We start from the raw sequence: 55,895 nt of genomic DNA on the forward strand, positions 1-55,895 counted from the left end.
CGTTATAGAGGTCGAAGACACAGGGATCGCAGCCGCTGTCGCAGCACTCCTGCGGCTCGGGACAGCGTGGCGGTTGGGGTGGGGAATCGAGTTCGGAGTCATACATCGAAGAAAGTCCTTCCGTGTCGGCGCTGCCATAAGGGTGGCGGCGGCTTCTGTTAGAATCGCGGGATGGCCTATCAAGTTCTCGCCCGCAAGTGGCGTCCAAAGTCTTTCGCGACGTTGGTTGGCCAGGAGCACGTGGTCAAAGCGCTGACCAATGCCCTGGAAAACCAGCGACTGCACCATGCCTATCTTCTCACCGGCACGCGCGGCGTGGGCAAGACCACGATTGCGCGGCTGCTGGCCAAGTCGCTCAATTGCGAAACAGGCGTTACTGCCCGCCCCTGCGGCGAATGTGCTGCCTGTCGCCAGATCGATGGCGGTCGCTTCGTCGATCTGCTGGAAATCGACGCCGCATCCAATACCGGCATCGACAATATCCGCGAAGTGCTCGATAACGCGCAATACGCGCCGACCCAGGGCCGCTTCAAGGTCTATATCATCGACGAAGTCCATATGCTGTCGAAGAGTGCCTTCAACGCCATGTTGAAGACGCTTGAAGAGCCGCCCGGTCACGTCAAATTCATTCTTGCCACCACCGACCCGCAGAAGGTGCCCGTCACCATCCTGTCGCGCTGTCTTCAGTTCGCGCTGCGCCAGATGCTGCCGCAGCAGGTCTGTGAGCATCTACAGCGGGTACTCGAAGCCGAATCGATTCCCTACGAAGCTGCCGCCCTGCCGCTATTAGGCCACGCCGCCTCAGGCAGTATGCGCGATGCGCTATCGCTGCTCGATCAGGCCATCGCCTATGGCAACGGTCAGGTCGAGGAAGCCGGTGTGCGTGCCATGCTGGGCGCGGTGGATCAGTCCTATCTGTTCGAATTGCTGCAAAGGCTGGCCGAGCGCGATGGCAGCGGCCTGATCGCCGTGGCCGAGCAACTGGCCAGCCGCGGCGTCGGTGCTGACGCCGCGCTCCATGAATTGGCAGCGCTGCTGCATCGGATTGCGCTGCGCCAGACCGTCCCGGCGAGCCTGGCGCCCGAGCATCCGCACTACGCAGCCCTGGTGGCACTGGCCGAGAACTTCACCGCCGAAGATATCCAGCTCTACTACCAGATCGCCCTGCATGGCCGGCGTGATCTGGCGCTGGCGCCCGATGAATTTGCCGGCCTCAGCATGACGCTGCTGCGCATGCTGGCGTTTGCGCCGGCCGGGACGACCATTGCCATGCCAGCAGCGGCAGCGTCTCCGGCACCGCGCCCCACTCCTTCGCCCGCCCCGGCCGAATCACCCGCCTCTCCGGCTACGGCTCCCTGGGAAAATCCGACGCCCGTACCGGCCGCGCCGGTATCCCCCGTCCCGGCACCCAGCAGCGAGCCACTGAACGACCCAGCCAGCGAAGCCCTGTCCGGCAGCGATCTGCCGCCATGGGAAGCACCTCATCCGGTCGAAGCGCCGGCTCCGACGCCGTTCGTCTATGACGGCGACTGGCCGGCGCTGACGTCCCGACTCGGCGGCGTGGCCCGGATGCTGGCCGAGCAGGCGGCTTGCGAAGCCTATGCGGACGGTCATTTCCAGCTTGCCCTGCCGATCGAGCAGAAAGCCGTGGCCGGTCCCCATTACCGGGCCAAGCTCGAAGAAGAACTATCACGCCAGCTCGACCTCAATGTCCGAGTCGAAATCAAGTTGGTAGAGAATGCCGACGCCACGCCAGTGCTGATCGCCCAGCGTGAGCGCCAGGTGCGCCAGGCTGCCGCCGAGGCAGCCATCAATGCAGACCCGTTTGTCCAGACGCTGATTACCGAATTCGGCGCCACCATCGTTCCGGCCTCGATCAAACCGATCTGATCGCGGCCGACCATTTCAACAACCTTCGCGCCGGCGACGGCGGATTAGGAGTCTCCATGTTCAATAACAAAGGCGGTCTGGGCCAGTTGATGAAGCAGGCCCAGCAGATGCAGGAAAATATGCGCAAGGCCCAGGAAGAGCTGGGCAATATCGAAGTTGACGGTCAGGCCGGCGCCGGCATGGTCAAGATCACCATGACCTGCCACCACGTGGTCAAGCGCGTCACCATCGACGACAGCGTGCTGTCGGACGACAAGGAAATGCTCGAAGACCTGATCGCCGCCGCCTTCAACGATGCGCTGCGCAAGGCCGAGCAGACCAGTCAGGACAAGATGGCCGGCTTCAGTGCCGGTCTTAATCTGCCGCCGGGCTTTAAGCTGCCGTTCTGATCCTCTAGCCGCTGCGGCCGTCACCCGACGGCCGCAAATGCTTTATGGAAAATTTCCTGCAAATCTTTTGCCAGACTCAGAAATATACAACTAGCTTTAATAAAAATTTCTGCATAGATTAGCTTTAGCCATCCTCTCTCCTCTTCCACCCACGGCAGGATTTGCGATGAAGACCCCCTCGACGCTGGAACAACTGATCCAGGCGCTGCGCGTGCTGCCCGGCGTCGGGCCGAAATCGGCGCAGCGCATGGCCTACCATCTGTTGCAACACGAGCAAGCCGGCGCCGCCCGCCTGGCTCGTGCCCTGGCTGACGCCTTGCAGAAGCTGCATCACTGCGCCCGCTGCAACACTTTTACCGAACAGGAAGTGTGTGAGCTGTGCAATGACCCGTATCGCGACGACAGCCAGCTCTGTGTCGTCGAGATGCCGGCCGATCTGTTGCGAATGGAGCAGACTCTGGTCTTCAAAGGGCGCTATTTCGTGCTGATGGGTCGTCTGTCACCGCTCGATGGCATCGGCCCGCGCGATATCCATTTCGACCGGTTGCTGGCGCGCGCCAGCGACGGCAAGGTCCGTGAAGTGATTCTATCGACCAATTTCACTGTCGAGGGCGAAGCGACAGCCCACTATCTGGCCGAATCTTTGCGGGCCCGCGGACTTCAGGTCAGCCGAATCGCCCGGGGTCTGCCAGTCGGTGGCGAGCTGGAGCATATCGACAGTGGCACATTGGCCCAGGCCTTGATCGAGCGGCGCGCTTTATAGGATCAGGGTTTTATCCACTAGCGGCGCTGTCGATTTTGTCAAGACTTGACAGCTAATTTCCCACTAAAAACTGGTCCGGACCACTGCTAAGTCATTGATTGGATTCACCCAAAAGATCACACCGCAGCGAGGGCATGCTAAGCGGGGAAGCGCCATGGTGGCCGCTTCGGCCGCTTTTCCACAAAGTTATCCACAGGGGGTTTCTTGTATCCGCCGGGGCGATGCAAGTAAACTCCCGGCAGACCATTTCGCCCTAATAACCGAGTCGCCCGCCGACGATGATCGCTCCCGTTCCTGTAGTCGATCCTTTTGAAATCAAGAGCGCGGCCACCAACCTGATCGCCTTTGTGCCACGGATCGCCGATCTGGGGCAGCTCGATGCTGCGCTATCCCATAAACTTGGCGGTCGGCGCGATTTCTTCGGCGACGACGCCGCAGTGATCGATCTGAGCGAGTGGCCTGAAACGGCCAGCGGGCAGGTGGCGGAACTGATCCAATTGTTGCGCAGCTATGGACTACAGGCCGTGGCTGCCCGCCATGGCGGCAAACAGGTCAGGGAGGCGGCGCGTGCCGCCGGACTGGTCGGCCTGCCCGAAGCGCGCGAACGGGCCGAATCCAAACCCCCCGAGCCAGTGCCCGAACCGCCCAGCGGTGCCCTGATCATCGATCGACCGGTGCGTGGTGGCCAGCAGGTCTATGCCCGGGGCAACGATCTGGTGGTCCTGGCCATGGTCAGCGCCGGGGCCGAGGTGATCGCCGACGGTCATATCCATGTCTACGCCCCACTGCGCGGCCGCGCGCTGGCCGGTGCACGCGGCAATGCCTCGGCGCGCATTTTCACCCATTACATGGCAGCGGAGCTGGTTTCGATCGCCGGTGTCTACCGCACCATCGATGAAGCCCTGCCGGACAATATCGCCAATCGGCCGGCCCAGGTGCGGCTCGATGGCAGCAAACTGGTCATCGAGACGCTGGGCTGACGGTCGCGCCGGCATAGCGCCCGGCCGACTCACGGATTTCCCAATATTCAGGAAGGACCAACGTGGCAAAAATCATCGTCGTCACCTCCGGCAAAGGAGGCGTAGGCAAAACCACCACCAGCGCGAGTTTCGCCTCGGGTCTGGCGTTACGCGGCCACAAGGTGGCCGTGATCGACTTCGACGTGGGCCTGCGCAATCTCGACCTCATCATGGGGTGCGAGCGCCGGGTGGTCTATGACTTTATCAATGTCATCCAAGGCGAAGCCACGTTGAAGCAGGCACTGATCAAGGACAAGCACTGCGACAAGCTGTATATCCTGCCGGCCTCGCAGACGCGCGATAAGGATGCGCTGACCCGTGAAGGCGTGTCGCGGGTGCTCAAGGAGCTGAGCGAAGATGGTTTTGACTACATCATCTGCGACTCGCCGGCCGGTATCGAGACCGGCGCCCTGCTGGCGCTGTATTTTGCCGACGAAGCGATTGTCGTCACCAATCCCGAAGTCTCTTCGGTACGCGATTCCGACCGGATTCTCGGCATCCTCGATGCCAAGTCGGAAAAAGCCGAACGCGGCGAATCGATCAAGCCGCATCTATTGATTACCCGTTATGCCCCCAAGCGCGTCGACGCCGGCGAGATGCTGTCGCTCGACGATGTCAAAGGACTGCTGCGTATTCCGCTGATCGGCGTGGTGCCCGAATCGGAAGTCGTGCTGCAAGCCTCCAATAGCGGCACCCCGGCGATCCATATCGACGGCACTGACGCCGCCGAAGCGTACAAGGATGTGGTGGCACGCTTCCTGGGCGAGGACAAGCCGCTGCGCTTTATCGAAGTACCCAAACAAGGCTGGCTCAAACGGCTGTTCGGAGGATGAGATGTCCTTTCTCGACTATTTGCTCGGCAACAAGAAAAAATCAGCCGTCGTAGCGCGCGAACGATTGCAGATCATCCTGGCCCACGAACGGGCTGGTCGCAGCGGGCCGGACTATCTGCCGGCCTTGCAGCAGGAACTGATGAATGTCATCGCCAAATATGTCGCGATCGCCCAGGACGATATCAAGGTCTCGCTCGAACGCCAGGACAACTTCGACGTGCTTGAAGTCAATATCGTGCTGCCGGAACGTACGCCACGCTGACCCAGCGCCGGGCCCTCGGCCCGGCCCCACGCCGACCCGCCCTGTGACGCCACCATGACCGTACAAAGCGAACCGATCGGCACGGTCGAACGCTCGATCCAGCTCGAAAAGCATCTCAGCCCGCGCGGCAGCGAGCGTTGGGTCAAGCAGCTATCGCCGCTCTATCCTGCTGCCGACTATTGGCTGTGCCATGAGGCGCGGCTATTTCAGGCTTTTCAGCGCGACCCGCGCTGCGCCGCCCGTTTTATCGCGGTCGATCTCGACCGCCGTACCCTGACGCTCGAAGCCGACGGTCATCCGCTGACTCACTGGCTGGCCACCGGCGTCGGCGAACTGGAGCATCCGTTCCAGCGCTCATCGGAACTGGTGCGACTGATCCTGGCCTGTCTGCGCGCCGTGGCCCAGCTGGCCGAGGCCGGGGTGGTCCATGGTGGTCTGCGGCCCGATGTGCTGATCCTGCGCCAGAACGAGCGCGGAGAAATCGACTACGGCAGCCTGCGGCTGATCGATTTTTCGGTGGCGCACTCGGCGTTGTACCGGATCGAGAAACCGCTGTTCGTCGATCTGGCCAGCCCCGACGCCGCCTATATCTCGCCGGCCATGCGCGAAGCGGTGACCCGTGATTGGCGCGCCTACGCCAAGCTGATCGGCGAGAAGGGCAAATCGGGCTGGTATGAACTCAGCGACCTGGGCAAGCGTCAGTACGACACCCTCTCGATGCCCGATCTGGCGGTCAATCTGCTCGACTGGCGCAGCGATCTGTTCAGCCTTGGCCACTGGTTCCGCCAGATTTCCCTTCATCGGATCGACTACTACAAAGACAGCCATCAGGAAGCGCTGCCAAGCCTGATCAAACGGATGCAAAAGCCGCTGCTGCAAGGCGGCTTTACCAGCCTCGAAGCCTGTATCCGGGCCTTTGAGGCGCTCGAAGTCGACCCACGGCCGATGATCGTCGCCGCTCCGCCGCACACGGCCGGCGTGATGACCATGCATCCGCTGCCGGTGCTCCATCCCATCACCAGCGCCCAGATCGTCACGCCGGCGGTCCGCCGCAGCGACGACACGCCGCCCGCCCCGCCGCGGCGGCGCCAGCGCGCAGAAGCCGACGAAGCCCAGCGGCAAGGCCGGCTGGTCGGTATCGGTATCGGTCTGATGGCGGTGGCTGCAGTGGGTGCGGTATGGCTCAGCCTGCGCGCCGACCGGCCGACGACCTCGGCCGTGCCGACGGCCGAGGCACCGGCAACGACCAGTGTGGGCAGCGAACAGCGGGCTTCCCTTACCCCGACCCCGATTGTCGAAGCCCAGGCACCTGCCACGGTGGCCTTTGAGGGCCTGAGTCTGGAAGACCTGAGCAAGGCGGCCGAAGCGGGCAATCCGGCAGCCCAGACCCAGCTTGGCCTGCGCTATCGCAAGGGCCAGGGCGTACCGGCCGATCATGCCCGCGCCGTTGCCTGGTATCGGCGCGCCGCCGATCAGGGCCATGCCGATGCCCAGGCCTATCTCGGCTTTATGTATATGACCGGCAAGGGTATCCGCCGCGATGACCGGGAAGCGGTGCGCTGGTCGCGGCTGGCGGCCGAGCAGGGCAATGGGATCGGCCAGTTCAATCTGGGGCTGCTCTATCTGGCCGGGCGCGGCGTGGCACAGGATCGGATCGAAGCCCATCGCTGGCTGAGCCGCGCCGCCGAGCACGAACCGACCGCCCGAGCCAAGCTCGTCGAGTTGCAAGCCCGCCTGACCCCGACCGAACGCGCCCGGCTCGAAGCCCCGCCGACCACGCCTTAGGCAGGCGGCAAGCCGGGCCGGCAACTTGGCTAGACATGGTCGCAACACTGCCGCAGCGCCGCTTTGAGCCGTTCAGGCCGTGTTGCTATAGTGTGGCGCTTCGGCCGCTGGCGCGCCTGGCGCCGCTGCCGGATCCCATTCGAACACGGAGGCATGACACAGATGAATTCGACCCGCCGCACACTGATGAGTGTTTTCGCCGCCAGCCTGTTGTTGGCCGCCTGTGGCAAGAAGGATGAGGCGGCCCAGTCGCCGTCGTCCCCGACGCCCAGCCCGACGCCCGCTGCCTCGGCCGCCAAGACCTATAAGGTCGCCACCGACGCCGCCTACGCGCCGTTCGAATCGCTCAGCGAAGACAAGAAGGTGGTCGGTTTCACCGTCGATGTGCTGACTGCCATCAGCGAGAAAGCCAACTTCAAGCTCGAATTCATCAACACGCCGTGGGAAGGCATCTTTGCCACGCTCGACACGGGCGACCGCGATATCGTGGCTTCGTCGGTGACGATCACCGACGCCCGCAAGGCCACGATGGACTTCTCCGAGCCCTACTTCGAGGCCAAGCAGCTGATCGCTGTGCCGGAAGCCAGCAAAGTGGCCAAGGCAGACGATCTGAAGGACAAGAAGGTCGGTGTGCAGACCGGCACGACCGGTGACGAAGTGGTGCAGAAACTGCTCGGCAAGACCAGCCAGGCAATCAAGCGCTTCGAAAGCACCCCGCTCGCGCTCAAGGAACTGCAAAACGGCGGTATCGATGCGGTGGTGGCCGATAACGGTGTAGTGATCCACTTTGTCGCCAACAACCCCGATGCCAAGCTCAAAACCGTCGAAGACGCCGGTTTCGCCCCCGAGTACTACGGCTTTGCCGTCAAGAAAGGCAATCTGGAAGTGGTGGCCAAGATCAACGAAGGTCTGAAGAAGATCAAGGAAGACGGCAGCTACGACAAGATCTACGCCAAGTACTTCGGCGCCAAGAAGTAAGCCGCACCGGCTTCTCACCAACACCCCGCAGAGTAGTCAGCCCTGCGGGGTGTTGTCCTTTATGCGCCGGGCCGTTGATAGGTCAGCACGGCCGTACGCTTGTTGGTGTCGTAGACCCAGATGCGCTCGACGAACGGGCCTTTTATATAAAGCAGGGCGATATGGTTGCCCTGCGGGAAGATCCGCAGTTCGGGCGCCTGGCTATTGCCGCGCTCGAACAGTCGCTCAAAGCCCGCCAGCTTGCCCTTGAGTGCGTGGGTATCGAGCAGTTGGCCCTTGGGCGTCAGAAACACCAGCTGTTCCTGGTAGCGCTCCCAGGCGAGATAGCGGTCGTTCTTGGCGTCGTAGCTCAGGCCATGCAAATCGAGGTTATTGAGCGACTGAACGCCCAGCCAGCGCTTCCCGGCCGCATCAAAGCGGTAGAGGAAACCTTCGCCGCCCAGGGTGGCAATCGCGACGGTCTGCCGGCGACTGTCGTAGGCCAGCCCCGTGACCCAGGAGAAATCGGGATAGTTGCCCGGCACCTCGATCACGGTCTTGGCCTGGGTGGCGGGCGACTGCAACACCAACTGCTCGTTGATTACCTGATAGACCGTGGCGCCATCGGGTGACAGCACGATCCTGCCATCGAGCACTGCATGGGCCGTGTTCTGTCCAGCCGGCCCCGAGGGGGTCCATTTGACCCGAGAATAGTCCTGCCCGACCAGGTCGAAGCTAAAGTTCACCGGCGACGGCTGCGAAGCCGGACCATCGAGCGCCAGGGCTTCATTCGATTTGACCGTTTGCCGGATCTGCACCTGTGCAGGCAGGCTGTAGGCGCCATAGAAGGCATCGACCTTGCGCACGCCGAACCATTGATTGAGCTGCCCCAGCAATTCGACGAATTTCTGATTGCCGGCCTCATAGGCATAGGGCAAGGCGACCCGGTAGAGCTTCGTCTGACCGCCCAGCGTCACCTGCGATTTCTTGTAGCTGCCAAACAGCACCGCTTGCAGCTTGGTATTGGGCGTGACAGTGACATGCCACATGATCTTTTCGTAGCTGGTCAGCACCAGCACCACCGACTTGCCCGGACGATCCACCAGCACCTGCACCCGGTTATCGGACGACTTGGGCTCGTAGCCGCTGACCAGAGCAATCTCGGCATCTTGGGCAAGTGTCGCGGGCGGCGTAGCCGGCACAGCAGAATTGGGCGTTTCGACCACCACAGGTGTCTCCGCAGCCTGGACCGCTGACAGCCCGCACATCCCCAGCAACATCAACAGCAGTTTGAATTGCATAGCTTCCTTGATCACACCAGCGAGCAGGTAGTCGCCACTGACTGGCGAAAAATCTATAAGAGGGAAATAAAAACGCTGACTACACGGCCGGCAAGCGTAGGCAAGATCAGCAGTGGCAACAAGGGCAATTGGTCATCTTAAAGAGGTCATGCATAAAAATTTATTAACTTGATATACCTAGCATTAGAAATTGCAGATATTTTGCAGATTAATTTCTATATCGATATATCAGCAAAAGCCGCGCTCGCCTCTCAACCTTAATTGAGTAGCTGTCCGCCTTTGGACACCACCGCCACATCGACAAACGCACTACCGGGCTTGCCGCGTCCGATATCGACCTGGTAGCCGCCGACATCGACTGCACCGAGCCCGGCCAGCACCCGCACCATACTGTCAGGCCGCCGGCCACCACGGCGGATCGCCTCGACGGCCAGTCGGGCTGCCACATAACCTTCCAGCGTGGCATGAGAAGGCGGCTCGTCGCGAAATTGGCGCATCTGGCGGATATGCTCGCGGGCAATCGGCGTAACGGCGAAATAGGGAGAAGGCATCAAGGTGGCAATCACCACGCCCTGAGCAGCTTCGCGCGAACCCAGATAGTCGGCCAGGGTGGCGTGGTTGATGCCCGAGGTGGCAAAGATCATCACGCCCGGCAACACCCGACGCAACTCGGCCACCATCGCAGCGCTAGCCAGCGTCGAGGCAGTCAGCATCACGGCCTGGACCGCCTGGCCACCGATCCGCTGTGCCAGCGCGGCGGCGTCGCTGCCGTCTCCGGCCAGCGCCACGCTCAACAGCGGCTGTACGCCACGCAGCGACAGCGCACGCTCGAAGGCCATTTTGCCTGCCCTGCCCGGTTCGTCGGCCCCATAGATCAGCGCCACCCGGCGCAGGCCAAAGCCGAGCAGCGTAGTGGCCAGTTTGTCGGCCTCGTCGGCGTCACTGGCGCGGATATGGTAGACCTCCCCGGCTTGTGCACCACGTAAAGCCAAGGCCCCCGATTGCGGCGCCAGCATCGCCACGCCAGCGCTGCGAAACCACGGACTCGCCGCCACATCACGCGCTGCCATCCCGCCACAGAGGCCAAACAGCGCCACGGCACGCTGCTGTTCCACCAAGGTACGGGCGATCTGCACCGTATCGCTTGCCGAAGCACCTTCTTCCCGTTCTGCCAGCACCACTCGCTCTCCATTGATGCCGCCCCGGGCATTGAGACCATCGAGGTAGACCCGCGCACCTGCGCTGAAATCGCGGCAGTTGTCGGACCAGTCGCCCCGACTGTTGACGATCTGGCCCAGCACGATATCAGCAGCAGCAGGCAAACAAAGACCCAGACTGACCAGACTGGCTAGCGATAAACGGAGCAAGGATTTCAAGGCGTACCCCACAAGGCAAAAGGGCCGCCATTGTGGCTGGCGAATATTACTGAAAATCGATGGAGTGTTTGGACAACCCACCTATTAGTCAGAAGAGGCCGGTGGTGTGGTGGAGCTAAGGGGAAAGACGACGGCGCAGTGAGTTGGAGAGGTGGAGGTGGAGGTGGAGGTGGAGGTGGAGGTGGAGGTGGAGGTGGAGGTGGAGGTGGAGGTGGAGGTGGAGGTGGAAATTATAGGAAAATACCTTGCAAGACCAGAAGACGTATCTAATAAAAAATGCAATATATATGCCTCAATATTTTTCTCCGCCTCCCCTCCTCACATCTCCACGAACCACTCCGTCTGTCGTGGCTGCGGCAGCCCGGCACTGAGCCGGGCCAGCAGGGCTTCGAAGGCTGGGCGGTCAGACACGCCCGGGTAGACCTCCATCCAGGTCGGTGCGCCATCGAGCCGCCTATGCAGACTGCCCTGCACTGCGCTTAGCCGGGCAATCTCGACCTGGAAGCTGCGTACTTGTTCCTCCAGCGCCGCCGTATCGCAGCCGGTGGGCAGTTTGTAGTAGATGAAGCAGTTGGCTGCCTCAGTCATTGGGACCGCGTACCGGATAGGGCAGATCGAGCAATTCGAGCGGCATCCCGTCGAGGCTGCCCAGATGGAGCGGGTGTTGGGTGCTGCTGATCTGCACCACGACCAGTGCTTCCCAGTGGCCATCATCAGCGGGAGCAGCAAGGGCAATCCGACCCGAAGGCTGGCCCTGCATTTCCGTGCTGAACACTTCCTGGCCGGGCTCGATGGGACCGTTGGCGCGAACACGGAAGGCGCGGCGCTTGAGTTTGCCCAGATAGTGGGTGCGGGCCACGATTTCCTGACCGGGATAGCAGCCCTTGTTGAAGCTGATGGCGCCCAGCAGGTCCATATTGGCCATCTGCGGCACGAATTCTTCCTGATTGCCCGGCACCACCCAGACGATGCCGGTCCGGATATCGGACAGGTTCCAGACCGCCGTGCCGGCTGGCGTGGCGCCCGCTTCGGTCAGGCGCTGCCAGATGGTGGGGGCCAGCTCGGGCGTGAGCACCAGTTCAATCCGGTCACCGCCAAGGCGCCACAGCATTCCGGCGTCGATCGGCTTACCGCGCATCGGCTCGGCCGGCAGCTCGCCAAACACTGACTCGGCCAGCGTCAAGGCCCGGGTGCCGGCGAGGCCAAGCAGCACCCGTTCCTCGCTGGCGTCGCTGGCACGGGTCTTGGCCCGCAGCACGAACATCGACAGCCGTTTTTGCAGGGCCGGCAGCAGGGGACGCGGCGTTTCCAGCAGCAGGTCCACCCCGTCGCGCAGCACCAGGAAGCTCGCCAGCATTCGGCCCTTGGGGGTGGAGTAGCTGCTGTATTGGATGGTGTTCTGCGGCAGCTTCTTGAGATCGCTCGACAACTGGCCGTGCAGGAAGGCCACCGTTTCCTCGCCGCTGAAACGGATCAGCCCGTGATGGGTAAGTGGCACCAGGGCCACGCCGTCGAGGGCGGCAGCGCCGGTGTCGGCAAAGGCGATCTCGCCTGATTCCTCGATACGTCCGCCTTGGGTACGCAAAAATTCTTGCCAGGACATCGCTGTGGGTCCGTCTGTGGGAAATAAGGAAATCGGCCAACCGGACGGCAGCCGCGAGCGCCGATGATAGCCGAGCCGTTCCGATAAAAAAACAGCCCGCACCAGGGTGGTGCGGGCTGCGGGGCGATCAGGTCGAGCAGACGACTGCAAGTGATCGGATCAGAAGATCTGCGTCGTGCCGCCGCCCGGCTTGTAGGTGCCGCCGCTGTGCAGTTCGGGAGCATTGAGCTTGCCCGCCACCGTCATGGTGTTCTGCACCACCAGTGAACCGCTCTTGAGCTGAGCGGAGATACGGCCGGAAATATCCTGCTCGCCGGCAATGGTCAGATTGCCCTGGGCCTTGAACTTGCCCGAATCGAGCTTGAGGTCTTGCAGCAGAATCTTGCCCTGGTCGTATTTGAAGACGCCGGTCAGGGTTTCGAAGGTGGTCTGACCGCCGCGGCGCTGCACCGTCGGGCCCTGGCTCTTGAGCGGACCGACCAGGTCGAGGTTATGCAGATTGCCGTTGCTGATGGCGAAATTCATGGCGATCTGCGGCTGGGTGAACAGGTTTTCGTAGCTGTCGCCGACCAGCAGGAACTGGGCCGCTGCCGCCATCCGGCCGCTGGCACGGGTGTTGTCGTTAAAGACCAGGATCAGCGGCTCGACTTGCAGGCTCTTGGTTTCCAGGGTGCCGGACAGTTGCCACTGGGTCTGCCAGTCGATCTGGGCCGTGCCGGTAAAGACCGAGCTGAACAGCTGGCCACGGATATCGTCGATCACCGCGCCATTGGCATCGGCCACGCCGCGCACGGTCAGGTGGTCAAACGGCACCGGATGCTTGCCGGGCAAGGTCCAGTTGCGGGCCTGGAAGTCGATCGAGAACTTGCCGCTCTTGGGCTTGATGGTGGCTTCGGCCACGCCCGTGCTGTCGGTCAGGGTGACTTCCTTGAAGGTACCGTCGGAGTTGAGCTGCAAGCCGCCCGACAAGGGACCGAACTGGCTCTTGGGCAATTGCAGGGTCAACCGTTCGAGCTTGACGGTGGCCAGATGGATATCGCCCTCGGCGCTGGGCTTGAGCCGGCCGGGCAGCGAACGGGCGAAGTCTTCGCGCAGCAGGGCTTCGGCAAAGACCACGCGGTGCAGCTCGGTGCGGAAGTTGAACAGATTCTTCCAGGTGATCGGCACGCGGACCTGGCCGATCTTGCCTTCGTTGTCGCGGCCGAATTCGATGTCTTCGAGGAACAGGGTCGGGACAGGCTCGTAGCCAAAGCGGATCTGGCCGATCTTGGTATCGATCCCGATGCGCGCCTTCAGGGCTTCTTCGACGCGTGTCTTGTAGTGGTCATAGGGGAACAGCAGCGGGGCAGCCGCCACGATGGCGACCACAACCGCTAGGGTGATGGCGATTTTCTTGAGCACAGCTTTCCTCGTCTAGGAAAAATTTTGAACAAAACGGTTGACACGCCGGAGTTAGCTCATTATTATGCCGGCTTCTTCGGTTCCCCGATAGCTCAGTCGGTAGAGCAACGGACTGTTAATCCGTGTGTCCCTGGTTCGAGCCCAGGTCGGGGAGCCAACCCAAATACCGAAGAGTCCGTCCTGGTGACGGGCTTGTATCAGACTGGTAATACCAGTTCCCCGATAGCTCAGTCGGTAGAGCAACGGACTGTTAATCCGTGTGTCCCTGGTTCGAGCCCAGGTCGGGGAGCCAACCCACAGTAACGAAAACCGCGCCGATCGTAAGACGGCGCGGTTTTCGTTTATTGCTCGGGCATCAGCCATTTATTCCTCCGTCAAACCAGCGTGTTTCGGGCGCTATTCTAACATCATATTGCGCGCCGCGACGTGAATCCGTCCTTTGCCCCTGGCTATCGATCTGATAAAACGGGGACAGGTCGTTATTTGCGGAGCACCGCCCTGATGAGCGACACCAAGGAAGCAAGCCCGGTCAAACTGCCGCTCGCCAAGCGCGTGCTGCTGGCGCTGCGTGGTGGCATAGGCAGTGGGATGAACGCCATGTTGAGCGTGCTGGCGGTGGTGCTGGTATTGATGATAGGCGTTGGCGGCTTTATCAGCGGGCTGGCAATCGCCACCAAGCGCAACAAGGCCGCCGAGCAGAACCTGCTGGCCCAGGTGCGCAGCGCCCGCAGCGAGAGCGACAAGCTCAGCGAGGAAAAGCAGCAACTGGAGAAGAAGCTCGACGACGCCAAGGTCCAGATCGAAGCACAGGCCACCGATATGCGGCTGTTGCGCGAAGATCAGATCCGCTTGCGGCTGGAGCGCGAGGCGCTGGAAAAGGTGCTGGCCACGATCCAGCAGAGCCTTGGCAACAGCCCCAAGGGCAAGGAGCTGGAGAAGGCACGCGGCGCCATGCTCAAGTTCTCCAACCGTGAATGCGAACTCGAAGGCGGCGCGGTACGCGACAAGAAAGACGTGGCCTGCCTGAATCTCAAGGAAGCCATCGAAGCAATGAATGCCGGCAGCAAGCCGAGTGCTTCGGACAAGCCTGCCCCCTCCCCCTCCGAACCGCCCAAGCCGGGTGGCCACTGATCTTCCATTCGAGTCATAAAAAAAGCAGATAACTTTCCTAATTCATTAGGAAGGTTATCTGCTCTTGTAGACTGTTTTCCGGTTTTTTATCCCGACGCTCCGGCCCGTCGGAGGCGACTTTATTTGGCGCCAGCTTGGGCGGGCGGGGTGGCGGTGACGGTGGCCGGGTCGATCGGCTGTCTGCCCTTGAGGCAGTAACGGTCATAGTCGCCGTCGATCTTCTTTTGCTTGGCCAGCATCTTTTCCACTTCCCACTCGCGGCCGCCGCCCAGTTGCTTGCGCTTCTCGATGATCCGGTATTCCTCGACCAGACCATCGCAGCGCTTGCGCTCGTATTCGGCGAGGGTGGCGTAATTGACTGGTTCGAACTTGAACGGGATGGCCTGCGGCTTGGGCGCAGGTACCGGGGCGGGTTTGGCCGCCTGGGCGGCGCCGAGCGCGAGACCTGCGCTGATCAGTAGTTTTAGGATGTTGGACATATGATGCTCTCTCTGGCGGCTTCCTCCAGCCACGCCTGTCGTAGCCGGTGCGCCAGGGAGAAATTATGCCATATAAATACCCCATCGCCAGCTACTGGCACGATGCCAGCGAGGCTATTGCACAGTATTACCTCATCGGCCTGGGCCAGTGCTTCGGGCCGCAATGGCTTTTCCACAGCCGCATAGCCCTGCTGAGTTGCCCAGTCGAACACCCAGGCGCGCGTCACGCCGGCCACGCCTTCGCCGACCAGCGGTGGCGTCAGCAGCCGGTCGCCGCAGCGCAGCCACAAATTGCTCATCACCCCCGACACCAGTTCGCCGTCGATATTGCGCATCAGGCCATCGAATAGCGTGGGATCGTGCCATTCACGCCGCGCCATCACCTGATCGAGCCGATTACCGTGCTTGAGCCCGGCCAGTCCCGGCTGGCGCGACCAGCGCCAGTCGCAGTGGCGCAGCGGGGCGCCGGTGCTGAACCAATGGGCGGGATAGCTCGGCAAGGGCGCCAGCCCAAGCACCCGGGTCACCGGCGCCGTCGGGTCGCAGGCATAGCCACGCGCCGCCACGCCACGCGAGATGGTGATCCGTATGGCGGCATTGGTAGGCACGAGCAGCGCCAGATCGGCCAATAGCGTGGCCTCTGCGGGACAGTTGAGCCCCAGCCGCGCGCAATCGGCCGCGAGCTTGGCGTAGTGGCGCGACCAGAACCATAGCCGCCCGGCCTCGCAGCGCAGGGTGCGGAACACCGAATCGCCGAAGGTGAAGCCACGATCCTGGGCGGACAGGCTGCCGGCCAGCTCGCCATTGACGACCACCGACCCGGCCATTCACGACACCAATTGCAGACCGGACAACAGCGCGCCCGGCACGCGGATGCTGTGTGACAGACGGGCGCCGTAACTGTTGGGATCCGCCAACAGCTCGGTTTCGCAGGTCAGTGCTTCGAGCTGATCGCCCAGCAGACGGTAGAGGCTGTCGTCAAAGCGCATCACATCGAGCGGGGCGACGATCTGGCCGTTTTCGACCCAGAAGCAGGCAAAGCGGGTCATACCGGTGACGCGGGCCGCGCCACGGTCGGAATAGTTGAGATACCAGAGGTTGGAGATATAAAGCCCCGTATCGAGCGCTGCGAGCGCCTTGGCCATGGGCAGATCGCCCGGTCCCAGGGCCAGCGACTCGGCCCCCTCCTCGGCGCCGGCGCCATTGCTGGCCACGCCATACTGACGGGCCGAGCGCGGGCTGACCAGGCTGGAGGCGAAGCGGCCGTTCTGCACCAGATCGACCCGGGCGGGCTTGATAAAGCCCTGGCGCTGGAAGGCGGGCCCGAGGCCGCCCGCGGTGTCTTCGTACAGATGGCAGCGCGGCGACAGAGTAGCCTCGCCGGTGGTCAAGCGCAGCATGGCGCTGCGTTTGGCGCGGATTTCCTTTTCGGAGAAACCGGCCCAGTTGAACATCTGCACGAGTTCGGACAGGGCGCTCGGCGTCATGAAGGCGCGATAGCGGCCCGGTGACAGCGGTTTGACCGGACGGCGCAGCAGTGCCAGTTCTTCGCGGGCGCGCGCCAGGGATGTCTTGAGTAGCGAAGCGTCCCACTCAAAGCCTGCGCCACCGCGCTTTACCGCCTTGTCGCCGTGGGCATAGAGGCTCCAGTCGAAATTCCAGCTGGCGCTTTCGTGCCAGTTGCGCTGGCCCCAGCTATTGGCAAAGCCATAGCGCATCGGGCCGGCTGCCAGCACGCCCACCAGATCGTCACCGGCGGCGGCGCTCACGATATCGTCCACCATGGACTCGGCGGATGGCAGTCGGCTGACGGCCAGATGCTGGCTGTTGTGTGGCTCGGTATTGAGCAGCAGATAGGGGTCGTCGGGGACCTGATCGAGCAGGCTGCGCAATTCGCCGACCAGGCGCGACACACGCTCCAGGTCGGCGGCGGTGCCCGACAGCGCCACGGTTTCGCTGATATGGCGGGCACCGCGCAGCCATTGCAGGTCGAGGTAAGCCTGGCTCACGCTGCCGGCCTGGCGTACCCGGCCGTGGTTGAAGCGGATGAAATCGGTGTCTTCCGCAGCGAGCCAGGCGGTAAACGCCTCGTCGCCGCGCAGCAGCGAATGCAGATGATCGGCCAAACGGTAGAAGGCTTGCTGGTCCATCGCAGATTCCGGAGCGGTTGCGCCAGCGGCGCGGGGATTGAGGGAAGGCGTTCAGGCGCCGCCGAAGACTTCGATCCGATCGAACAGGCAGGCCGGTGCCGCGTGGCCTACCCTCACCACCTGGCTCGGTTCGCCCTTGCCGCAGAACGGGGTACCCATCGAGGTAAAGGTCGAGCGGTCGCCCACCGCCTTGAGAGCGCGCCAGAAGGTGGCCGAGACGCCGCGATAGCCGGGATTCTTGACCACGCCCTTCAGTTCACCGTTCTCGATCAGCTGGCCCCATTCACAGCCGAACTGGAATTTATTGCGCGAGTCGTCAATCGACCACGACACATTGGTATCCATCAGCACACCGCGCTCGATCGAGCCGATCAAGGCCGACAGCGGCTTATCGCCCGGTTCGATATTGAGGTTGGCCATGCGGTCGATCGGTGGCCGGTTCCAGTTGCAGGCACGGGAGTTGGCAACGCCGCTGAGTCCGGCGCGGGCTTGCGAGATGGCGCCGCCGAGCGGACGCAGCAGGATGCCGTCGCGGATCAGCCAGACCTTCTCGGCTGCGCTGCCGTCGTCGTCCCAGCCGTAGCTGGCGAATTCCTCGTCGAGGGTGGGATCGAAGGTGACGTTGAGCTGTTCGGAGCCATAGCGATAGTGGCCGAACATATCGAGTCCGACGAAGCTCGTGCCGGCGAAATTGCGCTCGTCGCCGAGGATACGGTCGAGTTCGAGCGGATGGCCGATCGATTCGTGGATCTGCAACATCATCTGCTCGGGCATCAGCAGGAGGTCCATGGTGCCGGTGGGACAGTTGGGTGCCAGCAGCAGTTGCAGGGCTTCGTCGGCGACCCGGGCGCCCGAGCCGTCGAGTCCGGCGGCATCGAGGATATCGAGGCCGCCCTGGCGGCAATAGCCGTTGTACTGGCCGCCGAGACTGCGGGTCTGTGATTCGCCGTCGGCGAAGGCGGTGGCCATCAGGCCAGGGATGACCATCCGAAAGCGCTGTTCGACTTCACCGCCGCCCGAGGTCAGGTAGTGCTGGCGCACATCGAGGTGTTCGATATTGACCGACCAGTCGACGATGCGCGGATCGCGGCCGCAGGCTGCCGATTCGGCCAGCATCCGGTCGAGCAGTTCGCGGCGCGGCCAATCGGCGGTCGTGTCGGCATGGCGGCCGATATAGCGGCCGCGTGGATGGCTGGGCTGGTAGGCGGAGAAATCGAACACCGAGCGTTCGCGGCTGGTGGCGGCCCACTGGCGGGCCTGGGCGATGGCGGCCAGCAAGCCGGCTTCGGACAAGTCGGAGGTAGCGGCATAACCATAACCGCCTTGATGAATCACCGTGACCATGGCACCCAGATCACGATGGCGGCGCGGTGGCTCGACCACGCCGTTCTTTACGCTGAGGCTCTCCCCTACTTCTTCGACCAGCCGCAGGGAACAGAAATCAACCCCGGCATCGAGGTCGCGGAAAAATCGGGCAGCGCTGTCGAGCATTGGAGATTCCCCGAATTGAGATAAGTAAGGTCGATCAAATCGGGGAAGATCATAGCTCAGACTAGGCGGCACTCGCCACGGCCACCCGGCGCTCACGGCCAAGCCAGGCGCCAGTCAGAATCAGGCCCAGCGCCAGGGCGCTGCCAAGGCCGAGGCGACCGCCGCCGAACAGGGCCAGAAGGCCGGTCGATAGCAGCGGTGTCAGATAGGCCAAGGTGCCGATGCTGCGCGGATCACCGCGTTTCAAGGCTGCATCCCACAGAAAGAAGGCGGCGCCCATCGGGCCCAGGCCAAGCAGCAGCAACATCGACCATTCCTGGCCGCTTGGGCGGTAAGCAGGTTCCAGCGCGAGATGGGCCAGCAGCGCCAGCAGGCCCGATACCAGGCAGAAACCGCCAATCGCCCCGGTCGGAAACGGCGCAACCCGCCGGGTCAGCAGCGAATAGCTCGACCACATCAAGGCAGCAGCTAGCGCCAGTCCGTAACCCAGCCATTGCCCGCCACCCAGACTCAAACCGCGCCCGGCAAACACCAGCACACAACCGCTCAGACCCAGCAGACCGCCGACGATATGGCGCATCCCGAGCTGCACTCCCGGCAGCAACAGCGGCGACAACAGCACGATCAGCAATGGCCACAGATAGTTGATCAGATTGGCCTCGATGGCCGGCGCATGGCGAAAAGCCATGATCAACGCGAAGTGATAGCCAAACAGGCCATAGCAGCCCAAAGCCAGCGTCGATAAGGGTACGCGCCACTGACGCCAGTACGGCAGGCCGCAGACGCTACCGATCAACAAGGCGCAAGCCACCAGCAACAGCGGCGGCACGGCGGCCAATTTGACCGACAGCAGGGCCAGCGTGCCCCACAGGCCAATCGCAGCCAGGGCAAAAAGTTGGGCGGACGACATGGACAAAAGCGCCTTTCTTCCAAAGAACGGAGTTGGATTCTAGAGGCTTATCCAAGCGCGCCAATCGCGGAATTCCAGCAGATCGGGCTGACCTGGCAGTGATAAGCAGGAAGTGGGTGGCGGAAGCTCAAGCGAAGGCAAAAAATAGTTATTTTTATGCAAATTATCTGCAAGGCATTTAGCTGAGAAAATCGATTTTATAAAAGAATTTCAAAACAGAAGAGATTCTTACCATGAGACGGTGCGGGGCTGGGGTGGTTGGAGGCGGAGATTGGAGAGGGTGAACACGCTGCTGGCTGGATGCCTTTTCCCGGCGAGCCGCGGGTATTGGGGCGATCGGTATTTCTGCTGTGGTTGGAGGCGGTTTCAGCGGCGACAAGGGCAACAGGACCGTGGCAAGGTCGGGAATGGGGATAGGGGTTGTCAAAAAATGCGTATTGGACACACTCCACCTATCGATAGAGCGTGGCTTATAGGTACAAATCGGACAAATTTTTATATGGAAGAATGGATGGTTGTCGGGATGGAAGCGGTGGACGGGGTGGTTCTAAGGTTTGTCCGCCGCTGAGGACTCCTTGCCGAACAGTTGAGGATAAAAGCGACCGTACCAGCCTTTGACGGCTTCGTGGTCGAGTTCGAGGAAGTTGCGGTAGCCGGGGACGCGCAGGAAGCCCAGGGCGGCGAATCCGTAGGAGAAGCCGAAGAGCAGGTAGACCTGGCCGGCGGTGATATAGAGCAGGCCCCAGCCTGCCAGCATGGGCCCGAGGGCGCCGGCGATTTGCAGGACCATCATATTGACGGCGGTCATTCTGGCGCGGAAATCGGGCGGCATGGCCAGCATGCGGTGGGTTTGTCCGACCATCTGTACCACGGCCAGGCTGAGACCGACGACGACGAAGCCCAGTACCAGCAGATAGGGTGAGGTGGTGGCGCCGACCAGCATTTGCGCCAATCCCGAGCCCATCATGGCGCCGAAGCTGGCGCGGAAACGGCCGAAGCGGTGAGACAGCCAATCGGCGCCGCCGAGGGAGCCGATGAGCATGCCGAAGCTGATGCCGGCCTCGCAGGCCCCGAGCCAGGCGCCCGAGAGGCCGAGTTCGCGCACTTTCAGTGGCATCAAGAGGCCGAGGACCGGGAGGAAGAACAGCATCATCAGGAAGGCGGTGGCGGTCCAGTAGCGTTCAAGTGGGATACGCCATTTGGCGAGGAAGCCTGCGCGCAATGCCGGCCACCATGGTTCATGTGATGAAGCGCGGTGGGGGTCAGCGGGTGGAACGATGATGCGCCAGGCGGCCAGCGAAGCGATGACGAGCAGCAGGACATGCAGCCATAGTGCCGCTGCCGTACCGAACAGGGCGAGGGCGAGTCCGCCCAGGGCGGGGCCGACCAAACGGCCGATGGCCTGGGCGCTTTTTTGCAGGCCAAGACCATCGGACAGGCGCTCAGGCGGCACCAATTCAGCTGCGATGCTGAAGGAAGCGGGGCCGAGGACGGCGTTGGCGGTGACACTCAGGGCTTTGAGGGCGATGACCAGCCAGAGGTCGTAGTAATCGAAGCTGGCGAGCAAGGCCAGGATCAGGGTGACGACGCTGAACAGGGCGAGGCTCGAGGCAATGAGGCGGGACTTGGGCCAGCGGTCGCCCACGGGCGCGAGCAGCGGCAGCGAGATCAGCATGGTGATGGCCATCACGGTACCGTAGATGGCCAGATGGACGGCGCCGCCATGGTCGGAGATCCACCAGGGGATAGCGACCTGTCCGACCATCATGGCGAGTTGCATGGCGACATCGCTCAGCAGCAGGGCGCGGAAGGCGGGCGGATGGGTAACCAGACGGGCGCGCAGGGCTTTCAAGCCGGCTCCGGGAAGTGATCGCAGGAACGGTCGCCTTGCAGGACACCGTCTTGCCGAGCGGGGTTTTCTGTTGGCAGCGGGCGATGCGGGTGAGAGATCAGGGTGGCGTGGCCGGAGCCGGAGCCGGAGCCGGAGCCGGAGCCGGAGCCGGAGCCGGAGCCGGAGCCGGAGCCGGAGCCGGAGCCGGAGCCGGAGCCGGAGCCGGAGCCGGAGCCGGAGCCGGAGCCGGAGCCGCAGAAGTATATTTTATGAATCAACCAAAAGCCTCTCTGCATCTAGCATGCATTATTTCCTGATTCTTAATTTTCTACCGTCAGCCTTGAGGCACCAGCAAGGTCAGCACCGCGCGGCCAGCGGAATGGCTTAGTGCTTGGCCATTTTCCAACTTGGGTAGGCCAGATAGACCAGCCGCTGGATATTCTCGCCCCATGCCGCAAACAACTGGCGTTGCTGGGTGCAATGGGCGCGGTTGAGATCGAGGTTATAGAGCGCGTGGTGCAGCAACTGTGCCTTGGCTTCGAGTGAAACGCGCCATTCCTGCTCGCCGATGGTGGCCAGACAGGCCACGCCCTGGTGGAAGGCTTCAAGCCGTTCGCGCAAGGGCGGCAGCGACTGTTCGACCTCGTCGAGATCGTCGAATAGCGCCTTGAGCCGTGGCTCGGCCGATTGGATACCGGCGACGAGGCTCGCCGGGTCTTCCCGACGCAGTGAGGCAAACCAGCCGCGCGAGCTGCCGTCCATGGCCTGGGCCAGGGCATCGAGCTGTTCGGCGATGCGTAATTGGGCAGCCGACTGGGCCAGGCTGGCGATACGCGAACTGAGCTGAGCGGCCGAGCGCAGTTCGGATTCGGCCAGTTCAAGCACGGCCCGCTCCGAGAAAGGCAGCAAGGCGCGCCATACCACGGTCATCTGGGCGTAGACCGAGGCGGTGGTATCGGGGAACAGGCGTTTGGATTCGAGATCGAGCTTTTCGAGCCAGATCTGTTCGGCGTCACGAAACACCGGCGCGGGCTGGCGCACCACGGGTTTCACGGGCGGCGGCTCGCCGGCAGAACCGGGAGCAAATAAGGGCGAAGGAGCGGGACGCGGCGCCGGGGCCGGCTGGGGCGCAGGCGGTGCCGGTGGCTCGTTACCAAATAGCGGTTGGGGGGAAGGCGTGGCGCGAGGTGGAGCGGGAGTCGGCGCCAGCAACGGTACCGGAGTCGGCGTCTGGGCCGGTGCCGGATCGGCCCCGAACAGGGGTTTAGGGGTCGAAGCCGAGGTGGCTGGCGACGGCGGCTGGGAATCGTTGGAAAACAGCGGTTTGACCATCGGGTATGGACCCGTAACGGGCGCAGGGAAGTGTCATTGTAATCGCAATCGACGCCGCGCCGTGCGGAGCGGGGCCCGGCCCCGCTCCAGGCCGGTTGCCCGGCCGCACAGACTCAGACGTTGCCGCCGTAGGCACGCACGAAGTCGACCAGACCGCGCCGATAGCCGGCACCGACGGCGACGAAGCTCCATTCGCCGGCGTCGTTCTTCTTCACCGAACCGAATTGCAGGGCGGTTTCGGTGCTGTATTCCTCTTCGAGCTTGTACTGGCCAATGATGCTGCCGTTGTTGGCGTCATAGAGGCGGATGGCGCTGTTGCGCACCTGGCCGAAGTTCTGGCGACGGGCATCGGCGTCGTGGATGGTGACGACGAAGGAGATTTCATCGGCATTGGGCGGCAGTGCAGCCAGATCGATATGGATGGTCTCGTCATCGCCCTGGGCCGCGCCGTCGCGGTTGTCGCCCGAATGGCGCACGGCGCCTTCCGGGGTTTGCAGGTTGTTGTAGAACACAAAGTGGCCGTCGCTCAGCAGCTTGCCCTGGCCCAGCACGAACACTGACGCGTCGATATCGAAGCTCGAGCCGGTATCGAAGCTCTTGGCATCCCAGCCCAGACCGACTTTGATCTTGGTCAGACCGGGGTTGTTCTTGGCCAGGTTGATACGGCCGCCTTTGTCCAGATTGATCATGCTATTTCCTTTCAAAAATGACTATTGCTGAGTAATTATCTAGCAGCAATATCGCAGATTATTTGGTTTTGAGCCAGTTCACCACTTCGGTGGTGATCAGCTTGTCGTACAGCACCTCATCGCTGATGCGCAGATCGGGCAGATGGACGAAACCGGCATTGGGCAGGTCGTTGGCCACCTGATTGAGGAAGTCAAAGCGGCTCTGGTTGGAGACGCCGACCAGCTGCCAGTAGGCATTGAACTGCTGCGACGCCTCGAAGATCTTGTAGGCGGTGTTGCGGTCCTCGTTCTCCCCGTCGGAGATAAAGAACAGCATGGCCGGGATATGGGTATCCTGGGCGGCTTCGATCTTGGTTTCCTTCTTGCCGAACAGGCCGCCCAGGATGCCACCGGTGCGGATGGTCTTCTTCTTGCCCCGGAAATAATGGTCGAGCATCTTGTCGGCCACATCGCCGTAGCGGGTGGTGCCCCACTTGGCCACATCGTCGTTATTGACGATGGCGCGGTCCACATAGCCTTCGTAGTCGCGCACGCTGACGGCGGGCGCTTCGGACGCGCGATGGTCGAAGGTCCAGACTTCCATTTCGCCGTTGTCGTCGAAATTGGCGGCATAGGCAAGCAGACGGGTCACGGTCTCCTGGACCAGACCGGCACGGTACTCATCCATCATCGAACCGGACACATCGAGCGCGAGACCGACCCGGCAGACCGGGGGTTTGGTCAGGCCGCGCTTTTCCAGCACGATGGTCGATTTCTTCTGCAAGTCGATAAGACGGCTCATTTATTGTTCCTTTCTGGAGCGAAGCGCCGCCCGGGGCGGCGGGAAAAGGGGTTGACCAGTTACATCGCCGGGCCCTGGCGGTTCATCACCGTCAGCAGCTGGGTACGCATCGATTCGAGCTGGGCATCGGTCTGGGCCCGCTGCCGGCGGCCTTCCTCGACGATCTGGCGAGCATCTTCGAGCGCGCCGATGGTCTGGCGATTGACGTGTTCCAGCGTCTCGATATCGATCACGCCACGCTGGGCGGCGCGACCGATCTGTTGGGTGTTCTGGCGCAGCAGATCGGCGCTGCGCTTCAGGGCTTCGTTGGTGGCGTCGTCGACGGCATTGGCAAGGTCGGCGCCGCGTTTTTGTTCGAGCAAAACGATCTGCAAGGCAAACTGCTTTTGCCAGGCCGGGATCGTCAGGTTCTTGATGTCGTTGAATTTATTGACCAGCAGCCGGGCGTTTTCCTGCATCAGGCGGATCTGTGGCGCAGTCTGCTCGGCCAGCATCTTGACCCGCTTGAGGTCGTCCACCCGTTTTTCCAGCCGGTCGAGCGTGGCGCGCAGATCCTGGATGCGCTGGGCGGCCATGGTGTCCATCGCGCTGGTGTCGATCCCGCCGAGCTGGGCGCGCATGGTTTCGGCAATCTGGCTGCCTTCGGCGATCGAGCGCTCAAGGCTCTGGTGTTCCTGGTAGTTGGCCTCGTACATCCGCTCCAGGTCGGTGATGCGGCGCTGCTGTAGCGTCGAGTGGGCCTGGAGTTCGGCCATGAAGCGGTCGATCTGCTTCGAGACGGTCTGGTATTGCGACAGGAACTGTTCCTTGACCGAGCCGAACATGCCCTTGATCTTGCCCAGCAGACCTTTGTTCTTGAGGTCTTCCGGCCGCAGGCCCTTGGCGGTCGAGATCAGTTCACCGAGCTTGAGGCCGAACTGTTCGAGTTCGGACGCCTTGGTCTGTTCGAGCAGCGACTTCGATACGCCGGCCACCTGGGTCATTTCGCGCTGGCCCAGGGTAGCGATCCACTGATCGTTGAATTGGGACGGCATCGCCGGCAATTGGGTCGGGGTAAAGGTGGCAAGCGGGGCGGCCGGAGCCGGCTGGAACGGCACCGGTTGGAAAGCCGGAGCCGGCTGGAAGGCAGGAGCGGCCATCGGTGGGGCCATCGTCGGAGCGGCCGGCGACCATTGCGGCGCCGGGATGCCGCCGGCCGGGGCAGCATTGGCGTCACGGTTGTCCTTGGGCGAACTCGCGTCGCCGAACAGCGGGGAAACCTGACTCATGATGGGCTCTCTCCTGGAATAGTGGCTTGGATTCTAGATCGCCCGACGCCTGCTATTGAAGCCCGCGCGAGGCGACAAACGACGAAATCCCAAAGCCGGGCCATGACTGGCGATTAAGACGGGGCGAATGAAGAAAGGTTCGACGCCCATATATCGGGCGCAGAGCCGCCAACAGACTGACGGCTCACCTTGCACGGGAAAACTGGCTCGCAGTCTCCTACAAAAAGTTTCCGGCCCTATAACACGCCGGCCAGCCGCTCGGCTGCCTGACGCAACTGTGCTTCGCTATTGAGCAGATCCGGGCACAGCCGCAAGCCCGCCGCCCGCGCATCGGCATTGACCCCGACCGCCTTGAGCCGCTCGGCCAGTTGCATCGGTTCGGGGTGGCGCACGGTCAGGAAAGCGCCATAGTCGGCGCCTGCACCGAAGTGCTCGATCCCGAGCCGGCTCAGTTCAGCCGACAGCAAGGACTTCTGCCGCAGCGAATAGTCGCGCAGACGTGCCACGCCGAGCGCCTGGACCAGTTCCAGACCCGCACGGGCCTGGAAGAACGGCAGCGGGGCGAAGGTCGATTCGAGCCAGCCATCGCCGCCTTCGGCAAACTGCGGCGGCATGGGCCGCTGGTAGCTGAAGGGATCACGCTTGGCGAACCAGCCCGTATCGAGCGTGGACAGACCATTGCTCAACCAGCGCGGCGCCACATAGAGCCAGCAGCAGCCCGGTCCGCCGCGCAGATATTTATAGCTGCCGGCCACGGCGAAATCGACGTCGAGCCGACTCAGATCGAGCGGCAGCACACCGTAGCCGTGATAGACATCGAGCAGCACCCGGGCACCTGCCGCATGGGCGGCCGCGACCAGTCGCTCGACCCCGTCGAGCACCTGGCCATCGGCAAAAAACACCTGCGACACCACCACCAGATCGATCCCTTCCAATCGGGCGATCAGATCGTCGACCGCGATTCGCCCCTCCTCGCCCGGCCCCACCCAGTCAACCTCGGCCCGCTGGCGGGCAGCGTACTGTTTGAGGATGACATCGAGCGAGTCGAATTCAGCCGTGGTGGTCAACACCCGCGGCGGTTCGACAAAGCTGTTGAGCACCGCCCGCACCCCCTGCCCTGCACTCGACTTGGGCACGATGCAGTCAGCTCGCGGCGCGCCGGTCAGCGCCGCGGTGCCGGCACGAAAACGTTCCACCTCGCCAAACCACGGCCCCCATGCCTCGTCGAGCAGGCGCGACCATAGCGTGATGCCCTCCTCCACATCGGCCCGGCTGCGATCAAGCGGCCGGCCCAGGGAGTGATTGGCCAGATAGATTTCCTTCTGGTCACGTTCGAGCACTTCCGAGAACAGGGGAAACAGATGTTCGACCAGACCAGCCTGATCGAGCGGCCCGTCACCGAGCGCGGCGACGGCAGCGGCAATGCTATGCGGCATAGAGGACTCCAGACCGGACCGCCCAGGCGGCCGGCGGACGAGATGGGCGATATGACCAGCGCGAGCAAGGAAACCTGCGCGAAGCGACGCCCCACGGCCTGTTCCCCCGGCCAGTCGTTCCAATAAATCAGCGTGCCAACAAGACGGACGGCAAGCATAGCGGCGCCGTCGCCCGCCACCAAGCCCGGTTTCCCGACCCTCCCCCCTCTCGGACTCCGCTGCGACGGTATCCGCTGTGGGTCGCGGAACCCATCATGAGGCGGCTGGCCGTGTTGGGGGGCCGTTTGGCTGAGTGGAGGTGGAGAGCCGCTGGAGGCGGCCGGGGAGGCAAGCATTGGCTTTTTATGTTTATTTTTAAATAATTTTACCTATAATCCTTGCAGACAATTTTCCTAATTTTTTCCAATCAGATCAATCAAACCACTTCACCTACCCGACATCCACCTCATGCGGCTTGAGATGGTTCAAATCGAAATCAGCCGCCTCGCTGCCCCAGATCGCCACCATATCGACGGGCACGCCCAGATCGGCCAGCGGCAGCGAGCCGGTGATGCGCAGATCGGCTTCGCGGGTGTCGCGCGGGCGCGGGCGGGCGAAGGCGATGCCATGGCCGTCGCGCAGTGCATGGACCAGCGGAGCATCGACCTGATCGGTCGGCGCGGCGACCACGCCGACGTCGCCGTTCTTGAGCGTCACCACGCTGCCGACCGGATAGACGCCGAGCGCCTTGATGAAATAGGCCGCCAGCCGGGCATCGAACAGGCGACCGCGTTCGATCAGGATGTCACGCAGCACCAGCCGGGCGCAGTGAGCCGGCCGATAGCCGCGTTCACTGACCCGGGCGCAGAACAGATCGGCCAGACCGACCAATTGCGCGGCCGGTGCAATCGCCTCGCCCGCCAGATGGTTGGGATAGCCGCTGCCGTCGTTGGCCTCATGGTGTTCACGCACGGCACGCAGCCAGTCCTGGTCGTTGACGCCAAGCGCCTGTAGCAGCTCGGCGCCGTCGATCGGATGGCGCTCGACCCGCGCCCGCTGCGACGGGGTCAGCGGCAGCGACTGGCGGGCCAGTGAATCCTGGAGTTCCAGCATGCCGATATTCATGGTCAGGGCTGCGCCCAGGGTGGCGCGGATCAGACTTTCATCGGCCCCCATCTGGGCCAGCACCGCGCAGCACACCGTCGCCGTATTGACCGCCTGCCGTACCGAGTGACGCCCGCCACGGCGCAGCACCACAGTGGCGATCACCACACGCGGATCGCGATGCTGGGCCTGGCGCAGCAATTGGGTCACTTCATGAATGGCATGGGGAAAATCGGCGATCGCCTCGGGCCGGGCCAGCAGGCGGTCGAGCTGGTAGCAGGCGTGCAGACAACGTTGCAAGGCAGTGGAGGGCGACAGATGCCAGGCGACCGAGGACTCGATATAGATGCCCATATCGAGCAGCCGCTCCAGCTGCGGCGCGTGGGTGATGCGGCCGCCTTCGGCCAGCAGCAGCACGCCCTTGTCGTTGTACAGATTCCAGGGCAAGGGCTCGCCCAGGGTGATTTCTCCGGAACGGATTCGACGCTGATGCATGATTCCCCTCCTGCATGGCCGGAACTGACGCCCGACCTGGACTCCGCCCGATCGACGGGAGAGCGGCCGCCCGCAGGCGGCCGGTACTGCTTAACTGCCGATATGCGACCTCACCTGGAACAGTTCCGGGAAGAAGGTCAGCTCAAGCGCCCGCTTCAGGAAAGCCACGCCCGACGAGCCGCCGGTACCGGTCTTGAAGCCGATCACCCGCTCCACCGTCTTCATATGGCGGAAACGCCAGAGCTGGAAGGCTTCTTCGACATCGACCAGTTTTTCGCACATTTCGTAGGCGTCCCAATGCTCGCGCGGCGCCTGGTAGATGGTCTTGAGCACCGCCACCACCGACTCGCTGGCCTGATAGGGGGCGCTGAAATCGCGCTCGATCCGGTCAGCCGGCACGGCAAAGCCGCGCCGCGCCAGATGGCGCAGGAATTCATCCCACAGACTGGGCGCTGCCAGATCGCGCTGGATCGCCGCATATTGGGCGGCATCGTGGCGGAACACCTCGGCCTGGCCCGGATGCTTGTTGCCCAGCAGGAATTCGAGGGTACGGTACTGAAACGACTGAAAGCCCGACGACTGACCCAGCACCGGGCGGAATTCGGCGTATTCGGACGGCGTCATGGTTTCGAGCACCGCCCACATATTGAACAGCTGCTGCTGGATCAGCTTGACCCGGGCCAGGATCTTGAAGCACGGCTCCAGCTCGTCGTGCTGCACAAAGGCGATGGCGGCGCGCAGTTCGTGGATCAGCAGCTTGAGCCATAGCTCCGACACCTGATGCTGGATAATGAACAGACTCTCATCGTGATGCGGCGGGTCGGACAGGGGCTGCTGCGCCGCCAGCAGAATATCGAGACGCAAATAGCCGCCATAGCTCAGGCGGTCGGTGAAATCGGTCTGGATGCCCGCTTCGAGCGGACGTTGATTGGTCGATGACATAAGGGAACGATCAGGGTCAGGAGCAGGAATAAGTGAACCGATCTTGCGCCCGCCCATCGACCTTGGCAAGGCGCGCCGCACCATGGCCGAGCTGGCGTTTTCCCTTATGCGACACCGTCGAGCCGGAACACCAGCCGGGCACCGAACAGCGTTCCCTGTTCGATAAAACGGTAGCCCGCCGCCGTGCCTGCGGCACGTACCGCTTCCGTCACGAGGGTCTCGCCACCACAGGCATGATCCTCACCGAGCTTGGCCGCGGCATTGACCTCCGCTCCCCATACCTCATGGCGCCCGACACACAGCACTTCGCCATAACCGATGCCGATACAGACATCGAGCCGCTCGGACTCCTCACAGCCATCGTTATAAACGGCACAGGCGCGCTGTAGGGCCAGCGCGCAGGCCAGGGCATCGGTGGGGGAATCGAACAGCGACAGCAGCGAGTCGCCATCGCGCTTGAGCGCCCGGCCGCCATGCTCGGCGATGGCGGGCAGGAACAGCCGCTCGGACGCATAGATCAGGCGCAGGAAATGCACGATGCCAAACGCTTCGACACGGCGGGAAAAGCCGACCAGGTCGGTGAACATCACCGCCTGAAGACGGGCAAAACGGGCGCAGACTGCCGCTTCGGCCGCCAACAGGTCGCCCCGGTGCAGATCGAGCAGCCGGCGCAGTTCAAGGACATCAGGGTCGTCGCGGTCGGGCATCGCGGCGGGCTCCAGCAGACGGGACAGTTTCCAGCGTAGTGCAGCCGCTGGTCCTGTTGCGCCTTAGGATGACGAGCCTGCTTTTTCAATGCGTCAGGGTCCGGTTGGAATCCGGCCCGAACGCCCAGCCCCCTCCTGCGGCCTCGCGGCCGTTGCAACCGTGTCCAGCAAAGGCCTGGCATAAGGCATCGTGCCGTCCGTCCCGGTCCTGATAGGCACTCGGTTCCACCACCGCCTTACCGGCCCGACCGGACGGCTTCGGATGGGCCATCCCCAATCAGCGGATCGCCCCGCAGGCTACCCGGCCACCGGCGTCGCCGCTGGGCTGCGAGCGCAGATCGTCGCGCTTTTCATGCACGATGACTGCGCGGCCCTTGAGGGTGGCGAGGGTAGCGCCCTTGACCTTGGCATCGACTTTGGCGCGGCCGCTGTTATCGGCCATGACATTGCCCAGATCGCCCTGATGGTGGTCGGCGTCGGGACTGCCGTGCGGTTTGCCCGTCGGGTTGTAATGGCCGCCCGCCCCTTCGGCATTGCCGGCGCACTCGGCGTTTTCATGGAGATGGAAACCATGCTGGCCCGGCGTCAGGTTTTCCAGCGTGCCTTGGACGGTGACGCCATCGCTGGTCTCGCTCAGCGTCAGTGCGCCGCGTGCCGAATTGCCGACGGTGGGATTGAGTTCGACTTTGACCGGGGCGTCAGCCGCGATGGCAGCGCTGGCGCAGAGCCAGACTGCCCAGATAATTTTTTTCATCTCTTCCTCCTGGGAATGGTCAGGTAGCGGCCAGCGAGGCCGCGGCAGTAGAAAAGGCGGGCGAGGCGATCGCCCCCCTTCCCACCTCAGCATGCGGCTTGCCTGCCCGTGACGTTCGGGCGCAAAGGCAGGCTGCGACTGGGTTCGAGGCAGCAGACGGATAGCCTATAGAGAAAATATCCTGCAAAACCTTTGCAAGATGTACAGACATCTATATGTAAAAAGGAAAAAGGACCGTCAAGCGGTCCTTTTTACTGGCGGTGCGAGCCGGTTCAACGGGCCGAATGGCCGCTCAGCTTCACTTCCACCTTCTCATGCTCAGCAAGCCCGGCGTAATACTCCCGCAGGATGGCCAGCACCTCGGGTCGGCTGAAGGCCGCCGGCACTTCGCCGTTTTCGCTCAGCAGCTTGCGCAGCTTGGTGCCCGACAGCAGCAGCCGCGACGATTCGGGATGCGGGCAGGTCCGCGCCGAGGCCATACCGCCGCATTCCTCACAATGGAAGGTCCAGTCGATCTTGAGTGGCTTGATCTCGAGCGCATCGGCCGGAATCTCATCGAAGACATACTGGGCATCGAATGGCCCGTAGTAGCTGCCGACGCCGGCGTGGTCGCGGCCGACGATCAGATGCGAGCAGCCGTAGTTCTGGCGGAACAGCGCATGGAGCAGTGCCTCGCGCGGCCCGGCGTAGCGCATATCAAGCGGGTAACCCGCCTGGATCACCGTATTGGGCACGAAGTATTTGTCGATCAGGGTCGAGATGGCGCGCGAGCGCACCGGGGCCGGAATATCGCCCGGCTTGAGCCGACCCAGCAGCGAATGGACCAGCACGCCGTCGCAGGTCTCGACCGCGATCTTGGCCAGATACTCATGCGAGCGGTGCATCGGATTGCGGGTCTGGAAGGCCGCGATGGTCTTCCAGCCACGGGCCGCGAATTCGGCCCGGGTCTGGGCCGGCGTCAGGAACTGGTCACCGTATTCCTCGGGGAAACCACCGGTGCTGAGCACCTTGACCGGCCCGGCCAGATTGACCTCGCCCTGGGCCAGCACCATGGCAACGCCCGGATGCTCCGGGTCGCCCGTGCGAAAGACCTGCTGGCATTCCCACCCCTTATCGATCGTGTATTGCTCGCGCACCGTCAGGATGGCGACGATATCGTCGTTCTCGGGGTCAACCAGCGCCACGTCGCTGCCGATGGCGATTTCGCGCGCCAGCTCGGCGCTGGTGGAGAGGGTGATCGGGATCGGCCAGAACAGGCCGTTGGCCAGACGATAGTCGCGACAGACGCCTTCCCAGTCGGCTTTGCCCATAAAGCCCTCGAGCGGGGTGAAGCCGCCGATGCCGAGCATGATCAGGTCGCCCTTTTCACGCGAACTGACCGGGAGGCGGGGCAGACTGGCGGCACGGGCGCGCTCGGCGGCCAGTGCGGCACCTTCAAGCAACAGCGGCTTAAGCGGACCGCCACCATGGGGAGTTACCAGACGGGTCATGGCTATGCAGAGAGAGCGGGAAAGCGCCGACTATAGCACCGGCTTTCCGCCTGGCTTTCGACCGAATGGCACTATCGAAATAGCGTCAGGTTCGCAGCGATTGGCACGTGCAATTATCTGTTTGCGCTAAAAAAGCAAGCGGTTGCTCGACTATTGCCATGACAACAATTTCTCTACAATCGTCCCTTCCGAGCAAAGACTCGGATCGACAAAGCCAGGAGCAACACCTTGATGCGTAAAATCTTCAGCGGCCTCGTTCTCGGCGTGGCCAGCGCGCTGCTATGCGCGGCCGTCGCGGCCGAACCTTTCGTGATCGGCCATATCGGTCCGGTTTCCAGTCAACTGCGCGAGACGGCGCTGAGCAGCGAGGAAACCCTCAATGCCTTTTTCGATGAGCTGAACAAGAAAGGCGGGGTCAACGGCAACAAGGTGATCATCCGCCATGGCGACGACGCCTTCGATGCACAAAAGCACGCCGCGCTCACCCGGGAAATGATCGAGCGGCACAAGCCCATCGCCTTTCTGGGCGCCGGCGGCTCGGGCGGGCCGGCCGAATTGCTGAAGCAGAATATCCTGGCCGATGCGCGGATTCCGCTGATCGCTCCGATCTCCGGCGCGCCGGCGCTGCGCAACAATCCCTATATCTTCCATATCCGCGCCAGCTGGGCCGACGAGCTACAAAAGCTGATGCAGCAGATGCAGTCGCTGGGGCACAGCCGCATCGGCGTGCTGTTCCAGAACGATTCGGACGGCAAGTTCGGCCTGTTCGCTTCGCGCCAGGAAGCCAAGCGGGCCAATGTGGAAATCGTCGCCACCGGCAGCTACGAAAAGAACACCACCGAAGTCGCCGCCGCCGTCAAAGCCTTGTTCGAGGCCAATCCGACCGCAATCCTGATGCTGGGCACCGATGACGCCTGCGCCGCCTTCCTCAAGGCTTACCGCAAGGCGGGCGGCATGGCGCAGATGTATACACCGTCGATCGTCGGTGCCAAGCAACTGATCGCCGACGCCGGGCTCGACGCGGCCCGTGGCACCGGCATCAGCCAAGTGATGCCGTTCATCTATACCGATGCCTCGCCGATCGCCAAGGAATACCGCGCCTTCGTCAAACGCAACAAGCTCAATCTCGGCTATGTCGAGTTCGAGTACTACATCGCTTCCAAGCTGCTGGTCGAAGGGCTGAAAAAGCTCGACAAGAACAACAGCACGGGCGAAGGGCTGATGGCGGCGCTCGAATCGATCCAGAACTACAATCTGGGCGGCTTTCGCCTGAGCTTTGGCCCAGGCAACCGGGTCGGCTCCAAATTCGTTGAAGTCACGGTCATCGGCCCGACCGGCGAACTGATTCGCTAAGACGAGGTGAACCAGGCTGCCGACGGTGGGGAAAGCCTGGCTCTCCCACCGTCGGCAGCCTGGTTCCTTTCAGGCCGTAGAAAAGCGAGCTGGTGCAGCGCTTCAATGCGAGCCGGCCGGTCGCCGGCCGTGGGTGCCGCTGCCGCCGCAGGCCCGATAGAGCGCCCCTTCAGGGTTGCGTGGCCGTTCGGGGTATTGCTGCTGCTTGAGCCGGCTCGCTGCCATCCGGTCGCCCAGGGCCGGGACGAACTTGGCCATGGCGGTATTGAGGGTGGCCATCACCCCGACCTTATCGACCCGGGTTGGCGTCACGGCCGCAGCCAGGATGGCCTCGGCCACCAGCTTGGGTTCGATCTGCGGCGAAGGCAGCTTGGGTTCATGCGCCATATAGTTGCGGGCGTGCTGGGGAAACGGGGTATCGACCGCGGTCGGTTCGATCAGCGTGATGGACACCGGCGCCTTATCGACCTGCTCCACCTCGACCCGCAACACATCGGTAAAGCCTTTGACCGCGTGTTTGGACGCCACATACATCCCTTGCAGCGGAATCGCCGCCTCGGAGGCTTCGCTGCCGATATTGATCAGCGCCCCGCCCTGGCGGCGCAGGTAGGGCAAAGCCACCAGCGAGCCGTGGACCACGCCCCAGAAATTGGTTTCGAACAGACGGCGGCTGTCCTGTTCCTCGACCTCTTCCAGCCGGCCGTAGATCGAGACGCCGGCGTTGTTGATCCAGGTATCGATCCGGCCAAAACGGGCAATCGCGGCGATGGCGATACTGACCACCTGCTCGCGCACCCCCACATCGGCCACCACATAGATGGCCTGGCCACCTTGCGCCTCGATCTCATTGACCAGGTCCGACAGCGCCGGCTCGCTGCGGGCGGCCAGTACCAGCCTGGCGCCGCGCTGGGCCGCCTCGCGGGCGGTCGCCAGGCCGATGCCGCTGGAAGCCCCGGTGATCACGATCACCTGTTCATCGATGGGTTTGAGCATTACCGACATGAGCTTCTCCTCGGCGGGATCTATTCGAGATGGAGCGAGCTGGAGGCATTGAGTCCCGCGTCCTCATAAACCCCCACCCCGAGCCGTGCCACCAGCTCACCGCCCAGCCAGGCCGTGAACAGGGCCAGCCCAGCGCCGCCAAACGACAGCACCAGTGCCAGCGTTGACGGGCTCAACAACGGCTCGCGCAGCCACCAGCTCAACAGAAACAGCGCCCCCACCACCAGATTACCGCCGCCGTGCAGCAGGCCGATCCGCTTGGCGCGCGTGCCCGCCGGGATGGCCAGCCAATCGATCAAGCCGAATGGCGCAGCGACCAATACGCCGATCAGCCCGGCACTCAGCACCCAGTAAGCGGCGATATTGACCTGGGTCCATTCGGTGAACAGATAAACCAGATCGAATACCACCGCCGTTGCCAGCAGCCCCAGTGGAAATACGATCAGCATCTGATGGATCGGATGCCCAAACAGTCTGGCTTTGCTTTTCATGGACTTTCCTCCTTGCAAGTGGGGTCCTGGTTGTGGCTGCTGGCCGGCCCATGTTTGCTTTCGCGTTCGGACAGATGGCAACAGCACTCGTGGACCGCAATTGGATCGCTGGCCGGAAAACTGCAAGCCACGGCGACATCTAGCACCTCGTCGTAGTCGGAACGCTTGGTCAGTACCGGCAACTGCTCACAGAACACGGTTTCGGGACAAGGCGGGGGGGTGGGACAGGGATTCTGCGCCATAGAGAGGCCTCCACAGATCAGGCAGTGCCGGCCGGGCCGGCGCTGGTAAAGCACGGGAAAACGACCAGGCAGCTTGCGCTGGACGCTGGGATTCCCCTGGCGGTGAGCAAACCCGGTTCCCGTCAGCACGGCTGGGCAGGAAAAATCGATGGCGTGGGTGGCAGCGCCGGCTCGGTGACGGCTGAGCCATTGCATTTCTGCACCGGCAGCGTGCAAAAACTACCAGACGGCCGCGGCAGGAACCGTCCGGGCCAGGCCACAGCGCGGTCATGGCCGTCAGCCGATCAGCTCAGCCCTGCGGAGCGCCACGGTCCCGGTCCTGCTTGTGGTCGGTGCCTGGATTGGCCGCAGGACGACGGCTGCGCCACTGTTCGAATTCTTCGAGCCACAGGCGGTCGCGCGCCTGACGCCAGTCGGCATAGTCACGGTCAAAGCTGCTGAGCTGCTCGGTCCGCCAGCGTTGGAAATGACGCGAGACTTCGCCGTGGGGATCGTGCCAGGGCACCATCGCGTCGGAGCGGGTGGCCGGGTATTGGCCGCCAACCCCGTACTGCCCCGGCGCAGCACCACGGCCCGATTCGATCGCGTCGCCGATACGGCTGCGGCCCTGGCCTTCGCTGCTGGCGCTGCTGACCCCGCCTTGCAAGCCATTGAGATAAGTCGCCGTCCCGTCGCGGGAACGGGAATCGACCACAGTGTTCGGATCATTTGTCATGGCAGTCCTCCTTGATCAATCTGCTTGGCCCGGACCCGATGGCCGGGCGCTAAGGCGCGAGGCAACTGCCATGCCGCGCAGTCCTGGCGGACGGCCGAGCCTGGTGTGCCATGCCATATGGGCTTGGGGGGCAGAGACAACGAGCACAACTGGTCGTAAAGAAGCGCCGCCTCTGTCCAGGAAGCGGCGCTTCTTTATGAGATGCCGACACGCTGCGCTGTCCGACTCTGGCCCCTCAGCGTATCGGGGAGAACGGCCTTTTCTCAGCGATCGCCGTGCTTGAGCAGGTAACTGTTGGCGATTGCCTTAAAGGAGAAGTCGCCATCGAGCCGTTTGAAGACCACGCCTTCGCGCCGGGTCGCCGGATTCAGCGACGGGCCTTCGGCGTAGTCGAGCACGGCGGCCATCTCGCCGTTGAAGCGGGCCAGGGTGGTGATTTCCAGCACAGGCACATGGCTCAGTGTGGCGCCGGCCGCGTTCAATTGATCGACCAGCCGCAGACGCTGTTCATGGCCCAGGTAGAGGCCACGGTCGATATCGAACACATCGTAGAGCCGGAATTGCTGACCGCGCAGTTTCTCCGGGTTGCCCTGGATGCCTTCGCCGATAAGCTCGCCTTGCAGGGCCAGATTGCGATCGAGCACGGCCAGCGCCTCCAGCAGGCGGTCCTGCCGCGCCACCCGCCACAGCGTATTACTGCGGGTTTCCTTGAGCCACCAGTTGCGGCCGCAGACGCCTTGTTCGTCGCCGTGACGGAATACCGTCATGCTGGCGCCGTCGAGCTTGACCGTGACTTCAAAGGGCAGATCGGCCTGCTCATACAGGACGCCGGGCAGGTTCTGCACCCGTTCCTGATCGGTCTTGCGCAGATAGGCCGGGAAAGGCCCCTCGACTTCGCCGGCCATCTCGGCGGGAATCGGCGCTTCCCATTTCTCGATGCCCAGCAAGGCGCTGAAATCGTGCTCCCGCCAGTCGGTTGGCGCGAGCTTGTTCAATTCAGCGCTGATCTCGGGAAATGCCAGCAGCGGCAGAATCAAGCCCTGCGACAGTTGGCCGCGCAGTTTGAGGGTACGCAGACGTACTCCTTCACGGCCTTCCCAGACGATGCGGTTCTGGACGAGGAATTGGTAACGTGGATCGTCGAGCGGCAAAAAGGCATCGATTTCGAAATAGACGCAAAAATCGCCCGGCTGGAATTCAGCCTTTTTAACGACGACCTGCCAGCCTTCGATGGTGGCGCATTCGATGGCATCGGCGCCAGGAATGGGGGTCAGCTTATCGACCCGCCTTACAGTGACGAGCTTTCTCAATGGCTATGTCCTTAAAATATTCAAAACAATATCGATGACTACAAAAAACCAGGCCGGCAATGCCGGCCTGGGTTGTATATCCAACTTCAGTTGGATTTGGATTTTTCTTCGAATCAGTCAAAAACAACCATAAGGGATTTCGCCAATGGCGAAATCTCCATTTCCACAGATTTCACATTTCCGCCGCGAAGAAATCCCGCCGCGTCCAGCGCTGCCAGGTCAGTTCCGGCAGCCAGACCCGGCTCTGCGGCTTGCCGTCCCATTCGGGCTCCAGACCCGCGTCGACCAAGGCGCTGAGCACTTTGCGGCCTACCGCGTAGGCGCGTTCGGCATTGTCGTTGAGGTCACCGAAAGTGAGCCACAGACCGGCGCCGTCGAGGGCGTGCTCGATCTCGTGGCCCGAATAGAAGCAGTAACCGTAGAAATTCTCGCTGCCCCGCTCATGGAGCGCCTCGGCCACTTCGGTAAAGCCATCGCTGACGCTATGGCCGGCGTTATGCACGCAGCAGATGCCTTCCGATTCGAGCTGGTCGAATGCCTCGTCGAGCCGGTCACAGTCGGTCCGGTCGGGCCAGTCGGCTTCGGCCGCGGACTTGGCCGCCCACTCCTGGTCCAGTTGTGCCCACAGCTCGGCGGCATTCAACTCGGCGCCGGCCTCGCTGCCTTCGTGTTCGATCAGTTGCGCCAGCAACTCCTCCACCTCGCTGGCGGTATAGAAACCCGACCAGACCCAGTAACGCACGCGCTCGGCACTATAAGTTGTTACATCGTTCATGCTGCTCCTCCTCGGGCAGGCTCAGACTTCATCGGTTTCAGGCGAATGCCCCACTTCGGCTATCTCGATCCATTGGGCCAGGATGCTGTCGAAATCGCCCAGCGGCGCCTCCCCTGTCAGCAAGGGCAGGAAATGGTCGTCGTAGAAGGACGAGAACTCATCCTGTAAATATCTGGCCGAGCCAAAACGCCCCTGACGGTCGAAAAAGAAATAGCTGCCGCCGCCAAAGGCGAAGCAGCAATATTCGCGGTTGATCCGTGCCAGATTGGCGGCGGTGAGCTGCGGATAATCGGGGTCGTCGCCATCGAGCTGGAATTCGGGCCGGTCGTTATGCCAGCGGAACAAGATGGTGTCGATCAGCCCGGGCGAATGCCAGTGACCCGACCAGGCCCAGCGGCCAGACTTGGGGCTGTCGGGGTCCAGCAGATCGAGCCAGGTGGCCGGCGCAGGAAAGAACAGATCGTCATAGCGCTCGGCCTGCCAATCGACGCGCTCGCCCTGCTCGTTCGGACAAGGACAGGTAAAGCCGCCATCGCTGTAGGACTCGAACCCGCCCAGACGCAGATAGCAGTCGCGCAAGCCCGGCGGCAGCGGCCAGCCGAGCCGCTGCGCCAGTGCCTCGACCTGCTCGGCGCTGGCCGGCGGCGACAGATAGTAGTCCAGCTGCAAACCCTGGAATTCCACCGCCGCCGGATCGCTGGCCCGCAACGCCAGCAGGCGTGCGTTGGGCTCGGCCACCTGCTCGTGCCAGGCTTGCAGCGCGGCGGCCAGCCGGTCGATCATGTCCATGGCGTTCTCCGTATCATTTATTAAAAAACTTCTAAATACCGCTATGTATCTAGCACAGTATTTACAGATAATTTTCTATCTGGCCATTTGGCGTGCCTAGTCGCGCAACTGCGGCAGATTCTCAAACAGCTTGAGCGCCTCGGGATTGGCCAGCGCATCCTGGTTCTTGACCGGCCGGCCGTGGATCACATTGCGTACCGCCAACTCCACGATCTTGCCCGAGATGGTGCGCGGAATATCGGCCACCGCGATCAACTTGGCCGGCACATGGCGCGGGCTCGCGCCGTCGCGGATCTTCTGCTTGATCCGGGCAGCCAGCGCTTCATCGAGCTGCACATCGGGCCGCAGCCGGACAAACAGCACCACCCGGACATCGCCGTCCCAATCCTGCCCGACCGCCATCGATTCGAGCACTTCGGGGAAGGTCTCGACCTGGCGGTAGATTTCGGCCGTGCCGATACGCACGCCGCCCGGGTTCAGTACCGTGTCGGAGCGGCCATGGATGATCACGCCGTCGTGCTCGGTCAATTCGGCCCAGTCGCCATGACACCAGATATTGGGGAAACGCTCGAAATAGGCGGCGCGGTATTTGGCGCCGTCGGGGTCGTTCCAGAAGCCCACCGGCATCGAAGGGAAAGGCTTGGTGCAGACCAGTTCGCCCTTTTCGCCACGCAGGGGCCGGCCCTCATCGTCGAACACCTCGACCGCCATGCCAAAGCCGCGCTGCTGGATCTCGCCACGCCATACCGGCTTGGTCGGATTGCCCAGCACAAAGCAGGACACGATATCGGTGCCGCCCGAAATCGAGCACAGCCGCACATCGGCGCGGATATCGCGGTAGACGTAGTCGTAGCTCTCGGGCAGCAGCGGCGAACCGGTCGAGTAGATCACCTTGAGGTCGGCAAGGTCATCGAGTTCGCGCGGCTTGAAGCCGGTCTTTTCGAGCGCGGACAGGTATTTGGCGCTGGTGCCGAAAGCCTGGCAGCGCTCGTCGCGGGCGTAGCGCCACAGCACCTCGGGCCCGGGCGCGAACGGCGAGCCGTCGAACAGCAGCAGCGTGGCTTCGCAGGCCAATGCCGATACCAGCCAGTTCCACATCATCCAGCCGCAGGTGGTGAAGTAGAACAGCCGCTCGCCGGGGTTGAGGTCGCCATGGAGCAGATGCTCCTTCAGATGCTGCAACAGCGTGCCACCGGCCGAGTGGACGATGCATTTGGGCACCCCGGTGGTGCCCGAGGAATAGAGAATGAACAGCGGATGGTCGAAAGGCAGCTGGGCAAAGGTCAGCGGCTCGGCCGGGCCGACGCAGAAGCCGCGCCAGGGCAATGCCACGGGAATGGACGCCAGATCGAGCGAATCCTCGGGCCGGGTATAGCCCACCACCACTACCTGACGCAGGCTGGGCAGCGCCGCGGCGATGCCGACGATACGCGGCAGCGAATCGATGGTCTTGCCGTTGTAGAAATAGCCGTCGGCGCAGAACAGCACCTTGGGTTCGATCTGGCCGAAGCGGTCGAGCACGCCCTGCTCGCCGAAGTCGGGCGAGCACGATGACCAGATGGCGCCAAGGCTGGTGGCGGCCAGCATCGCCACCACGGCTTCGGGCAGATTGGGCAGGAAACCGGCCACCCGGTCGCCCGGCCCGACCCCGGCGCGGCGCAGCGCGGCGGCGACTCGCTCCACCTGTTCGTACAGCTCGGCCCAGCTGAGCCGGCTGGACACTTTGTCTTCCCCCCGAAATACCAGCGCCGTCGTGTCGTCACGACGGCGCAGCAGATTCTCGGCGTAGTTGAGCCGGCTGTCGGGAAACCAGCGCGCTCCGGGCATCCGCTGCCCCTCGCTCAGGACCGTCTCGCCGCGCTGGCTGGCCCGCACCCCGGCATAGTCCCATAGCGTGGCCCAGAACGGTTCGGGCTGCTCGACCGAGAAACGGTAGAGCGCATCGCTATCGGCCAGCGTGACGCCGTGGCGTTCGGCCAGCAGATCGCAGAAACGCCGGATATGGCTGGTGGCAATTGCCGCCGGGGTCGGGGTCCATAAGGGGGTCATCTCGTCTCCATGTGTTCTCATAGGCCGGCCGGCGCTGCGGGTGGCACCGCCAGACGGCCGGGCGCGGCAGGGGTGGCGCCGCCGGAATCGTCGCCCGCACCCGGGCGACGGGGGCCTATGGTAGCGAATTCAGCCAGCCGTCGCAGCGCGCTTGCGGCGGCAGCGCCAACTCGGCCACAATTCGCCGCGATTTCATGCAAAAGGAATAAATCCAGCATGCGCGCCCTTCTTTCCCGGCCCGGCCTTGGCCTGGCTCTGTTACTGGCGCTAAGCCCGCTGGCCCAGGCCGATCCGATTGCTTGGCGCGAATGCCGCTTGCCGCGCACCCCCAGCGCCGCCCAGTGCGCCACGCTGCAACTGCCTGCGGCCGAAGGCGGCCAGACTACCCTCCCCATCCATATCGCCCGTCTGCCGGCCCTGGCGCGTCACCCCAAGCCCGACCCGGTATTCCTGCTCGCCGGCGGCCCGGGCCAGGCCGCCAGCGACCTTGGTCCGGTGGCTTCGGTGCTAGAGCGGCTGCGCAATGAGCGCGATATCGTGCTGATCGACCAGCGCGGCACTGGCCGCTCGCGCACCCTGCGCTGCGGCCAGCCGGCCCAGAAGGAAGATCCGCTGCGAGCCGCCCTCAAAGGCGTCGACGACCTTGCCGCCGTCGATGAATGTCTGCGCGGACTCAGCGGCGACCCACGCCTGCATACCACGGCCGATTATCTGCGCGATCTCGAAGCCGTGCGTGAGCGCTTGGGCTACGCCCAGATCAACCTGTGGGGCGGCTCCTACGGCACCCGGGTGGCGCAGGACTATCTAGGCCGCCATCCCGAGCGGGTACGCAGCCTGGTACTCGACGGCGTGGCCGCGCCCGGGCTCAATCTCTTGACCGACCTGCCGGTCCACGCCGAAACGGCACTACGCCGGCTCTACGCCGACTGCGACCGCGATGCGGCCTGCCGGGCCGCCTTTCCGGACGGCTGGCGCACCTTCCAGACCCTCAGCGACCAGCTGGGCCGCGCGCCGGTCGAGGTCAAGGTGGCCCATCCGGCCAGCGGCGAAATGGTCGAAGGCCGACTGACCCGCTCGGTATTTCATGGCGTGTTGCGCTCTCTGCTCTATCTGCCTGAGCGCGCGGCGCTGATTCCCCAACTGGTCGAATCGACCCGCCGGGGCGACTATGCCCCGCTGCTGGCAGCTGGACTCTCGGTCCAGCAGGGCATGGACGAAGACAGCCTCAATCCGGCCCTGTTTCTGGCGGTGGCCTGCGCCGAGGATTGGCGACCCGGCCTCGATGGCCAGGCCGTGCACGAACGGGCGCCGCTGTTTGGCGAATTGTTCGACCATCTCGACCATGCCTGCCGCCGCATGCCGCATGGCCGGCCATCGGCGGTACGTGAGCTGAAGCGTGGCAGTCAGGTGCCGGTCCTGCTGCTGTCTGGCGGACTCGACCCGGTAACGCCGCCCGCCCAGGCCGAGGCGGTGGCCCGTCTGCTGCCGCGTTCGCGTCATGTGGTGGCCAGCGGCTTCGGTCATATCATCACGCCTTACCGCTGCGTGCCGCGTCTGGTGAGCGACTTTATCCAGCGTGCCGATCCGGCCGCCCTGTCGCAGCGCTGCATCGACCAATTGGCGGCGACCCGGCGCCCGCCCTTCTATCTGTCCCGACTGGAGGCGCGGCGATGATCAATGCCCAGGCACTCGGCAAACGCTTTATGGTGAGCCAGCGCGGCTGGCGCCGTGCCAGCCAGGAAGTGGTCGCGCTCGACGGTGTCGGCTTCTCGGCCGCCGATGGCGAAATCACCGGCCTGCTCGGCCCCAATGGCGCCGGCAAGACCACCTTGATGCGCATCCTGGCCACCGTGGTCAAACCCGATAGCGGCTCGGCCTGGATCGACGGCCACGACGTGGTGGCCGATGCCCGCTCGGCCAGGCGCCGGCTCGGCGTTCTGGGCGATGCCAAGGGACTCTATCCACGGCTGACCGCACGCGAAAACATCTGCTATTTCGGCCAGCTCCAGGGCATGGAGCGGCAAGCCGCCGAAGCCGCTGCCGCGCGGCTGATCGAGGAATTGGGCATGCAGCGGATCGCCGATCGTTCGGTGGAAGGCTTTTCCCAAGGCGAACGGATGAAGACCGCCCTGGCGCGCTCGCTGGTCCATGGTCCGCAGACGGTGATCCTGGACGAACCCACCAACGGCCTCGATATCCTGGCCACCCGCACCACACGCGAAATGATCCTGGCGCTCAAGGCCCGTGGCCGCTGTGTGCTGTTCTCCAGCCATATCATGCAGGAGGTCGAAGCGCTGTGTGACCGGCTGGTGATCGTCAACCACGGCCGCCTGATCGCCAGCGGCACGCCCACTGAAATCCTCGACCAGAGCGGCCGCGATACCCTCGAAGACGCCCTGATGACCCTGCTCGGCCACGAAGCCGAGGGAGTGACCCGCGCATGAATGCCGTCCTCAACATCTTTCGCAAGGAACTGACCGAGCTGCGCCGCGACCGCAAGTCGATGATTGCCGTGCTGATGATGGTGCTGACCTCGGGACCGCTGGTGATCGCGCTGATGTTCTTTATGTTGAGCCAGCAGCTCGACAAGCTCGATGCGCCACGGGTGGCCGTGGCCAACCTCGAGGCGGCGCCCGAGCTGGTCGATTTTCTGGAGCGGCAGGGCATCAGCGTCGAAGCCGCCCCGGCCGATTACGCCGCCCGGCTGCGCGACGGCCGCTTGAGCGTGGCACTGGAGATCGACCCCGATTTCCGCGCCGATGTCGCCGCAGGCCGGCCGGCCACCATCCGGCTGCTGGCCGACAGCTCACGCGACAGTTTCAATGTGGTGTATCCGCATCTGCGCCGTGGTCTACAGGCATTCGACCGCGCCTGGGGCGACAACCGGCTGATTCTGCGCGGCGTGGCGCCGCAGGTGGCCCATCCGCTGGGTCTTGAGGAAGTCGATCTGGCCAACGCTGGCAACCGGGGCTCCAAGATGGCCAGCAATCTGATCGGCTTCTATACCCTGTTCGCCGGTCTGCTGGGCTCGCTTGCCGCCGCGCTCGAACTCACCGCCGGCGAGCGCGAGCGCCAGTCGCTCGAACCGCTGATGACCCTGCCGCTGTCGCCCTGGCAGATCGCCCTCGGTAAGTGGCTGGCCGCCAGCGTCTACAATCTGGCAGCCATCAGCGGCTGTCTGCTGGCCTATCTGCTGACCCTCAATTTCGCCCCGCTGCCCGAGGTCGGCCTGCCGTTCCGCTTCGGTCTGATCGAAGCCGGCAATTTTCTGGTGGTGATCATGCCGTTTGCCTTGCTGGTGCCGGCCGCCCTGCTGTTGCTTGGCAGCTTCGGCAAAACGGTCAAGGAAGCCCAATCGACCATCTCGGTTGGCCTCACCCTCACCGGCCTGATTCCGCTGCTCACCATGTTCCGCTCCGGCCCGCCCGCCGTGTGGGAAAGCTGGCTGCCCATGACCAGCCAGATGCGCGCCATGGAACAGGTGCTGCGCGGCGACCCGATCGCCCCGCTCGCCTGGTTCGCGCTGTGGCTGGTGCCGCTCGTGCTGACAGCGCTGTGTCTGGTTGGCCTGACACGCAATCTGGCAGCCGAGAAACTGCTGTCGAGCCGTTAGCGCATCTCCAGCCGATTCGGCGTCAGCGTGTCCGAACCTCAAAGCGCAGGCAGGCAGCGCCCCTCCAGGTTTAGCCGCGACGCCGATTCAAATGGAGAGGCACCTGGCGCATTTCCCTCTCGAATCGGTGTCAGCAGCAACATTGTCTGATCGGTCTGGAGCCGATGCACTGGGTCCGCCCCTTGCCCAAGTTTTCCGCACAGGCAACCCAGCCGTCCCGGCTGAACCGGGCTGGGCGGCTTTCACCACCCATCGGACCATGGGCCGGCTCGGACGCTCCGTGGCCCGGCAGGCAGAAGGCAGCCTGCTTGGCGAGGTGACGAAGGCGGAGACGGCTGCAAACAAGTCATGCTGATTTATTTATAAAACTTGAATTTACCGCTCTATATCTTGCAAATAATTTGCAAGAAATTTTCCATATTGAATAGACCGTTGCGCGCCCGCTGATCGCTCCTGTCTGACCGTGCTACACTCGCCCGGCGCGTTTGCATATCCCAGGAATTCCCATGTCCGGCTCCACCCTCGGTCTTTTGTTCACGGTCACTTCCTTTGGCGAATCGCACGGTCCCGGCATCGGCTGCGTGATCGATGGCTGTCCGCCCGGTCTGGCGCTCGATTGTGCCGATATTCAAACCGAACTCGACCGCCGCAAGCCGGGCACCTCGGCCCACGTCACCCAGCGCAAGGAACCCGATACGGTCGAAATCCTGTCCGGCGTATTCGAAGGCCGTACCACCGGCACCCCCATTGCCCTGCTGATCCGCAACCAGGATCAACGCAGCCAGGACTACGGCAAGATCGTCGATACCTTCCGTCCGGGCCACGCCGACTACACCTACTGGCACAAATACGGCATCCGCGACTACCGTGGCGGCGGCCGCAGCTCGGCACGCGAGACGGCAGCCCGGGTCGCCGCCGGCGCCGTGGCCAAGAAATGGCTGCGTGAGCGCTACGGCATCGAGATTCGCGGCTATATGAGCCAACTGGGCGATATCGCCATTCCGTTCAAGGGCTGGGAACACGTCGGCAACAACCCGTTCTTCGCGCCCGACGACGCCATCGTGCCGCAGCTTGAAGCCTATATGGAGCAGATCCGCCGCGAACGCGACTCGGTCGGTGCCCGGATCGAAGTGGTGGCCGAAGGCGTGCCGGTCGGCTGGGGCGAACCGGTGTACGACCGGCTCGACGCCGATATCGCCTACGCCATGATGAGCATCAACGCCGTCAAAGGCGTGGAGATCGGCGACGGCTTTGCCTCGGTGGCCCAGCGTGGCTCGTTCCATGGCGATGAACTGACGCCCGAAGGTTTTGCCAGCAACCACGCCGGCGGCGTGCTGGGCGGGATTTCGACCGGGCAGGCTATCCGGGTGAGCCTCGCGCTCAAGCCCACCTCCAGCATTCCGCAACCGCGCCGCTCGATCGACAAGCAAGGCCAGGCGGTCGAGATGTCCACCACCGGCCGCCACGATCCCTGCGTCGGCCTGCGCGCCACCCCGATTGCCGAAGCGATGCTGGCCCTGGTGCTGATCGACCATGCCCTGCGCCACCGTGCCCAATGCGCCGATGTGGCAGTCGACAGCCGCCCGATTCCGGGCCGGATCGGCTAAGCCCCAGGGCCGCCGCGGCGAGGCGGCGCGCCGGATGCGTCCTGCTTGCGCCCAGGCGCCACGCAGTTGTGCCAATGCGTCCTGGTGGGGCTTTCCACAGTACGCCCCCTTGGCCGCCGTCCTATAATGGCCGGCATTCCAGAACCGAATAAAACCGCTAGAGTTGGAGTCCCCGATGGATGAAGAGCTGCGCAAAAGCGCCCTGCATTACCATGAATTTCCGCGCCCCGGCAAAATCCAGGTAGCCCCGACCAAGCCGCTGGCCAGCCAGCGCGATCTGGCCCTGGCCTACTCTCCGGGCGTCGCCGCCGCCTGCGACGCCATCGTCGAAGATCCGCTCAACGCCTACAAATACACCGCCCGGGGCAATCTGGTCGCGGTGATCTCCAACGGCACCGCCGTGCTGGGCCTGGGCGATATCGGCCCGCTGGCCGGCAAGCCGGTGATGGAAGGCAAGGGGGTGCTGTTCAAGAAATTCGCCGGTATCGATGTGTTCGATATCGAAGTCGATGAAAAGAACCCCGACAAGCTGATCGATATCATCGCCGCGCTCGAACCGACCTTCGGTGGGATCAACCTTGAAGACATCAAGGCGCCCGAGTGCTTCTACATCGAACAGAAGCTGCGCGAGCGGATGAAGATTCCGGTCTTCCACGACGACCAGCACGGCACCGCCATCATTACCGCCGCTGCGGTGCTGAACGGCCTGCGGGTGGTCGACAAGGACATCGAGCGGGTCCGCCTGGTCACCTCGGGTGCCGGCGCTGCCGCCATCGCCTGCCTCGACCTGCTGCTCAAACTGGGCCTCAACCCGGCCAATGTGGTGATGTGCGACTCCAAGGGCGTGGTGCACACCCAGCGCGAAGACTGGGATCGGCTCGACGAGTCGAAGAAACGCTACGCCCAGGAAACCGCGCATCGCACCCTCAAGGATGCGATTGCCGGCGCCGACATCTTCCTTGGCCTGTCCGGCCCCAAACTGGTCACGCCCGATATGGTGCGCTCGATGGCTGCCCACCCGCTGATCCTGGCGCTGGCCAACCCCGAGCCGGAAATCCTGCCGCCGCTGGCCAAGGAAGCCCGCCCCGATGCCATCGTCTGCACCGGGCGTTCGGACTATCCGAACCAGGTCAACAACGTGCTGTGCTTCCCGTTCATCTTCCGGGGTGCGCTCGATGTGGGTGCCACCACCATCAACGACGAGATGAAGCTGGCCTGCGTGCGCGCCATCGCCGATCTGGCCATGGCTGAGCAGTCCGATGTGGTGGCCGATGCCTATATGGGCCAGACCCTGACCTTCGGTCCCGACTACATCATTCCCAAGCCGTTCGACCCGCGCCTGATCATCAAGATCGCCCCGGCCGTGGCCCGCGCCGCCATGGAATCGGGCGTGGCCACCCGGCCGATCGACGATCTGGCCGCCTATCACGATGCGCTGCTGCAATTCGTCTACAAGTCCAACCTGTTCATGAAGCCAGTGTTCGGCGCGGCCAAGAAGGCCAAGAAGCGGGTGGTCTACGCCGAGGGCGAAGACGAGCGCGTGCTGCACGCCGTGCAGGAAGTGGTCGATCAGGGCCTCGCCTCGCCCATCCTGATCGGTCGGCCCAATGTGATCGATATGCGGATCGAGCGGCTGGGTCTGCGCATCCGCCCGGGTATCGATTTCGAGCTGGTCAATAACGAATACGACCCGCGCTACCGCGAATACTGGAGCGAGTACTACCAGTTGATGCAGCGCCGTGGCGTCAGCCAGGAATTCGCCAAACGCGAGGTGCGCAGAAAGACCACCTTGATCGGTGCCCTGATGATGCGACGCGGCGAAGCCGACGCGATGATCTGCGGTACCTACGGCCACTACCATTCGCATCTGGAATTCGTCTGTCAGGTGATCGGCCGCAAGCCCGGCGTCAATACCTATGCGGCGATGAATGCGCTGATCCTGCCGCGCGGCAATGTGTTCATCACCGACACCTACGTCAATTCCGACCCGAGCGCTGCCCAGCTTGCCGAGATCACCGTGATGGCGGCGCGGATGGTGCGTAATTTCGGTATCCAGCCCAAGGTGGCGCTGCTGTCGCATTCGAGCTTCGGCACGGTCGATTCGCCCACCTCGGTCAAGATGCGCGAAACGCTGGGTCTGCTGCGCGAGATGGCACCCGATCTCGAAGTCGATGGCGAAATGCATGGCGATGCCGCGCTGTCGGGAGAAATCCGTAAGCTGGTCTTCCCCGACTCGACCCTCAAGGGCGAAGCCAATCTGCTGGTGATGCCGACGCTCGATGCCGCCAATATCTCGTTCAACCTGCTCAAGGTCAGCGCGGCCGACGGGGTGACGATCGGCCCGATCCTGATGGGGGTGGCAAAGCCGGTGCATATCCTGACCCCGACCGCTTCAGTGCGCCGCATCGTCAATATGACGGCACTGGCGGCAGTCGAAGCGGCCGAGTCGAATTAAGCGCCGCTTGTCGCCCAAACGCCCCGAATTGTCACATTCGGGGCGTTTTTTATTTTTTATTGTGTGCCTATTATTTGGGGCGATCAGAATGTCCTGATAATTTTAATTAGGCATATTTCCTGCTGTTGGCGTGGGAAATCGCCTGATTTCTTTCACCAATCTGTCTTATAATTCAGACAGAGTAAATATTTACATCCACCTGATTGAGTGTGAATTTGTTACGCTCGTTCCAACGTATACGCGTCAATCACATGGTCGACCACGATGGACTTGCTGCGCGCCCTGTTGCCCGCGCCCGAGTTGGAGCGTCTCTATAGCGAGGCCACCGACGCGGCGTATTCCGATCCGGAACTTCTGCGCCGACTGGCCAATGACGCCATCGCCGCCGCGCGACGGCGTGGCGATGTCGCCGGCGAGCTGCGCGGCCGACTCTATTTGGCTTCCGCCCAACAAACCCTGGGCGATATCGAAGCCGCCATCGAAGAACTCAATGAAATGCTGCTGCTGGCCGAGGCGAGCGACGATGACGACGCCCGTTTCGCTGCCTTGCGGGCGCTCGGTTCGATCTGCGATCAGGCCGGTTGTTTCGAGAGTGCGCTCGATTATCTGCAACAGGCCGAATCATCGCTCGACGCCGAATCCGACGAAGCCAAGTGCCGTGATCTGCGCCGTGGCATCGCCACCGTGTTTTCCCATACCGGCCGCCTTGAAGAGGCGGTCGAACGCCATCTGGCCCTGGCGCGCGACAGTGCCGCCTGCGGCAATCTCAAGGACCAGGCGGTCGATCTCTGCAATGCCGGCACCGATCTGGCCCGGCTCGGCCGCTACCAGGAAGCCCTCGATATCCTCGACGAAGCCGAAGCGCTGGTACGGCGCTTCCGCTGGCCGCTGATGCTGGCCACGGTGCACGCCGCCCGCGCCATTCCGCTGCGGGTACTCGGCCGCGAGGAAGAAGTCGAATACGAATTGCTGTCGGCACTGCCGGTATTTACCGGTGCCGGCCACGTCTCGGGGCAGATCGATGTGCGCATCCGCCTGGCCGAGCTTTATCTCGACCGCCACGATCTGTCCACGGCCCGACTGCTGCTCCAGGGCGCGGTCGAGATTGCTGCGGCCAGCGGCCGTACGCCGCAGCGGGTCGAGGCGCTCGATGTACTGATCCGGGTGTGCAAGGCCGCCGGTGAATTCGCCACTGCCCTCGACCATAGCGAGACCCTGCGCGAACTCACCCATCAGATGCATGAAGACGAGGCCAGCGACCAGGCCTGGCGCCAGCATGCCGAAGTCGAACTCGCCGCCGCCCGCAAGGATGTCGAACGGGTGCGCCGTCAGCGCGACCGCTGGCAGAAAGCCCATGCCGAACAGGCCCAGCTCAACGATATGCTGCGCGCCGCCCATAGCGTGCAGCGCAATCTGATCGCCGCGCTTTCGGCCAGCTACCTCGAACAGATGGCCGACGCCCGCCGCCGTGGCGAACGTGAACTGGCCCGCGCCAGCCGCTACCAGCGTCCGCTGACCGCCGCCTGGCTCGGCGTCGCCCAGCCGGAACTGGCACCAGGCTGGCTCGCTGGCCAGTTGCGCGAGGAAGATGTGGCCGTCCCGCTCGAAGGCGGCCTGCTATTGCTGCTGCCCGAGACCGATCGCGCCATGGCCGACGCCGTCTGCGCCCGGATCGCCCATGCCCATCTGCTCAGCTTTCCGGGCAGCGAGCCGCTCGATATCGAAGTCATCGAACACGTCGGCGGCGAAACCCTCGATCAACTGGCCGTCCGACTGCGCCATACCGTCAAAGCCGGACCACGCTGACGCCTTTCCCTTTACAATCGGCGTCCTTGTCGGCTTTGACGAGCCGGTAAGGCAGCGTGGCTATACCCGCGCCGGCGCGGCCGAGCCTCGTGCAGTGCCGGAGTGGTTCCGCCCAAAAATAAACTATTCAGCCAAATCACTGCAAGACTAGACCTAGCTCACAAACAAAAAAGAAAAACCTTCTAGATTTTCCTTCTTCAGGCCGCGACTTCGGGCGCGGCCTTCGCCGTTCAATGCTACAACGTGAACAGACGCGCCGATGCGGCGCGTCGCTAGCGAGTCGACCCCTCCTATGGATCTGAGCCACTGGCGCAAACTGCTGCCCGCACCGGAAATCGAGCAACTGATCGCAGAAGCGAGTCAGGCCAATTTCGCCGACCCGTATCGTCTGCTGAGCCTGGCCGATCAAGCCATCGCCGCCGCCCAGTTGCGGCCCGATCCGGCGGGCGAACTGCGCGCCCGTTTCTACCGGGCGCTGGCGCTCAATACCATCGGCCACACCATGGAGGCGATCGACGAATTCAATCTGCTGCTTGATCTGGCCCGTGCCCAGCAGGATATGGATGCCGCCTTTGCCGCCCTGCGTGGCCTTGGCATCGTCTGCGACGGCACCGGCTGCTACGACGCCGCCCTCGACTATCTGCGCGGCGCCGAACAGTTGCTTGGCGATGACGCCGACGAGGATCAACGGCTCGATGTGCGCCAGAGCATGGCCATCGTCTATTCCAAGACCCAGCGCCCGGCCGAGGCCGCCGAAGTCTTTCTGCAACTGGTCGAGCGCTACCGCAGCCTGGGCCGGGTGCGCGATCAGGCGATCAATCTGTCCAATGCCGCCATCTGCTATGCCAAGCTCGGCCGCTACGAGCAGTCGCTGGATCTGAGCGACCGGGCCGAAGCGCTGGTGCGGCCGCAGAACTGGCCCTTGATGCTGGCCATCGTCCACGGCAATCGCGCCACCCCGCTGCTCGAACTCGAACGCTACGAGGAAGCCCAGGGCGAGCTGCTGGCCGCACTCCATGTGTTTCATACCGCCGGGCATGCCGTGGGCGAAATCGATGTACGCACCAAGCTTGGCCGCATCTATCGCCACCAAGGCGACCCGGCCACCGCGGCCTTGCTGCTCGAACTCGCGGTCGAGCGCGCCGCCGGCGCCGGCCTGGCCCCCGCCCGGGCCGAGGCGCAGAAGCTCCTGGTCAGCCTCTACCGCGAACAGGGCGATTTCGAACGGGCCTTGCTGCACAGCGAATCGCTGCGCCAGCTCGAACGCGATCTGGGCGACCAGGAAACCCAGCGCCGGGTGCGCCAGCTCCAGACCGAACTCGACCTTGAACACGCCCGCCGCGACGCCGACGAAGCACGGCGCCAGCGTGACCGGCTCCAGGCGGCCCACGCTGCCGAAGCCGAACAGCATGCCTCGCTCAAGGCCGCCAACAGCGTGCAGCGCCATCTGATTGCCGCGATTGCCGGCGAGGGCGAGACCATCGATACGGCGCATCGCCGCGCCGAAGCCGAAGTCGCCCGCGCCACCCGCTACCACCGGCCGCTGGCCGCACTATGGCTGGCCCGCCGCCCCGGCTCGCTGCTGGCGGGTCTGATCGGCGAAGACGAAGTCCTGCTCGAACTCGAATCGGACGGTTATCTGCTGCTGCTGCCCGAGCGCGAGGCCAATGCCTTGCAGATGCGCTTCAGCCAGTTCTTCCCCAGCGGCGAATTCGGCAGTGCCGAGCTGCGGCCTGGCGACAGCCTGCAGAGCCTGATCGACCGCGCCCGCCGCCAGGCGCAACGCCAGTCCTGACCAGGAATTCCCCCAGCTAGGGCGATACCCAGGGGGGCTGGAATTTCCCGCGCAATGCCTCACACTCCTTCCTGCGCAACGGTCCAGTCAAACTGATCGGACCGAGAAAGCTTTTATTTTTCTTTGGAAGCCTTTCAACCTCTAGCAACCGTTTTTCAGAAAATTTGTTTTTAACGCGGACACCGTCAGCGCGGACAGCCAGGACATGACGATGACCACCGCGACGTTCTGACGGGAAGCGATCTGATATGACGAGCGTGCTGTCAATTGTGGTTTTCCCAGATTTTGCAGAGCGCCCTGCCCGCCTAGATTGGCCGGTTTTCGCGAACTTCCGTCATCAGCGGTAGTTGAGCAAATGCTCAATTGCCGTAATAGGACGTATGACGGTAAAATTTTGCTGCTTTGCAGCAGCCCAAGATGCACGACTTGACACAACAACAAGCGCAACCGTCGCGGCAGGAAACCGCCCCTTTCCGCTGCGGCGTTTTTTCTGGCGCCGTCATCACGGAACGGTTGACGCATATCAACAGGGGTTGCAGTCGGGCGACTTATAGTCGCCGCGTGATCGACCCCGTCTTGAATGATCTCGGCGAGGCAGCAGTACCGGCACCGCATGCACCAAGGCAGCGGTGTTTACAACCCATTCGCCGTCAAGGGTTCTAGTTTCAATACAACGGAGATTTCCATGCAAGCCAACCCTGCGCTTGGCCCCGAAGGACATGGGGCGGAGACCTATAACTATCGGGTGGTGCGACAGTTCAGCATCATGACGGTAGTGTGGGGTATCGTCGGCATGCTGGTCGGCGTCATCATCGCCGCCCAGCTTGCCTGGCCCGAACTCAACTACGGGCCCTGGTTCCACTTCGGCCGTCTGCGCCCTCTCCATACCAATGCCGTGATCTTCGCCTTCGGCGGCTGCGCATTGTTCGCCACGTCCTACTATGTGGTGCAACGGACCAGCGGAGTCCGGCTGATCTCCGACGGACTGGCCGCCTTTACCTTCTGGGGTTGGCAACTGGTCATCGTGCTGGCGGCCATCACCCTGCCGCTCGGCTATACCAGCGGCAAGGAATACGCCGAACTCGAATGGCCGATCGACATCCTGATCACCCTGGTCTGGGTCGCCTACGCCATCGTGTTCTTCGGCACCATCGCCAAGCGCAAGATCAAGCACATCTATGTGGCCAACTGGTTCTATGGCGCCTTTATCCTGGCCGTGGCCCTGCTCCATATCGTCAACAACCTGGAAATGCCGGTGACGATGTGGAAGTCCTACTCGGCCTATAGCGGTGCCGTCGATGCCATGGTGCAGTGGTGGTACGGCCATAACGCCGTCGGCTTCTTCCTGACCGCCGCCTTCCTCGGCATGATGTATTACTTCGTGCCGAAGCAGGCAGGCCGCCCGGTCTACTCCTATCGCCTGTCGGTGGTGCACTTCTGGGCCCTGGTGTTCACCTATATGTGGGCCGGCCCGCACCATCTGCACTACACCGCCCTGCCCGACTGGACCCAGTCGCTCGGCATGGTGTTCTCGCTGATCCTGCTGGCACCGAGCTGGGGCGGCATGATCAACGGCGTGATGACCCTGTCGGGTGCCTGGCACAAGCTGCGTACCGACCCGATCCTCAAGTTCATGATCACCGCGCTGTCGTTCTATGGCATGTCGACCTTCGAAGGTCCGATGATGGCCATCAAGACCGTGAACGCGCTGTCGCACTACACCGACTGGACCATCGGTCACGTCCACTCGGGCGCGCTGGGCTGGGTGGCCATGATCTCGATCGGTTCGATCTACTACCTGGTGCCGCGTCTGTTCAACCGCGACCGGATGTACTCGATCAAGCTGATCGAAGCCCACTTCTGGATGTCTACCATGGGCGTGGTGCTCTACATCGCCGCCATGTGGATGGCCGGTGTGACCCAGGGTCTGATGTGGCGTGCCACCAACCCCGACGGCACCCTGACCTTCGCCTTCGTCGATTCGGTCAAGGCTACCTACCCCTACTATGTCGTGCGCTTTATCGGCGGCGCGCTGTATCTGTCGGGCATGTTCCTGATGGCCTACAACATCGCCCGCACCGCGATGCAGGGCAAACCGGTCGATGCGCCCATCCCGGCGCTGGCCCCGGCCCACTAAGGAGTCCCCGCCATGATGGAAAAAATCCAGAAGTTGATCGAAGAGCGGGTGGGCTACCTGATCGTCCTGACCCTGCTGGTGATCAGCGTCGCCGGCATGGTCGAGATCGTGCCGCTGATGTTCCAGCGCCAGACCACCCAGCCGATTCCGGGCGTCAAGCCCTATACCGCGCTGCAACTGGCCGGCCGCGATATCTATATCCGTGAAGGCTGCTACAACTGTCATTCGCAGATGATCCGGCCGTTCCGTGCCGAAACCGAGCGCTACGGCCACTACTCGGTGGCCGGTGAATCGGTGTACGACCACCCGTTCCAGTGGGGCTCCAAGCGTACCGGCCCCGATCTGGCCCGGGTTGGCGGCCGCTACTCCGACGAGTGGCACTACGTGCACCTGATCAACCCGCGCGATGTGGTGCCCGAGTCGAACATGCCGGCCTTCCCCTGGCTGGCCGACAACAAGGTGGATGCCGCGGTGATGCCGAAGAAGCTCGAAGCCATGCGCAAGCTCGGCGTGCCCTACACCGACCAGCAGATCCAGACCGCCGCCAAGGATGTCGAAGGCAAGACCGAGATCGAGGCGCTGATTGCCTATCTCCAGGGTCTGGGCCTGGCACTGAAGAACGTGAGGTAAGCCATGGAAATCAATCTGTTCCGCGAAATCACCACCGTGGCAGCCTTCCTGTGCTTCAGCGCCATCGTGCTCTGGGCCTGGGGCCGGCCGGCCCAGAATGGCTTCAAGGAAGCCAGCCTGCAACCGATCGAAGACCAAGACACGCCCACGCCGCAGTGGAGTGAGAAATCATGAGCGACTTCTGGAATTACTACATCGCCGGCATCGTTATCCTGTCCCTGATTGCCCTGGCCTATGTGCTCAAGTCGCAGAGCGTGGTCAAGGTCAAGAAAGGGGAAAAGGTCGAGACACTGGGCCATGTATGGGACGGCGACTTGCAGGAGTACAACAATCCGCTGCCCAAGTGGTGGATCGGCCTGTTCTACCTGACCATCGTGTTCTCGGTCGGCTATCTGGTGTTCTATCCCGGCCTTGGCGCCTATCCGGGCCGGCTGGGCTGGAGCCAGGAAGGCCAGTACCGCGCCGAAGTGGTGGCCAAGGATGCCGAGGTCAAGCCACTGTACGACAAGTATCTGAAACAGGACCTGGCCACCATCGCCAAGGACCCCGAGGCACAGAAGATGGGTCAGAACCTGTTC

52 protein-coding genes and 2 tRNA genes (2 of these 54 only partly in view) are annotated in these 55,895 nt (G+C 63.2%); 23 read left to right on the forward strand and 31 right to left on the reverse strand.

Annotated features, from left to right (window positions below; genetic code table 11):
* Nucleotides 1-106 carry the 5' portion of an oxidoreductase-like domain-containing protein gene (locus tag ACFOW7_RS08405; protein ID WP_378163063.1) on the reverse strand. Its footprint begins 86 nt before the window's first position, so the window shows 106 of its 192 coding nt (coding positions 1-106); the start codon lies at nt 104-106; the stop codon falls past the left edge of the window.
* A gap of 65 nt (nt 107-171) precedes the next feature.
* On the opposite strand from ACFOW7_RS08405, the gene dnaX reads away from it, so the two are divergent.
* From dnaX to ACFOW7_RS08445, 8 genes are all read left to right on the forward strand, one after another.
* The gene (dnaX, locus tag ACFOW7_RS08410) at nt 172-1,890 is read left to right on the forward strand and encodes a DNA polymerase III subunit gamma/tau (RefSeq protein ID WP_378163065.1); all 1,719 of its coding nucleotides are present in this window, start codon (nt 172-174) and stop codon (nt 1,888-1,890) included.
* 56 nt (nt 1,891-1,946) lie between these two features.
* Nucleotides 1,947-2,279: a YbaB/EbfC family nucleoid-associated protein gene (locus ACFOW7_RS08415; RefSeq protein ID WP_378163067.1), complete on the forward strand. Its 333-nt coding sequence runs from the start codon at nt 1,947-1,949 to the stop codon at nt 2,277-2,279.
* Nucleotides 2,280-2,445: 166 nt separating this feature from the next.
* Nucleotides 2,446-3,042 (forward strand): recombination mediator RecR, encoded by a 597-nt coding sequence (gene recR, locus ACFOW7_RS08420; RefSeq protein WP_378163068.1) that lies wholly within the window; start codon nt 2,446-2,448, stop codon nt 3,040-3,042.
* Nucleotides 3,043-3,320: 278 nt separating this feature from the next.
* A complete protein-coding gene (gene minC / locus ACFOW7_RS08425) occupies nt 3,321-4,022 on the forward strand; it encodes a septum site-determining protein MinC (protein ID WP_378163069.1) in 702 nt (233 codons plus the stop codon).
* A gap of 62 nt (nt 4,023-4,084) precedes the next feature.
* A complete protein-coding gene (minD, locus tag ACFOW7_RS08430; protein ID WP_378163070.1) occupies nt 4,085-4,894 on the forward strand; it encodes a septum site-determining protein MinD in 810 nt (269 codons plus the stop codon).
* A gap of 1 nt (nt 4,895) precedes the next feature.
* Nucleotides 4,896-5,156, forward strand: coding sequence for a cell division topological specificity factor MinE (minE, locus tag ACFOW7_RS08435; protein ID WP_378163071.1), 261 nt, complete (start codon nt 4,896-4,898; stop codon nt 5,154-5,156).
* Between the two features lie 54 nt (nt 5,157-5,210).
* On the forward strand, nt 5,211-6,941 hold the full coding sequence (locus tag ACFOW7_RS08440; protein ID WP_378163072.1) for a hypothetical protein: 1,731 nt from the start codon (nt 5,211-5,213) through the stop codon (nt 6,939-6,941).
* Between the two features lie 162 nt (nt 6,942-7,103).
* A complete protein-coding gene (locus ACFOW7_RS08445) occupies nt 7,104-7,919 on the forward strand; it encodes a basic amino acid ABC transporter substrate-binding protein (RefSeq protein WP_378163074.1) in 816 nt (271 codons plus the stop codon).
* Between the two features lie 59 nt (nt 7,920-7,978).
* On the opposite strand, the gene ACFOW7_RS08450 is transcribed toward ACFOW7_RS08445, so the two are convergent.
* The 5 genes from ACFOW7_RS08450 to ACFOW7_RS08470 form a co-directional block, all read right to left on the reverse strand.
* Complete coding sequence (locus tag ACFOW7_RS08450; protein ID WP_378163076.1) at nt 7,979-9,199, reverse strand: hypothetical protein; 1,221 nt, start codon at nt 9,197-9,199, stop codon at nt 7,979-7,981.
* A gap of 257 nt (nt 9,200-9,456) precedes the next feature.
* On the reverse strand, nt 9,457-10,521 hold the full coding sequence (locus ACFOW7_RS08455; RefSeq protein WP_378163078.1) for an ABC transporter substrate-binding protein: 1,065 nt from the start codon (nt 10,519-10,521) through the stop codon (nt 9,457-9,459).
* 372 nt (nt 10,522-10,893) lie between these two features.
* Nucleotides 10,894-11,163, reverse strand: a complete 270-nt coding sequence (locus ACFOW7_RS08460; protein ID WP_378163080.1) for a DUF4936 family protein — start codon at nt 11,161-11,163, stop codon at nt 10,894-10,896.
* The gene (gene ygfZ, locus ACFOW7_RS08465) at nt 11,156-12,178 is read right to left on the reverse strand and encodes a CAF17-like 4Fe-4S cluster assembly/insertion protein YgfZ (RefSeq protein ID WP_378163082.1); all 1,023 of its coding nucleotides are present in this window, start codon (nt 12,176-12,178) and stop codon (nt 11,156-11,158) included. The genes ACFOW7_RS08460 and ygfZ overlap by 8 nt, the downstream gene beginning before the upstream one ends.
* A 159-nt stretch (nt 12,179-12,337) precedes the next feature.
* Entirely contained in the window at nt 12,338-13,579 is a 1,242-nt protein-coding gene (locus ACFOW7_RS08470) for an AsmA-like C-terminal region-containing protein (protein WP_378163084.1), read from the reverse strand.
* An 81-nt stretch (nt 13,580-13,660) separates the two neighbouring features.
* Here ACFOW7_RS08470 and ACFOW7_RS08475 point away from each other — a divergent pair.
* The 3 genes from ACFOW7_RS08475 (at nt 13,661) to ACFOW7_RS08485 (ending at nt 14,710) form a co-directional block, all read left to right on the forward strand.
* Nucleotides 13,661-13,736: transfer RNA gene (locus ACFOW7_RS08475), tRNA-Asn, on the forward strand.
* Nucleotides 13,737-13,795: 59 nt separating this feature from the next.
* Nucleotides 13,796-13,871 (forward strand) — tRNA-Asn (locus ACFOW7_RS08480).
* A gap of 209 nt (nt 13,872-14,080) precedes the next feature.
* Nucleotides 14,081-14,710 (forward strand): hypothetical protein, encoded by a 630-nt coding sequence (locus ACFOW7_RS08485; protein ID WP_378163086.1) that lies wholly within the window; start codon nt 14,081-14,083, stop codon nt 14,708-14,710.
* A gap of 119 nt (nt 14,711-14,829) precedes the next feature.
* Here the strand turns inward: ACFOW7_RS08485 and ACFOW7_RS08490 are convergent, their stop codons facing one another.
* From ACFOW7_RS08490 to sat, 16 genes are all read right to left on the reverse strand, one after another.
* Complete coding sequence (locus ACFOW7_RS08490) at nt 14,830-15,189, reverse strand: hypothetical protein (protein WP_378163088.1); 360 nt, start codon at nt 15,187-15,189, stop codon at nt 14,830-14,832.
* On the reverse strand, nt 15,174-16,016 hold the full coding sequence (pabC, locus tag ACFOW7_RS08495; RefSeq protein WP_378163090.1) for an aminodeoxychorismate lyase: 843 nt from the start codon (nt 16,014-16,016) through the stop codon (nt 15,174-15,176). Before pabC ends, ACFOW7_RS08490 begins: the two co-directional genes overlap by 16 nt.
* Nucleotides 16,017-17,339, reverse strand: coding sequence for a TldD/PmbA family protein (locus tag ACFOW7_RS08500; protein ID WP_378163092.1), 1,323 nt, complete (start codon nt 17,337-17,339; stop codon nt 16,017-16,019). It abuts the gene before it with no gap.
* 51 nt (nt 17,340-17,390) lie between these two features.
* Nucleotides 17,391-18,830: a TldD/PmbA family protein gene (locus ACFOW7_RS08505; RefSeq protein WP_378163094.1), complete on the reverse strand. Its 1,440-nt coding sequence runs from the start codon at nt 18,828-18,830 to the stop codon at nt 17,391-17,393.
* A gap of 61 nt (nt 18,831-18,891) precedes the next feature.
* Nucleotides 18,892-19,740, reverse strand: coding sequence for a DMT family transporter (locus ACFOW7_RS08510; protein ID WP_378163096.1), 849 nt, complete (start codon nt 19,738-19,740; stop codon nt 18,892-18,894).
* Between the two features lie 547 nt (nt 19,741-20,287).
* The gene (locus ACFOW7_RS08515) at nt 20,288-21,592 is read right to left on the reverse strand and encodes an MFS transporter (RefSeq protein WP_378163098.1); all 1,305 of its coding nucleotides are present in this window, start codon (nt 21,590-21,592) and stop codon (nt 20,288-20,290) included.
* Nucleotides 21,593-21,955: 363 nt separating this feature from the next.
* A complete protein-coding gene (locus tag ACFOW7_RS08520; RefSeq protein WP_378163100.1) occupies nt 21,956-22,903 on the reverse strand; it encodes a hypothetical protein in 948 nt (315 codons plus the stop codon).
* A gap of 113 nt (nt 22,904-23,016) precedes the next feature.
* Nucleotides 23,017-23,592 (reverse strand): TerD family protein, encoded by a 576-nt coding sequence (locus tag ACFOW7_RS08525; protein WP_378163102.1) that lies wholly within the window; start codon nt 23,590-23,592, stop codon nt 23,017-23,019.
* 58 nt (nt 23,593-23,650) lie between these two features.
* Nucleotides 23,651-24,373 carry a VWA domain-containing protein gene (locus ACFOW7_RS08530; RefSeq protein WP_378163104.1) on the reverse strand — a complete coding sequence of 241 codons (723 nt, stop codon included), beginning with the start codon at nt 24,371-24,373 and terminating at the stop codon, nt 23,651-23,653.
* A gap of 59 nt (nt 24,374-24,432) precedes the next feature.
* Nucleotides 24,433-25,641 carry a toxic anion resistance protein gene (locus ACFOW7_RS08535; RefSeq protein ID WP_378163106.1) on the reverse strand — a complete coding sequence of 403 codons (1,209 nt, stop codon included), beginning with the start codon at nt 25,639-25,641 and terminating at the stop codon, nt 24,433-24,435.
* A gap of 236 nt (nt 25,642-25,877) precedes the next feature.
* Nucleotides 25,878-27,077 carry an aminotransferase class V-fold PLP-dependent enzyme gene (locus ACFOW7_RS08540; protein ID WP_378163108.1) on the reverse strand — a complete coding sequence of 400 codons (1,200 nt, stop codon included), beginning with the start codon at nt 27,075-27,077 and terminating at the stop codon, nt 25,878-25,880.
* A 429-nt stretch (nt 27,078-27,506) separates the two neighbouring features.
* A complete protein-coding gene (locus ACFOW7_RS08545; RefSeq protein WP_378163110.1) occupies nt 27,507-28,655 on the reverse strand; it encodes an HD-GYP domain-containing protein in 1,149 nt (382 codons plus the stop codon).
* Nucleotides 28,656-28,745: 90 nt separating this feature from the next.
* Complete coding sequence (locus ACFOW7_RS08550) at nt 28,746-29,597, reverse strand: tryptophan 2,3-dioxygenase (RefSeq protein WP_378163113.1); 852 nt, start codon at nt 29,595-29,597, stop codon at nt 28,746-28,748.
* Between the two features lie 104 nt (nt 29,598-29,701).
* The gene (locus ACFOW7_RS08555; protein WP_378163116.1) at nt 29,702-30,304 is read right to left on the reverse strand and encodes an adenylate/guanylate cyclase domain-containing protein; all 603 of its coding nucleotides are present in this window, start codon (nt 30,302-30,304) and stop codon (nt 29,702-29,704) included.
* Nucleotides 30,305-30,581: 277 nt separating this feature from the next.
* Nucleotides 30,582-31,058: a superoxide dismutase family protein gene (locus ACFOW7_RS08560; protein ID WP_378163118.1), complete on the reverse strand. Its 477-nt coding sequence runs from the start codon at nt 31,056-31,058 to the stop codon at nt 30,582-30,584.
* Between the two features lie 272 nt (nt 31,059-31,330).
* The gene (sat, locus tag ACFOW7_RS08565) at nt 31,331-32,548 is read right to left on the reverse strand and encodes a sulfate adenylyltransferase (protein ID WP_378163120.1); all 1,218 of its coding nucleotides are present in this window, start codon (nt 32,546-32,548) and stop codon (nt 31,331-31,333) included.
* Nucleotides 32,549-32,779: 231 nt separating this feature from the next.
* On the opposite strand from sat, the gene ACFOW7_RS08570 reads away from it, so the two are divergent.
* Nucleotides 32,780-33,901 (forward strand): ABC transporter substrate-binding protein, encoded by a 1,122-nt coding sequence (locus ACFOW7_RS08570; RefSeq protein WP_378163122.1) that lies wholly within the window; start codon nt 32,780-32,782, stop codon nt 33,899-33,901.
* Between the two features lie 102 nt (nt 33,902-34,003).
* On the opposite strand, the gene ACFOW7_RS08575 is transcribed toward ACFOW7_RS08570, so the two are convergent.
* The 8 genes from ACFOW7_RS08575 to ACFOW7_RS08610 all read right to left on the reverse strand — a co-directional run bounded on the left by ACFOW7_RS08575 (nt 34,004) and on the right by ACFOW7_RS08610 (nt 41,274).
* Nucleotides 34,004-34,903, reverse strand: a complete 900-nt coding sequence (locus ACFOW7_RS08575; RefSeq protein WP_378163124.1) for an SDR family oxidoreductase — start codon at nt 34,901-34,903, stop codon at nt 34,004-34,006.
* A gap of 20 nt (nt 34,904-34,923) precedes the next feature.
* Nucleotides 34,924-35,394: a DUF2231 domain-containing protein gene (locus ACFOW7_RS08580; RefSeq protein ID WP_378163126.1), complete on the reverse strand. Its 471-nt coding sequence runs from the start codon at nt 35,392-35,394 to the stop codon at nt 34,924-34,926.
* Nucleotides 35,391-35,636, reverse strand: a complete 246-nt coding sequence (locus tag ACFOW7_RS08585) for a hypothetical protein (protein ID WP_378163128.1) — start codon at nt 35,634-35,636, stop codon at nt 35,391-35,393. Before ACFOW7_RS08585 ends, ACFOW7_RS08580 begins: the two co-directional genes overlap by 4 nt.
* A 289-nt stretch (nt 35,637-35,925) precedes the next feature.
* Nucleotides 35,926-36,351 (reverse strand): hypothetical protein, encoded by a 426-nt coding sequence (locus ACFOW7_RS08590; protein WP_378163130.1) that lies wholly within the window; start codon nt 36,349-36,351, stop codon nt 35,926-35,928.
* A 263-nt stretch (nt 36,352-36,614) separates the two neighbouring features.
* The gene (locus ACFOW7_RS08595) at nt 36,615-37,661 is read right to left on the reverse strand and encodes an RNA ligase (ATP) (RefSeq protein ID WP_378163133.1); all 1,047 of its coding nucleotides are present in this window, start codon (nt 37,659-37,661) and stop codon (nt 36,615-36,617) included.
* A gap of 172 nt (nt 37,662-37,833) precedes the next feature.
* Nucleotides 37,834-38,436, reverse strand: a complete 603-nt coding sequence (locus tag ACFOW7_RS08600) for a DUF6891 domain-containing protein (RefSeq protein ID WP_378163135.1) — start codon at nt 38,434-38,436, stop codon at nt 37,834-37,836.
* 21 nt (nt 38,437-38,457) lie between these two features.
* Nucleotides 38,458-39,225 (reverse strand): SMI1/KNR4 family protein, encoded by a 768-nt coding sequence (locus tag ACFOW7_RS08605; RefSeq protein ID WP_378163137.1) that lies wholly within the window; start codon nt 39,223-39,225, stop codon nt 38,458-38,460.
* A gap of 96 nt (nt 39,226-39,321) precedes the next feature.
* On the reverse strand, nt 39,322-41,274 hold the full coding sequence (locus ACFOW7_RS08610; RefSeq protein ID WP_378163139.1) for an acetoacetate--CoA ligase: 1,953 nt from the start codon (nt 41,272-41,274) through the stop codon (nt 39,322-39,324).
* A 216-nt stretch (nt 41,275-41,490) separates the two neighbouring features.
* On the opposite strand from ACFOW7_RS08610, the gene ACFOW7_RS08615 reads away from it, so the two are divergent.
* The 7 genes from ACFOW7_RS08615 (at nt 41,491) to ACFOW7_RS08645 (ending at nt 52,550) form a co-directional block, all read left to right on the forward strand.
* Nucleotides 41,491-42,948: an alpha/beta fold hydrolase gene (locus ACFOW7_RS08615; protein WP_378163141.1), complete on the forward strand. Its 1,458-nt coding sequence runs from the start codon at nt 41,491-41,493 to the stop codon at nt 42,946-42,948.
* Complete coding sequence (locus ACFOW7_RS08620; protein ID WP_378163143.1) at nt 42,945-43,718, forward strand: ABC transporter ATP-binding protein; 774 nt, start codon at nt 42,945-42,947, stop codon at nt 43,716-43,718. The genes ACFOW7_RS08615 and ACFOW7_RS08620 overlap by 4 nt, the downstream gene beginning before the upstream one ends.
* Complete coding sequence (locus ACFOW7_RS08625) at nt 43,715-44,887, forward strand: ABC transporter permease (protein WP_378163145.1); 1,173 nt, start codon at nt 43,715-43,717, stop codon at nt 44,885-44,887. The genes ACFOW7_RS08620 and ACFOW7_RS08625 overlap by 4 nt, the downstream gene beginning before the upstream one ends.
* Nucleotides 44,888-45,393: 506 nt before the next feature.
* On the forward strand, nt 45,394-46,494 hold the full coding sequence (gene aroC, locus ACFOW7_RS08630) for a chorismate synthase (RefSeq protein ID WP_378163147.1): 1,101 nt from the start codon (nt 45,394-45,396) through the stop codon (nt 46,492-46,494).
* A 175-nt stretch (nt 46,495-46,669) separates the two neighbouring features.
* Nucleotides 46,670-48,949, forward strand: coding sequence for an NADP-dependent malic enzyme (locus tag ACFOW7_RS08635; protein WP_378163149.1), 2,280 nt, complete (start codon nt 46,670-46,672; stop codon nt 48,947-48,949).
* A 264-nt stretch (nt 48,950-49,213) separates the two neighbouring features.
* A complete protein-coding gene (locus ACFOW7_RS08640; RefSeq protein ID WP_378163150.1) occupies nt 49,214-50,755 on the forward strand; it encodes a hypothetical protein in 1,542 nt (513 codons plus the stop codon).
* Nucleotides 50,756-51,047: 292 nt separating this feature from the next.
* Nucleotides 51,048-52,550, forward strand: a complete 1,503-nt coding sequence (locus ACFOW7_RS08645; RefSeq protein ID WP_378163152.1) for a tetratricopeptide repeat protein — start codon at nt 51,048-51,050, stop codon at nt 52,548-52,550.
* A 141-nt stretch (nt 52,551-52,691) separates the two neighbouring features.
* Here the strand turns inward: ACFOW7_RS08645 and ACFOW7_RS08650 are convergent, their stop codons facing one another.
* Nucleotides 52,692-53,072 carry a hypothetical protein gene (locus ACFOW7_RS08650; RefSeq protein WP_378163154.1) on the reverse strand — a complete coding sequence of 127 codons (381 nt, stop codon included), beginning with the start codon at nt 53,070-53,072 and terminating at the stop codon, nt 52,692-52,694.
* Nucleotides 53,073-53,235: 163 nt separating this feature from the next.
* Between ACFOW7_RS08650 and ccoN the strand changes: the two genes are divergently transcribed.
* The 4 genes in view from ccoN to ccoP are tightly spaced (at most 15 nt apart) and all read left to right on the forward strand, a layout consistent with a single transcriptional unit that may run on beyond the window.
* Complete coding sequence (gene ccoN / locus ACFOW7_RS08655; RefSeq protein WP_378163156.1) at nt 53,236-54,687, forward strand: cytochrome-c oxidase, cbb3-type subunit I; 1,452 nt, start codon at nt 53,236-53,238, stop codon at nt 54,685-54,687.
* A 15-nt stretch (nt 54,688-54,702) separates the two neighbouring features.
* The gene (gene ccoO, locus ACFOW7_RS08660; RefSeq protein WP_378167992.1) at nt 54,703-55,317 is read left to right on the forward strand and encodes a cytochrome-c oxidase, cbb3-type subunit II; all 615 of its coding nucleotides are present in this window, start codon (nt 54,703-54,705) and stop codon (nt 55,315-55,317) included.
* 3 nt (nt 55,318-55,320) lie between these two features.
* Nucleotides 55,321-55,491 carry a cbb3-type cytochrome oxidase subunit 3 gene (locus tag ACFOW7_RS08665; RefSeq protein WP_378163158.1) on the forward strand — a complete coding sequence of 57 codons (171 nt, stop codon included), beginning with the start codon at nt 55,321-55,323 and terminating at the stop codon, nt 55,489-55,491.
* Nucleotides 55,488-55,895 carry the start of a cytochrome-c oxidase, cbb3-type subunit III gene (ccoP, locus tag ACFOW7_RS08670; RefSeq protein WP_378163160.1) on the forward strand. Its footprint extends 522 nt past the window's final position, so the window shows 408 of its 930 coding nt (coding positions 1-408); the start codon lies at nt 55,488-55,490; its stop codon lies beyond the right edge, outside the window. Before ACFOW7_RS08665 ends, ccoP begins: the two co-directional genes overlap by 4 nt.

Origin of the sequence: Chitinimonas lacunae (genome assembly GCF_042650885.1) — a bacterium.
Taxonomy (GTDB): Bacteria; Pseudomonadota; Gammaproteobacteria; order Burkholderiales; family Chitinimonadaceae; genus Chitinimonas_A; species Chitinimonas_A lacunae.

What these genes read in the sequence shown, in the direction of transcription:
- ACFOW7_RS08580 (WP_378163126.1), bottom strand. Translation starts at nt 35,394, where the DNA reads ATGAAAAGCAAAGCCAGACTGTTTGGGCATCCGATCCATCAGATGCTG.
- ACFOW7_RS08635 (WP_378163149.1), top strand. Translation starts at nt 46,670, where the DNA reads ATGGATGAAGAGCTGCGCAAAAGCGCCCTGCATTACCATGAATTTCCG.
- ACFOW7_RS08575 (WP_378163124.1), bottom strand. Translation starts at nt 34,903, where the DNA reads ATGTCGGTAATGCTCAAACCCATCGATGAACAGGTGATCGTGATCACC.
- ACFOW7_RS08500 (WP_378163092.1), bottom strand. Translation starts at nt 17,339, where the DNA reads ATGGACCAGCAAGCCTTCTACCGTTTGGCCGATCATCTGCATTCGCTG.
- dnaX (WP_378163065.1), top strand. Translation starts at nt 172, where the DNA reads ATGGCCTATCAAGTTCTCGCCCGCAAGTGGCGTCCAAAGTCTTTCGCG.
- ACFOW7_RS08520 (WP_378163100.1), bottom strand. Translation starts at nt 22,903, where the DNA reads ATGGTCAAACCGCTGTTTTCCAACGATTCCCAGCCGCCGTCGCCAGCC.
- ACFOW7_RS08615 (WP_378163141.1), top strand. Translation starts at nt 41,491, where the DNA reads ATGCGCGCCCTTCTTTCCCGGCCCGGCCTTGGCCTGGCTCTGTTACTG.
- aroC (WP_378163147.1), top strand. Translation starts at nt 45,394, where the DNA reads ATGTCCGGCTCCACCCTCGGTCTTTTGTTCACGGTCACTTCCTTTGGC.
- ACFOW7_RS08665 (WP_378163158.1), top strand. Translation starts at nt 55,321, where the DNA reads ATGGAAATCAATCTGTTCCGCGAAATCACCACCGTGGCAGCCTTCCTG.
- ACFOW7_RS08550 (WP_378163113.1), bottom strand. Translation starts at nt 29,597, where the DNA reads ATGTCATCGACCAATCAACGTCCGCTCGAAGCGGGCATCCAGACCGAT.
- ACFOW7_RS08625 (WP_378163145.1), top strand. Translation starts at nt 43,715, where the DNA reads ATGAATGCCGTCCTCAACATCTTTCGCAAGGAACTGACCGAGCTGCGC.
- ACFOW7_RS08560 (WP_378163118.1), bottom strand. Translation starts at nt 31,058, where the DNA reads ATGAAAAAAATTATCTGGGCAGTCTGGCTCTGCGCCAGCGCTGCCATC.
- pabC (WP_378163090.1), bottom strand. Translation starts at nt 16,016, where the DNA reads ATGGCCGGGTCGGTGGTCGTCAATGGCGAGCTGGCCGGCAGCCTGTCC.
- ygfZ (WP_378163082.1), bottom strand. Translation starts at nt 12,178, where the DNA reads ATGTCCTGGCAAGAATTTTTGCGTACCCAAGGCGGACGTATCGAGGAA.
- ACFOW7_RS08535 (WP_378163106.1), bottom strand. Translation starts at nt 25,641, where the DNA reads ATGAGTCAGGTTTCCCCGCTGTTCGGCGACGCGAGTTCGCCCAAGGAC.
- ACFOW7_RS08525 (WP_378163102.1), bottom strand. Translation starts at nt 23,592, where the DNA reads ATGATCAATCTGGACAAAGGCGGCCGTATCAACCTGGCCAAGAACAAC.
- ACFOW7_RS08460 (WP_378163080.1), bottom strand. Translation starts at nt 11,163, where the DNA reads ATGACTGAGGCAGCCAACTGCTTCATCTACTACAAACTGCCCACCGGC.
- minC (WP_378163069.1), top strand. Translation starts at nt 3,321, where the DNA reads ATGATCGCTCCCGTTCCTGTAGTCGATCCTTTTGAAATCAAGAGCGCG.
- ACFOW7_RS08610 (WP_378163139.1), bottom strand. Translation starts at nt 41,274, where the DNA reads ATGACCCCCTTATGGACCCCGACCCCGGCGGCAATTGCCACCAGCCAT.
- sat (WP_378163120.1), bottom strand. Translation starts at nt 32,548, where the DNA reads ATGACCCGTCTGGTAACTCCCCATGGTGGCGGTCCGCTTAAGCCGCTG.
- ACFOW7_RS08530 (WP_378163104.1), bottom strand. Translation starts at nt 24,373, where the DNA reads ATGAGCCGTCTTATCGACTTGCAGAAGAAATCGACCATCGTGCTGGAA.
- ACFOW7_RS08600 (WP_378163135.1), bottom strand. Translation starts at nt 38,436, where the DNA reads ATGAACGATGTAACAACTTATAGTGCCGAGCGCGTGCGTTACTGGGTC.
- ACFOW7_RS08645 (WP_378163152.1), top strand. Translation starts at nt 51,048, where the DNA reads ATGGATCTGAGCCACTGGCGCAAACTGCTGCCCGCACCGGAAATCGAG.
- ACFOW7_RS08590 (WP_378163130.1), bottom strand. Translation starts at nt 36,351, where the DNA reads ATGACAAATGATCCGAACACTGTGGTCGATTCCCGTTCCCGCGACGGG.
- ACFOW7_RS08510 (WP_378163096.1), bottom strand. Translation starts at nt 19,740, where the DNA reads ATGTCGTCCGCCCAACTTTTTGCCCTGGCTGCGATTGGCCTGTGGGGC.
- ACFOW7_RS08445 (WP_378163074.1), top strand. Translation starts at nt 7,104, where the DNA reads ATGAATTCGACCCGCCGCACACTGATGAGTGTTTTCGCCGCCAGCCTG.
- ACFOW7_RS08620 (WP_378163143.1), top strand. Translation starts at nt 42,945, where the DNA reads ATGATCAATGCCCAGGCACTCGGCAAACGCTTTATGGTGAGCCAGCGC.
- ACFOW7_RS08440 (WP_378163072.1), top strand. Translation starts at nt 5,211, where the DNA reads ATGACCGTACAAAGCGAACCGATCGGCACGGTCGAACGCTCGATCCAG.
- ACFOW7_RS08485 (WP_378163086.1), top strand. Translation starts at nt 14,081, where the DNA reads ATGAGCGACACCAAGGAAGCAAGCCCGGTCAAACTGCCGCTCGCCAAG.
- ACFOW7_RS08605 (WP_378163137.1), bottom strand. Translation starts at nt 39,225, where the DNA reads ATGGACATGATCGACCGGCTGGCCGCCGCGCTGCAAGCCTGGCACGAG.
- ACFOW7_RS08570 (WP_378163122.1), top strand. Translation starts at nt 32,780, where the DNA reads ATGCGTAAAATCTTCAGCGGCCTCGTTCTCGGCGTGGCCAGCGCGCTG.
- ACFOW7_RS08555 (WP_378163116.1), bottom strand. Translation starts at nt 30,304, where the DNA reads ATGCCCGACCGCGACGACCCTGATGTCCTTGAACTGCGCCGGCTGCTC.
- ccoN (WP_378163156.1), top strand. Translation starts at nt 53,236, where the DNA reads ATGCAAGCCAACCCTGCGCTTGGCCCCGAAGGACATGGGGCGGAGACC.
- ccoO (WP_378167992.1), top strand. Translation starts at nt 54,703, where the DNA reads ATGGAAAAAATCCAGAAGTTGATCGAAGAGCGGGTGGGCTACCTGATC.
- ACFOW7_RS08505 (WP_378163094.1), bottom strand. Translation starts at nt 18,830, where the DNA reads ATGCTCGACAGCGCTGCCCGATTTTTCCGCGACCTCGATGCCGGGGTT.
- ACFOW7_RS08650 (WP_378163154.1), bottom strand. Translation starts at nt 53,072, where the DNA reads ATGCGTCAACCGTTCCGTGATGACGGCGCCAGAAAAAACGCCGCAGCG.
- ACFOW7_RS08415 (WP_378163067.1), top strand. Translation starts at nt 1,947, where the DNA reads ATGTTCAATAACAAAGGCGGTCTGGGCCAGTTGATGAAGCAGGCCCAG.
- recR (WP_378163068.1), top strand. Translation starts at nt 2,446, where the DNA reads ATGAAGACCCCCTCGACGCTGGAACAACTGATCCAGGCGCTGCGCGTG.
- minE (WP_378163071.1), top strand. Translation starts at nt 4,896, where the DNA reads ATGTCCTTTCTCGACTATTTGCTCGGCAACAAGAAAAAATCAGCCGTC.
- ACFOW7_RS08540 (WP_378163108.1), bottom strand. Translation starts at nt 27,077, where the DNA reads ATGCCGCATAGCATTGCCGCTGCCGTCGCCGCGCTCGGTGACGGGCCG.
- ACFOW7_RS08545 (WP_378163110.1), bottom strand. Translation starts at nt 28,655, where the DNA reads ATGCATCAGCGTCGAATCCGTTCCGGAGAAATCACCCTGGGCGAGCCC.
- ACFOW7_RS08450 (WP_378163076.1), bottom strand. Translation starts at nt 9,199, where the DNA reads ATGCAATTCAAACTGCTGTTGATGTTGCTGGGGATGTGCGGGCTGTCA.
- ACFOW7_RS08490 (WP_378163088.1), bottom strand. Translation starts at nt 15,189, where the DNA reads ATGTCCAACATCCTAAAACTACTGATCAGCGCAGGTCTCGCGCTCGGC.
- ACFOW7_RS08585 (WP_378163128.1), bottom strand. Translation starts at nt 35,636, where the DNA reads ATGGCGCAGAATCCCTGTCCCACCCCCCCGCCTTGTCCCGAAACCGTG.
- ACFOW7_RS08640 (WP_378163150.1), top strand. Translation starts at nt 49,214, where the DNA reads ATGGACTTGCTGCGCGCCCTGTTGCCCGCGCCCGAGTTGGAGCGTCTC.